Origin of the sequence: Pseudomonas sp. JV241A, assembly GCF_900275665.1 — a bacterium.
Taxonomy (GTDB): Bacteria; Pseudomonadota; Gammaproteobacteria; order Pseudomonadales; family Pseudomonadaceae; genus Aquipseudomonas; species Aquipseudomonas wadenswilerensis.
Genome location: NZ_OPYO01000012.1, coordinates 55,291 through 112,102, shown reverse-complemented (window position 1 = coordinate 112,102; position 56,812 = coordinate 55,291). Strand labels below are relative to the sequence as shown.

The window sequence follows — 56,812 nt, the reverse complement described above, 5'->3', positions numbered from 1 at the left end:
CATCAATGGCTGTTGAAGCGGAGCTACCATGTCGCGCGCTGAACCGGGCTCTGCCACGTTGTACCACCGCCTGGTGGTCTACCTGCTGTTCATCATTCTGCTGCTGCCGCTGGCCGGCACCCTGCTCTACTCGCTGGCCACCAGTTGGTCGGCCAGCCTGTTGCCCAGCGGCCTGACCTTCAAGTGGTACCTGGCGCTGTGGAGCGACCCGCGCTTTCTCGCCGCCTTCGGCCAGTCGCTGCTGGTCTGTGTCGGCGCCCTGCTGCTGTCGGTGCTGCTGATCCTGCCGCTGTTGTTCGTGGTGCATTACCACTTCCCCCGGCTCGATGCGCTGATGAACATCCTCATCCTGCTGCCCTTCGCGGTGCCGCCGGTGGTGTCGTCGGTGGGCCTGCTGCAACTCTACGGCTCGGGGCCGATGGCCATGGTCGGCACGCCGTGGATCCTGATCGGCTGCTACTTCACCGTGGCCCTGCCGTTCATGTACCGGGCGATCACCAACAACCTGCAGGCGATCAACCTGCGCGACCTGATGGACGCCGCCCAGCTGCTCGGTGCCAGCACCTTCCAGGCCGCCTTCCTGGTGGTGTTGCCGAACCTGCGCAAGGGCCTGATGGTGGCCTTGCTGCTGTCGTTCTCGTTCCTGTTCGGTGAGTTCGTGTTCGCCAACCTGCTGGTCGGCACCCGCTACGAGACCCTGCAGGTGTACCTCAACAACATGCGCAACAGCAGCGGCCACTTCAACAGTGCCCTGGTGGTTTCCTATTTCCTCTTCGTGCTGGTGCTGACCTGGGCAGCCAACCGCCTGAACAAGGACAAGTCCTGATATGAGCTTCGTCAGCGTACAGAACCTGCAAAAAAGCTATGCCGGCAGCCCGGTGTTCAACGACATCAACTGCCAGATCGAACGCGGCGAATTCGTCACCCTGCTCGGCCCTTCCGGTTGCGGCAAATCCACCCTGTTGCGCTGCATCGCCGGGCTGACCGCCGTGGACAGCGGGCGGATCTTGCTCGATGGCAACGACCTGGTGCCGCTAAGCCCGCAAAAGCGCGGGATCGGCATGGTGTTCCAGAGCTACGCGCTGTTCCCCAACATGACCGTCGAGCAGAACGTCGCGTTTGGCCTGCGCATGCAGAAGGTCAACAGCGACGATAGCCAGGCGCGGGTACGCGAGGTGCTGCAACTGGTCGAGCTGCAGGATTTTGCCCGCCGCTACCCGCACCAGCTGTCCGGCGGCCAGTGCCAGCGCGTGGCCCTGGCCCGCTCGCTGGTCACCCGCCCGCGCCTGCTGCTGCTCGACGAGCCGCTGTCGGCGCTGGACGCGCGTATTCGCAAACACCTGCGCGAGCAGATCCGTGCCATCCAACGCGAGCTGGGCCTGACCACCATCTTCGTCACCCATGACCAGGAAGAAGCGCTGACCCTGTCTGACCGCATCTTCCTCATGAACCAGGGCCGCATCGTTCAGAGCGGCGATGCCGAAACCCTCTATACCGCGCCGGTGGACGTATTTGCCGCCGGCTTCATCGGCAACTACAACCTGCTCGATGCCGACAGCGCCAGCCGCCTGCTGCAGCGGCCGATTGGCAGCCGCCTGGCAATCCGCCCGGAAGCCATCGTCCTGAGCCTCAACGGCGAACTCGAGGGGCTGGTACGCAGTCACAGCCTGCTCGGCAACGTGATCCGCTACCGGGTCGAAGCGCGCGGGGTAGAATTGCTGGTCGATGTGCTCAACCGCTCGTCCGCCGACCTGCACCCGGATGGCCAGCGGGTATCCTTGTCGATCGATCCCACCGCCCTCTGCGAAGTCGCCTGAGGGTTGCACAGGAGTTTTTCTGAATATGGCACTAGCGATTTTCGATCTGGACGAAACCCTGATCCACGGTGACTGCGCGTCATTGTGGAGCGAGCAGATGGTTCGCCTTGGCTGGGTCGATGGCGAGTCGTTCCTGCGTCGTGACAAGGAACTGATGGATGCCTACGGCAAGGGCCATCTGGCCATGGAGGACTATATGACCTTCAGCCTAGAGCCGCTGATTGGCCGCACCCCGGAAGAAGTCGAGCATCTTGTAGCACCGTGGGTGGAAGATTTCATCGAGCCGATCATCTTCAGTGACGCCACCAAAACCATTGCCGCCCACCGCAAGGCTGGCGACCGGATCCTGGTGATTTCGGCCTCCGGTACCCACCTGGTCAAGCCGATTGCCGACCGCCTGGGCATCGATGAGATTCTCGGCATTGAGCTGGAGGTTGAGCGCGGCGCCTATACCGGCAAGACCACTGGCGTGCTGACCTACCGCGAAGGCAAGATCACCCGCTTGCTGGAATGGCTGGACCAGGAAGAAGAAAACCTTGAAGGCGCGAGTTTCTACTCGGATTCACGCAACGATCTGCCGTTGCTGCTGAAGGTGGATTTCCCGCATGTGGTCAATCCGGACCCGGTGTTGCGTGAGCATGCCGAGAAGAACAAGTGGCCGATTCATACCTGGAAATGAAAAGCATCGCTGGCAAGCCAGCTCCCACAGGTACTGCATACACCTGACCTGTGGGAGCTGGCTTGCCAGCGATTGGCGGACTACACCAGACTCTCGTCGATCACCAGCACCAGCTTGCCCGACACCTGATTACTCGCCAGCTCGGCAAACGCCGCTTCGGCATCCTTGATCGGGAAGGCCTTGGCCAGTTGCGGCTTGAGCCGGCCTTCGCTGAACAGCGGCCACACCTGTTGGCCCAGATCGCTGAGCAGGTCAGCCTTGAACTGATCATCACGGGTACGCAAAGTCGAACCCATTACCTGCACGCGCTTGCCCAGCAGTTGCGCCAGGTCCAGCTCGGCCTTGCGCCCGCCCATCAGGCCGATGATCACCCAGCGTCCGTCCCGTGCCAGCAGCTTGAGGTTGAGCTCGGCATAGTTGGCGCCGACCGGGTCGAGGATCACGTTGAATGGGGCGAAATCATTCAGCGCGTTGAGGTCTTCACCACGCACCACGCCGCCGCTGGCGCCCAGCCCTTGGCAATAAGCCAGCCGCTCGGCCGAGCCAACGCTGACCCAGCACGGGCTGCCAAAGGCCTTGCACAGCTGGATCGCCGCCGAACCGACGCCACTGGCGCCGGCATGCAGCAACACCTTCTCACCGGGCTTGAGCGCGGCCAGCTGGAACACGTTGAGCCAGGCCGTGGCATACACCTCGGGGATTGCCGCTGCTTCCTGCAGGCTGAGGCCTTCGGGTACCGGCAACACGTGGCGGCCATCGACCACCACTTCCTCGGCCATGCCGCCGCCGGCGAGCAAGGCACAGACCCGATCGCCAACCTTCCAGGAGGAACCGGCGCCCACTTCGCTGATGATCCCTGAGCATTCCAGGCCGAGAAACTCGCTGGCCCCCGGCGGTGGCGGGTAGAGCCCGGCACGCTGGAGCAGGTCGGCACGATTGAGGCCGGCTGCGGCCACGCGAATTCGTACTTGACCGATATCGCAAGCTGGACTTGTCGTCGCAACCCACTCCACATGTCCGTCAACGCCTTGCAATGCCTTCACAGTGCCTCCATAGTTGAGTCATGACTGAGCCCGGGTGCTGTAGCCCCGGGCTTTTTGCATTATGCGTCCGGTTTTCATGGAACCGGCGAATTCAAAGACGGCCTAATATGCGTGATCAATTGTCCCTACGTCGAATCAGCATGAAGCATTTTCTGCCGAGCACCACCCTCGCCCTGTTGATCGGTCTGGGCAGTCTGCCATTGGCGGGCAGTGCATGGGCCGCCAACAGCTGGGATAAGCTCCAGCCTGACCGCGATGAAGTGGTCGCCAGCCTCAACGTGGTCGAGCTGCTCAAGCGCCACCACTACAGCAAGCCGCCGCTCAACGATGCGCGCTCGGTAATCATCTACGACAGCTACCTCAAACTCCTCGATCCTGCGCGCAGCTACTTCACCGCCAGCGACATCGCCGAGTTCGACAAATGGAAGACCCAGTTCGACGATTTCCTCAAGAGCGGCAATCTCGACCCCGGGTTCACCATCTACAAGCGCTACCTGGACCGGGTCAAATCACGTCTGGACTTCGCCCTCGCCGAGCTGAACAAGGGCGTCGACAACTTCGACTTCACCACCAAGGAGACCTTGCTGATCGACCGCAAGGACGCTCCGTGGATGAAGAACCAGGCCGAGCTCGACGACCTCTGGCGCAAACGCGTCAAGGATGAAGTGCTGCGCCTGAAAATCGCCGGCAAAGAGCCCAAGGCGATCCAGGAGCTGCTGACCAAGCGCTACAAGAATCAGCTCACGCGCCTGGACCAGACCCGCGCCGAAGACATCTTCCAGGCCTACATCAACACCTTCGCCCAGTCCTACGACCCGCACACCAACTACCTGTCGCCCGACAACGCGGAAAACTTCGATATCAACATGAGCCTGTCGCTCGAAGGTATCGGTGCCGTGCTGCAAAGCGACAACGACCAGGTCAAGATCGTGCGTCTGGTACCGGCCGGCCCTGCCGCCAAGACCAAGCTGGTGGCACCGGCCGACAAGATCATCGGCGTGGCCCAGGGCAACAAGGAAATGGTCGACGTGATCGGCTGGCGCCTGGATGAAGTGGTCAAGCTGATTCGCGGGCCGAAAGGCTCGGTGGTGCGCCTGGAAATCATCCCGGCCAGCAACGCGCCGAACGACCAGACCACCAAGATCGTGCCAATCACCCGTGAAGCGGTGAAACTCGAAGAGCAGGCCGCGAAAAAATCGGTGCTCAAGCTCAAGCAGGACGGGCGCGACTACAAGCTCGGCATCATCGAGATCCCGGCCTTCTACCTGGACTTCAAGGCCTTCCGTGCCGGCGATCCGGAGTACAAGAGCACCACCCGCGATGTGAAGAAACTGCTGACCGAACTGCAGAAGGAAAAAGTCGACGGCGTGGTCATCGACCTGCGCAACAACGGCGGCGGCTCGCTGCAGGAAGCCACCGAGCTGACCAGCCTGTTCATCGACAAGGGCCCGACGGTGCTGGTGCGCAACAGCGACGGCCGCGTCGACGTGCTTGAGGACGAGAATAGCGGCGCCTTCTACAAAGGCCCGCTGGCGCTGGTGGTCAACCGCCTGTCGGCCTCGGCGTCGGAAATTTTCGCTGGCGCCATGCAGGATTATCACCGCGCGCTGATCCTTGGCGGGCAGACCTTCGGCAAAGGCACGGTGCAGACCATCCAGCCGCTCAACCATGGCGAGCTGAAACTGACCCTGGCCAAGTTCTACCGGGTTTCCGGGCAGAGCACCCAGCATCAGGGCGTGCTGCCGGACATCGATTACCCGTCGATCATCGACACAAAGGAAATCGGCGAAAGCGCCCTGCCCGAAGCCATGCCATGGGACACCATCCGCCCGGCGATCAAGCCTGCGGTCGACCCGTTCAAGCCGTTCCTGGCCCAGCTCAAGGCCCGTCACGACACCCGTACGGCCAAGGATCCGGAGTTCGTCTATATCCGCGACCGCCTGGCCCTGACCCAGAAGCTGATGAACGAGAAAACCGTCAGCCTCAACGAAGCCGAACGCCGTGCCCAGCATGCCGATATCGAAAGCAAGCAACTGGCGCTGGAAAACACCCGACGCAAGGCCAAGGGCGAAGAGCCGCTCAAGGAACTGAAGAAGGAAGACGAAGACGCCCTGCCGGTCGAGCCGGACGATACCAAGCCGGAAGACGACGCCTACCTGAAGGAGTCCGGGCTGATCCTGCTGGATTACCTGGGCCTGAATTCGCAGGTGGCGCGGAACAACCCGTAAAACGGTGATGGCAAAATAATGTGACTGTGCGTCATTGCGTCATCAAATAGTCATCAGACTGTCGTGAAATAAGGGACTGAGCGCCGCGGGTGCTCAGTCCCTTTTTTTCAAGGTAGCCCTGCCATGACCGTCAACGAACAGCTCAGCGCGTTGAGCACCATCCTGGCTCAAAGCGGCTTGCACAGCCTGTTCCAACCCATTGTCTGCCTGTCCGAACGGCGCATCCTCGGCTACGAAGCACTGAGCCGCGGCCCGTCCAACAGCCCGTTGCACTCGCCGATCAACCTGTTCGCCGTGGCCCGCCAGGCCGGCCGCCTGACCGAGCTGGAAGTGGCCTGCCGCGAGAGCGCCTGCCGGCGTTTCAGCCAGCAGAACCTCGAAGGCAAGCTGTTCCTCAACGTCTCGCCGGAATCCTTGCTCGAGCCGCAGTACCAGTCCGGGCGTACCCTGAAGATGCTCCACGAGCTTGGCGTGCCGCCCAGCCGGGTGGTGATCGAGCTCACCGAACAGACGCCGACCGACGACTTCCAGCTGCTGTTCAACGCCCTGCACCACTACCGCGACATGGGTTTTTCCATCGCCCTCGACGACCTCGGCGCCGGCTATTCGAGCCTGCGCCTGTGGTCGGAGCTGCGCCCGGACTACGTCAAGATCGACCGTCACTTCATCGACGGCATCCACCTGGATGCGGTCAAGCGCGAGTTCGTCGGCTCGATCCTGCAGATCGCCCGTGCGTCACGAGCCCAGGTGATTGCCGAAGGTATCGAACTGGCCGAAGAGCTCAAGGTGCTCACCGAGATGGGCATCGACCTGGTCCAGGGCTACCTGCTGGGCCGCCCGCAGGAACAGGCGGCGCGGGATGTACAGAACATGCTCGGACAGCCAACGCAGGCGCTGCAGAGCCTCCATGAAGACAGCGGCAACCTCGCCGCACTGCTGATCGAACAGCCCGCGGTGAACCGCGAGGCGCCCACGCCGCAGGTGCTCGAACTGTTTCGCAGCCAGGCCAATCTCAATTCCCTGGCGGTGCTCGACGCGCATGGGCAGCCATGTGGCATCGTGCATCGCCACTCGCTCTCCGAGGCCCTGCTCAAGCCGTTTGCCACTGATTTGTTCGCGCGCAAGCCGATCAGCCGGTTGATGAGCGATGATTTTCTCGCCGTGGATCTGGGCCAGTCGCTGCAACAGGTCAGCCGCCTGCTCACCAGTCGCGCCCGCCAGCGTATCGAAGAAGATTTCATCATCACCCACAACGGCCGCTACCTGGGCCTGGGGCGGGTGATCGACGTGCTCAAGCTGATCACCGAGCAGAAGATCCAGCAGGCCCGCTATGCCAACCCGCTGACTCTGCTGCCGGGCAACGTGCCGATCCAGCAGTGCCTGACCCGCCTGCTGCAACAGCAACGCGCGGCAGCGATCTGTTACGTGGATATCGACAGTTTCAAGCCGTTCAACGATATCTACGGCTATGCCCGCGGCGATGAAGTGCTGCTGTGCCTGGCCCAGTGCCTGAGCGAACGGGTCGACCCCAGCCGGGATTTCGTCGGCCATATCGGTGGCGACGATTTCATGCTGGTGCTGGGCTCGGAAGATTGGCAACAGCGCTTGCAGCTGTTGCTGGAGGACTTTCAGAAACAGTGCCGGCGCTTCTACCGTGCCGAGCACCTGCAGGCCGGGTGCTTCGTTGCCACCGACCGTCAGGGCCGGCGCCAGGAATTCGCCTTGCTATCGCTGTCGATCGGCGTGGTGCAGTTGCACCCGCAGGCCTGTGCCGGGCTCGATGCCGGGCAACTGGCCGAGCTGGCCTCACAGGCCAAGCATCAGGCCAAGGATGTGCCCGGGCACAGCCTGTACCTGATCGATACCGCGCCTGCCGTTCAGGCTTCTTCGTGTTCGGGGTAGCTGTACTCGAACACCCGCACCACTTCCGAGGCGTGCCAGGAGGCTGCGGCCATACCGTCGGACGGCCCGGAGAAACGCCCCAGGCGCTCGACGCACTCGAAGAAACCGGTGCGCGGCAAACGGCTGGCACCCTGGCTGATCACCAGCGAACTGCGCAGCGGCTGCTCGGCGCGGGCGTCAAGCGCCGCCAGGTGCTCCAGCGCCGCGGTCAGGGTCTGCATGGCCGGGCTGGGCAATTGCAGACGCTCGAGCAAGGCACGGTAAGTCAGCAGGTGACGTTGGCGGCGGGCGACATCCAGCTCGCCGAGCAGGCCTTCCCAGTGCTGGCGGCTGATCCGCACGCTCACGACGGCTCGCTCCAGCCGGCCACACCCAGCTCCCAGGCCAGGCTGCGGCGGATCGCGGCATCCGGCTGGCGTTCGCCGCTTTCGATCAGCGCCAGGTACACCGGGCTGATGCCGACGCTGCGTGCCAGCTGCTCCGGCGCCAGGCCCTTGCCCTCACGCAAACGCGCCAGCTCGCTGAAACTCGGCAAGCTGGCGCTGTCTGTGGCGCTGGATGGTGTGTTTTCGGCGGCAACCGGCTCGCCTTGCCCGGCTGCTTTAAGCAGTGCCTGGTACTGCTCCCAGGGAACAACCGCGTACTCGGGTTGACCGTCTCGGCTGATGACCTGAATACCCATTACAACCCCCTTGTAGGATTACGATATGTAATCGGTAGGCATAATCCTTATGCCAATTATATTACCAGCCAACAAGGGTGTGCAGGGTCGCGATGTGATCAGCTTTTTTCCTGCTCCAGACGTAGCGCTTCCGGCGTGTCGGGCAGGCGTTCGACCACCCGCAGTTTTTCCGGTGCCTGACGGCTGCGCCAGGCGCTGAAAGCGGCCAGTTCATCGGATACGGCTTTCATCACCCAGGCCAGCACGGCGATGTCGTCGAGCATGCCGACGCCCAGCAACCAGTCGGGGATCGCATCCAGCGGGCTGACAAAATACAACAATCCCGCCACTACCGTGATCAGCGCCTTGGGGCTGATGGCCCGGTACTCGCCGCGCCACCAGGCCAGGCACAGGGCCTGCATCAGGCGCACGTCCTCGCGCAGCTTGCCCAGCCGCGGGCCTTTGCGCGCCACGGCAAAAATCAGCGCCGGCAGGCGCCCGCGGCTGAGCAAGCGCTCGGCCAGGGGCAGAAATCGGGCGAAATTCCACGGTGCTTTCATACGGCCTCCAGGGCCAGTGCCAAGGAAGGTTATCCACAATAATTGTGGATAACCTTGTGAACAGAGCTGAGTTTCAGGCTCAAGGCGCCCGCCCGGCAAGGGTCCGGGTTAAATCGGGCGTTTTTTACACACCTGTTTCAATCACGCAAACGTTTTGCCCGCTGCGCCATGATTCGTCAACAGCCGCAGCTTTTAAGACCCTGCATGGCCCCGAGGGTTCGTTAAACCCCAGAAACGACAACGCCCCGTCGAGACGGGGCGTTGCCGGTATCAGCTGGCCTTACTCGGCAGCAGGATCGGCAGGCTCATCAGCCTTGGCCTGGTCCTTGATACCCAGCAGTTCCAGTTCGAATACCAGCACCGAGTTGGCCGGGATCATCGGGCTCGGGCTCTGGGCGCCGTAAGCCAGGTCCGACGGGATGTACAGCTTGTACTTCTCGCCCACGTGCATCAGTTGCAGACCTTCGACCCAACCCGGGATCACGCCGCTGACCGGCAGGTCGATCGGGCTGCCACGCTCGACGGAGCTGTCGAAGACCTTGCCGTCGATCAGCTTGCCTTCGTAGTGGACGGTGACCACGTCAGTCGGTTTTGGCTGGGCGCCATCAGCCTTCTTGATCACTTCGTACTGCAGGCCCGAAGCGGTAGTCACTACGCCAGTCTTCTTGCCGTTTTCTTCAAGGAACTTCTTGCCGGCCGCAGCCGACTCTTCGCTCATCTTGACCAGGCGCTCTTCAGCGCGCTTTTGCAAGGCTGCGAAGGCTTCAACCAGCTCTTCGTCCTTGATCTTCTGTTCTTTCTTGCCGACAGCGTCTTCGATACCTTGAGCAACAGCTTTCGAATCAAGGTCGTCCATGCCTTCCTGAGCCAGGCTTTTGCCCATGTTCAGGCCAATACCGTAGGAGGCTTTCTGTGCCGGAGTCTTCAGCTCGACGCTGGTCTGCGAATCGCAACCCGCCAGTACCAGGCTAACCAGGGCAACCGCAGCCGCCAACCGATGCTGTTTCATGCTATTTCCTTGTTCATGCGCCAATAGGGCAATCGAGTAAAGCCGCGAGCTTATCAGGCGGCCACGACCAATGGCTACCGGCATGAGAGCAAGAAAACCCGGATAAGTTCAGCCAGATTAAACCTTCTTCATCCTCGGCTGCAGCCAGTGGCCAGTATTGACGGGACCCGGCAGTTGGGCAAATCCGCCGGTGAGGTTTTGTAGCAGTTTGTATCGATGCCGTGCAGCGGGCGGTTATCATCCTGGGCAGCGCAGCAGCGGCAAGGACGGCAGCAATGTGGGACGGCAGGGTCACCTTCAGCGACTACTGGTTCGGCTATGTGGGACACAGTGAGGATTCATCGGCCCACAGCCATGTGGCCATCCAGCTTTGCATCGGGATTCGCGGCCCGGTGCGGGTCGATTTCGAACAGCACAGCCTGGAAGGCGCTGGCGTCATCATCGGGCCTTTCGTCAAACACCGCTCGGTGCAACAGCCGCAGCCGCTGGCGTTTCTGTTTATCTACCCGGAATCGCCCCTGGGGCGCGCACTCAACGCACAGTTGCCACTCAATGGCAGCGCCCTGGCCAGCCAGGCCATCGTCGACTGCTTCGCCCTGCAGCGCAGCACCGAACAGACCGTAGCGGCACTGAACCGCATCGTCGGCAGCCCAGCGGATTTCGACCCGCGCCTGGCCAGCGCCCTGTCCTTGTTGCGCGAAGACTGCGACGGCAGCGGCGCGGTCGGCCGCGCAGCCGAAGCGGTCGGGCTGTCCAGCCCGCGCCTGCGTCACGTGGCCACGCGCGACATGGGCGTGCCGCTGTCGCAGTGGATCATCTGGCGCAAGCTGGAGCGCGCCGCACACGCCCTGGCAGCCGGCCATAGCTTGAGCGAAGCGGCCGTGGATGGCGGCTTTGCCGACCAGGCGCACCTGAGCCGGATGATGCGGCGCATGCTCGGCCTGTCTCCGGCGCAAGCGGCTGGCGTGCTGATGCGCACGAGCGATTCGTTCAATACCTGACCTGCTGCACACGCCAAGCTCTGCCCTTCTTGATGACTAGAGGCGCAGTTCATGGGCAAGCCTACCTACCTGAAGCTAGTGGTCTGTACCGCAGTAATCGGCAGCCTGATGCTGCTCGGCTGGCAACGCTGGCAGTACAAACTGCAATACGTCAGCACCGATAACGCCGAGGTCGAGGGCATCATCGTGCCGATCCGCGCCAGACTTTCGGGCATCGTTGTGCAAGTGCCGGTGCAACACAACGGCCGGGTAGCCAGCGGCGACCTGTTGCTGCAGCTGCGCGATGATGAATACCTGCAACAACGAGACAAGGCCCAGGCAGCATTGAACAGGTTGCATGCGGCCACCGGCAGCCAAGGCACGCCCGGATTGCTTGATAGCCAGGCGCGCAGCGCGGCGGCCAACAGCCAGGCCGCCACCGCAACCATCGGCCAGCTCTCTGCCGGGCTTGAACAGGCCCGTAGCGACTTTCAGCGCGCCCAACGCCTGGCCGCCCAAGGCGTCCTCAGCAACCAGGACCTGGAAGCGGCCAAGGCGCAGTTCGATGCCCTCGGCCACCAGTTGCAGGGCGCGCGCAACAACGCCCAGGCCGCGGCGCAGGGCAGCCTGGCGCAACAGGCTGCGCTGAAGTTGCAAAGCTATCGAATCGATGCCGCCCGGGCCGACCTGGAACTGGCGCAGATTCGCTTGCAAGACACCCATCACCGCGCGCCGCTGGCCGGTATCGTCGCCGACAAGCATGTCGAACCCGGGCAGTTCGTGGTGGCCGGGCAAAAGTTGCTGAGCCTGGTCGCCACCGATCATTTGTGGGTAGTGGCCAACTTCAAGGAGACCCAGATCAGCCGGGTCCGGGTTGGCCAGCCAGCACGCGTCACGCTCGACGCCTTCCCCGACAGGGTATTGCGCGGCCGGGTGCAGAGCCTGGTGCCGGCCACAGGGGCACGCTTCTCGTTGCTACCGCAGGAAAACGCCAGCGGCAACTTCACCAAGGTGGTCCAGCGCCTGCAAGCGCGGATCGAACTTGAGCCGCTTGCGCTGCCTTACCAGGCCGCCATGAGCCAGGGCATGAGCGCCTTGGTCGAAGTCGATACCGGTGATGAGCAACGCTTATGAAATCGCCCTGGCTGGTCGCCTTCAGCGTGACCCTGATCTCGATGATGGAGCTGCTCGACGTCACTATCGTCAACGTTGCCATTCCCAGCCTGATGGGCAGCTTCGGCGCCTCGGTGGATGAAATTTCCTGGGTCTCGACCAGTTACATCGTCGCCAACGTGGTAATCCTCCCGGCCAGTGGCTGGCTGTCGGCCTGGTTCGGCCGGCGCAACTACTACCTGGTTTCCTCGATCCTGTTCGTACTGGCCTCGCTGGGCTGCGCGATGTCCACCGAACTCTGGCAACTGGTGGCCTTTCGGATTATCCAGGGCCTGGCCGGCGGTGGCTTGCTGGGTATCTCCCAGGCGATCATCTACGACGTGTTCCCCAAGGAAAAGGTCAGCACTGGCCTGGCCCTGTACGGGGTCGGGGTAATGATGGGACCGACCCTAGGGCCCTCGGTGGGCGGTTACCTGATTGATGAATTCTCCTGGCACTGGATCTTTCTGATCAACCTGCCGATTGGCGCTGTGGCGATCCTTCTGTCGTGGCTCTGCGTGCATGACTCGATCAACGAGAAACGCCCGCAAAGCATCGACTACATCGGCTTCGCCCTGCTCGCCCTGGGCGTCGGCAGCCTGCAGATCATGCTTGAGCGTGGCGAACACTGGGACTGGCTTGAGTCGGACCTGACTATCGCCTGCCTGTTGCTGGGCAGCTTCGGCCTGCTGGCGTTTTTCTGGTGGGAGCAGCGCGTGGCCACGCCGATCGTCAACATGGCGCTGTTTCGCAACCGCGAGTTCCTCATGGGCTCGATCTGTGCCTTTTGTGTCGGCTTCGGCCTGTACAGCACACTGTTCATGGTGCCGTTGCTGCTGCAGACGCTGCTTGAGCAGAGCGCCTACCAGAGCGGCATGGTGATCTTTCCCGGCGCCCTGGCCAGCGCCGTTAGCACCCTGGTGATCGGCAAGCTGTCCCAGGAAAACAAGGTCGATGAACGGCTGTTCGTCAGCATCGGAATCCTCATCTACGGCTATGCGATGTACCTGCACACCCAGTTCACCCTGCAAAGCAGCCCCGACACCCTGTACTGGCCGCTGATCATCCGCGGGCTTGGTCTGGGCATGATTTTCGTTCCGCTCACCAACCTGGCGATGCGCCAACTGCCTGCACAACTGATCTCGGTCGGCTCGGGGGTGCTCAACCTCATGCGCCAGCTCGGTGGCAGCGTCGGCATCGCCATTGCCGCAACTTTGCTGACGCGCTTTTCCTGGGCGCGCTACCGGCAATTATCCGAGCACGTCACCGAGTCGAGCATCATCGCCAGCGGTTGGGATGTTGCCCGCTACGACCCGCGCGTGCTTTCGCTGGGCACCAGCGATCCCGCTCAGGCGCAAGCCCTGCTGGTCCTGGTCAATACCCGTGAACAGGCACAGATGCTCGGCTTCAGCATGCTTTTCGGCCTGCTCGGCGCAGTCATGCTGATCGGTGTGCCGATGGTCCTGCTGATGCGCAACCCCAAACGAATCGCTCAACCCGAACAGGAAGCCTTGCCGTGCTCGAACAACTCTCGCGAATCCACGCAGGCCTGATGGCCCTGGCACTGCTCGGCAGCAGCCAGCAGGCCCGGGCTGATGACCTCTACCAGCTCTATCAAAAAGCCCTGGCCCATGACATGAAATACGCCGCGGCCATCGAACAGCAACGTGCCAGCAACGAAAAAGAACCCCAAGGCCGCGCCCTGCTGTTGCCCAACCTGTCACTTGAAGGGGGCGCCGCTTGGGTCGACCGCGACGACAGCGGTGCAGCGACACGCAATCGCGACAACTCCAATGCCTACGCACTGGTGCTGATCCAGCCGCTGCTGCGCTGGCAGAACGTGATCGGCCATGACCAGAGCAAGGCGCTGGTGCTGGCCGGGGAAATCAACCTGCAGGCCGCCCGCCAGGACCTGATGCTGCGGGTCGCCGACGCCTACTTTGACCTGCTGCTGGCCGAAGACCTGCTCGGCACCAGCCGCCAGCAGGTGCGCACCCTGCAGGAGCAACGCGGCAAGGCTGAACGCTTCTACCAGGCCGGCTCCGGCACCGAAAGCGAAGTGCAGCGCATCCAGGCCCGCTACGACCTGGCCTATGCCCGGCAGATGGCCGCGCACAACGCCGTGCAATTGCACCAGGAAACCCTGGCGCAGTTGACCGGCAGCGTGCCCGCGTCCCTCGCCCGACTCGACCCGCAGGTGCGTTTTCAGGGGCCGCAACCGGCGTTGATCGGCACCTGGGCCGAGCAGGCGCAACAGCACAACCTCAAGGTCCAGGCGGCGCAGATCAAGCGCCTGGTGGCAGAAAAGGAGATCGACAAGCAACAGGCCGGGCATTTGCCCACGGTCGACCTGGTGGCCGCTCACGGGCGCTTCGCCTCGGTGGGCGGCAGCCTGTACGACGTCACCCTGCCGGAAGAAAAGTACACCCAGACCGTGGTCGGTGTGCAGGTCAGCCTGCCGTTGTACGCTGGTGGCGGCACTACCAGCCGCGGCCGCGAGGCCCGCGCCCTGCACGGTGTAGCCTTGGATGAAGTCGAAGACGCCCGCCGCGAGGCTGGCCTGATGGCGCGCCAGGCCTACCTGACCCTGACCAGCGGCATCAGCCAGTATGCGGCGCTGCAGCAGGCGCTGCGCTCGAGCCAGACCAACCTGACCTCGACCACCCGTGCCTTCGAAGCCGGTGCGCGGATCAGTGCCGATGTGCTGGATGCCGAACAGCAGGTGACCCAAACCGAGCAGCAACTGGCCGAACAGCGTTATTCAATCGTGCTGGCCCAGCTCAGGCTGCTGGCCGCCAGCGGCAGCCTCGGTGATGCCGGTCTGCAAGAAATCAACGCGCTGTTGTCAGCGGGCACTCAAGGGTAGTGGCCGTCGCGGTACTGCGCCGCCACCTCGCGCAAAACCTCGCACAGCCATTGCGCCGGCACTGCCAGGGGCAAGGCGGCGTTGCTGCAGATGCCGACCGAGCCGCCCGGCTCGCTGACGCCCAGGTCCAGCTCGCACAGCTCACCGCGGCCGAGGTCGACGCGCACCGCATCCCGAGGCGCAACCCAGACCGCATCGCTGCCTTGCACATAACGGCGGCTGAGGGCCGGCGACAGGGTTTCCAGGCGCTGCGCGGGTTGCTCGATGGCGCACTGCACGAACAGGCTGTCGGCGTGCTTGCGGATGGTCGTGCCGGCCAGCGGCAACACCAGCGGGTAGCGCCCGACCTGGCTGCGCTCGATCGGCTGGCGGCCCAGCAAGGGATGACCGGGGCGCACCACCAGCGACATCGACTCACTGTACAGGTGCTCGAACATCAGCCCCTGGATTTGCGGGCTGTCGGTCATGCGTCCGATCACCAGGTCCAGTTCCCCCACATGCAATTGCCCGAGCAGGTGCGCGCTGGGGCCGGTGGCAACGCTGACCACCAGGGCGTCATGGCGCTGGTGCAGGCGGCAAAGTACTTCGGGCATCAGCAGGCTTTCGACGGTCGACAGCACGCCGACACGCACCTGGGGCGGCGCATGCTCTTCGCCGCGCAAGGTGCTGACGCCTTCGCGCAGGGCCTGCACGCTGGGGCCGGCGTAGCGCATGAAACGCACCCCGGCCGGGGTCAGCTCGACGCCCTGCTTGCTGCGCTCGAACAGCCGCGTCTGCAGCAGGTCTTCAAGTTCCTTGAGGGTCTTGGAGATGGCCGGCTGACTGATCGCCATGGCATCAGCGGCCTTGGCAAAACTGCCCTGGCGGGCAATCTCGAGAAAGCACAACAGGTGGCGGAATTTGATCCGGGTATCGAGGTTCATCCCCGGAGTTTATCGGGGCTCCGGCAAGACTGCGACCGCTTTGCGGTCGATCGCCGGCAAGACCGGCTCCCACAGGTACTGCATACCCCAGACACTGTGGGAGCTGGCTTGCCAGCGATGAGGCCATCAATAGCGCCCCAGCTCTACCTGCTCGCCACTGATCCGCACCGGCCACACCTGCAACGCCTGCTGCGGATCCTCCAGGCAACGCCCGTCACGCAAGCAGAAATGCTGCTTGTACAACGGTGCCGCCACCACCAGTTCGCCCTTGAGCTCCCCCACCAGCCCGCGGCCGATCACATTGGCCCCGGACCTGGGGTCGTGGTTGTCCACGGCAAACACCGGCGTGGCCTGCCCTGGCAGGTAGAACAGCGCCACCTGGCGGCCGTCGAACCACACCACCACCCCCGACTGGGCGACCAGGTCGGCACGGGTGCAGACCGTCTGCCAGTGTTGCGCCTGAACAGTTATCGCAGCGTTGGACTGGCTCATCAAAGCACCTCCTCGGTGGTCGGGATCAAGTGAAGTTCGCCAGCGCCGATGGGCCGGCGCTGGCCGCGTTCGCGGACAAAGTGCACACCCGGGTCCGGGCGCTGGTCGTTGACGAAGGTACGGAAGCGTTTGAGCTTGTCCGGATCCTTCAGGGCATTGGCCCACTCGCACTCGTAGCGGTCGACCACCTGTTGCATCTGCGCTTCCAGCTCGGCACCCAGGCCGAGGCTGTCGTCGAGGATCACCTGTTTGAGGTAGTCCAGCCCGCCCTCCAGGCTTTCGCGCCACACCGAGGTGCGCTGCAGCTTGTCGGCGGTGCGGATGTAGAACATCAGCACGCGGTCGATGATGCGGATCAGGCTGGCGTCGTCCAGGTCGGTGGCGAACAGTTCGGCATGCCGCGGGCGCATGCCGCCGTTGCCGCAGATGTACAGGTTCCAGCCTTTCTCGGTAGCGATCACGCCGATGTCCTTGCTCTGTGCCTCGGCGCATTCGCGGGTGCAGCCGGACACCGCGAACTTGAGCTTGTGCGGCGAACGCAGGCCCTTGTAGCGGTCTTCCAGGGTCAGGGCCATCTGTACGCTGTCCTGTACGCCGTAGCGGCACCAGGTGCTGCCCACGCAGGATTTCACCGTGCGCGTCGACTTGCCGTAGGCGTGGCCGGTCTCGAAGCCTGCGGCAATCAGTTCGGCCCAGATTTCTGGCAATTCATGCAACTGGGCGCCGAACAGGTCGATGCGCTGGCCGCCGGTGATCTTGGTGTAGAGGTCGTATTTTTTCGCCACTTCGCCGATGACGATCAGCTTCTCGGGGGTGATCTCGCCGCCGGGAATCCGCGGCACCACCGAGTAGGTGCCGTTCTTCTGCATGTTGGCCATGAACGTGTCGTTGGTGTCCTGCAGCGGCACCAGCGACGGGTCCATGATCGGCTGGTTCCAGCACGAGGCGAGGATCGAGCCGACCGTGGGTTTGCAGATATCGCAGCCGACATGGCCGCGCCCATGCTTGGCGAGCATCTCGTCAAAGCTGAGGATGCCCTCGACCCGCACCAGCGCGTACAGCTCCTGGCGGGTGTAGGCGAAGTGTTCGCACAGGCTCTTGTCGACGCTGACGCCGCGGGCGATCAGCTCATGCTCGAACACCTGCTTGAGCAATGCCGCACAACCGCCGCAACCGGTGCAGGCCTTGGTCTGCTGCTTGAGCTGGCCAAGCTCGCCGCAACCGCTGTCGATGGCGGCGCAGATCGCGCCCTTGCTGACGTTGTGGCAGGAACAGATGGTCGCGCTGTCGGGCAAGGCATCCGCGCCCAGTGCCGGCGCGCCGGCCGACTGCGGCAGGATCAGGCCGGCCGGATCGGCTGGCAGGGCAATACCGTTCTGCACGTATTGCAGCAGGGTATCGTAGTAGCTGTTGTCGCCAACCAGCACCGCACCGATCACCTGTTTGCCGCTGGCATCGACCACCAGGCGGCGGTAGGCCGAGGCGGCTTCATCGATAAAGCGATAGCTGCGTGCTCCCGGAGTGGCGCCATGGGCGTCGCCAATGGAGCCGACATCGACGCCGAGCAGCTTGAGCTTGGTCGACATGTCGGCCCCGGTGAAGCTGCCAGCGTCCTCACCGGACAGCGCCGCCGCGACATTGCGGGCCATGCTGTAGCCCGGCGCTACCAGGCCGAACACGCTGCCGTTCCACGAGGCGCATTCACCGATGGCGAAGATCCGTGGGTCGCTGCTGCGACAAGCACTGTCGATCATCACCCCGCCGCGTGGCGCGATGTCCAGACCGCTGCTGCGGCCCAGGGCATCCTGCGGGCGGATACCGGCGGAGAACACGATCAGGTCGGTTTCGAGAAATTCGCCGCCGTCGAAGTTCATCCGGTAGCGATAGTCTTCACCGGCAACGATGGCCTGGGTCGCCCGCGACAGGTGCACGCCAACCCCCAGGGCTTCGATCTGCGCACGCAAGGCCGCGCCGCCTTCGGCATCCAGTTGCACCGGCATCAAGCGCGGGGCGAACTCCACCACGTGGGCTTCCAGGCCCAGGGATTTCAAGGCATTGGCCGCCTCCAGGCCGAGCAGGCCACCGCCGACCACCACGCCCCGGCGTGCACTGTTGGCGGCGGCACGGATGGCATCGAGATCATCGAGAGTGCGATAGACCAGGCGCGCCGCCCCATGCGAGCCTTCGATCGGCGGCACGAACGGATAGGAGCCAGTGGCCAGGACCAGTTGATCGTAAGGATAACGCCCGAGGTGGGTGACCACTTCGCCGCGCGCCCGGTCGATCTCCAGCACCTGCTCGCCCAGGTGCAGGTGAATGCCGTGCCCGGCGTACAAGCCCGCCTCGCCCAGCGCCAGGGTCTCGGCATCGCTGCCACTGAAGTACTCCGACAGGTGCACACGGTCGTAGGCGCGCTGGCGTTCTTCGCCGAACACCCGCACCTCGAAGCGACCCAGGGCACCGCGTTCGATCAGTTGCTCGACGCAGTGATGACCGACCATGCCGTTGCCGACGATGATCAGCTGTTGCCGCGCTTCGATGCTGGTAAACCCATTCATACCCGATCCTCACTCAAGGCCATTCACGGTGGCTTTGCTGCTGGGGGCCAACCCCGAAAAACAAAAAAAGGCGCCTGGAGCCGAAGCTCCAGGCGCCTTTGCCTGGTCGTTTTATGTAGTCCCGGTTGCGAATCGCCATTGACCCGCGAGGACGTTGTACTTAAGCAAAAGCAGGTAGCGTGCCAACTGCCAAAGCCTTTGAAACCGGGGCTTGAGGACTGTCCACCACGGCCGTTATCGACCCAGGCTGGTGCAGCCCTCCCCCTTATGGGGCACTCAGTACACGTCGCGCAGGTAGCGTTTGGCGCGGCTCAGCTCGCTGACATAGGCCTCGGCCCGCTCCACACTCATGCCGCCGTACTGATGCACCACCTGCTTGAGCGCCGCATCGACATCCCTGGCCATGCGCTCGGCGTCACCACAGATGTAGAAATGCCCACCCTCCTCCAGCCAGCGCCAAAGCTCGGCGCCCTGTTCGAGCAGGCGCTGCTGCACGTAGATCTTCTGCGCCTGATCGCGGGAGAACGCGGTGTCCAGGCGGGTCAGGTGGCCGTCGCGCTGCCAGGCCAGCAGCTCGTCGCGGTAATAGAAATCCGTGGCGGCCTGCTGTTCACCAAACAACAGCCAGTTGCGGCCTGTGGCGCCTTCAGCCTGACGCTCCTGGAGGAACGCCCTGAACGGCGCGATACCGGTACCGGGGCCGACCATGATCACTGGCGCCGTACTATCGCTGGGCAGGCGAAAGTGCGCGGTCGGTTGGCTGAAGATTTCTACGCGGCCCGGCTCACCGCGGTCGGCCAGGTAGGTCGAGCACACGCCCTTGCGCTGGCCGTAACGGACGGTGGAAACCGTCAGGTGAACCTGATCAGGGTGCAACTTCTGGCTCGAGCTGATCGAGTACAGCCGCGGCTGCAAGGGTTTGAGCAGGCTCAACCAGGTCTCCAGGCTCAGCTCGGGTGTGCAGCCGTACACCAGGTCGATCAGTTGCTTGCCCCACAGCCAGTCCTTGAGCGCAGCCTTGTTGTGCGGTTCAAGCAACTCGCGCAACTGTGGATTGCCAACCGCGAAGGCCTCGAGCAGCTGCGGGGTAATGCGGGCGATCTCCAGGTGTTGCAACAGCGCCTCGGCCAGCGGCATGTCGGCCTGGCCCTTGAGGCTGACGCAGCGGCTGCCATCGAAGCGGGTGGCGCTCAGCAGTTCGTCGACCAGCGCCGGGCAGTTGCGCGGCCACACGCCCAGGGCGTCACCGGCCTGATAAGTGAAACCGCTGTCGCCCAGGTCGAATACCAGTTGGCGGGTTTCCTTGAGCGCGCCGGGGCCGTTGAGCAGGCGATTGCCGACCAGGGTCGTTGCCAGCGGCCTGGTTTTGCTGAAGCCGGTTGCGGCCGGCGCTGCCACTGGCGCTTCGAGCAGCAGCTGGCCGTGGCCCAGTTTGCCCAGCAGCGCCTGCAGCCATTGCCCGGCCGGTTCATTGAAATCGCCCTCGCAATCGACCCTGTCGAGCAAGCGCTCAGCCCCCAGTTCTGCCAGGCGCTGATCGAGCTTGCGACCAAACCCGCAGAACTGTTCATAGCTGGAATCCCCCAGGGCCAGCACCGCATAAGGCAAGCCGGCGCAGCGTTGAGAATGCTCGCCGTGCAGGCCACGCCAGAATGCCGCGCCGCTGTCCGGCGCGTCACCGTCGCCAAAGGTGCTGGCGATCAGCAGCAGGCTGGCCGGGCTGTCCAACCGCTCCAGGGCCACGTCTTCCATACAGCTCAACTGCACCGGCAAGCCGACCTTGCGCAGGCGCTCGGCACACTGCTCGGCCAGGGCCTGACCGTTGCCGGTTTGCGAGGCCCAGAGCAGCAGGTGCTTGTCCTGTACCGAAACGGGCTGCTGATCGATCTGGACGGCCTCGATACGTTCGCCAGCGACCCGGCTCAGGGCCACCGCGCAATACTTGAAGGCCGGTTGCAGCGACAGCGGATCGACCGCGTCGCTGGTGAGCGCATTGATCGCCAGGTGTTCACCGTAGACGTCGTTCCAGTGGAACGGCGCAAAGCAGTTGCCCGCCAATACCCGGGTGGTGATCCGTGCCGGCAGTACGGCCTGCCCGCGGCGTGAACGGATCTGCACCTGATCCTTTTCAGCAATGCCCAGGCGCTCGGCATCGTCCGGATGAATTTCCACGAACGGCCCGGGGTCAAGCTTGTTCAGCGCCGCCACCTTGCCGGTCTTGGTCAGGGTGTGCCACTGGTGCTGGACCCGGCCGGTGTTGAGCACCAGCGGGAAGTCAGCGTCCGGCAGCTCGGCGCTGGGCAGGCACGGCCGGGCAAAAAAGCGTGCCTTGCCCGTGCGGGTGGGGAAGGCAATGGCAGGTGCCTCGCCTTGCGCATCGCGCAACAGGGCCTGGCTGATACCGTCGTTGCGATAACGCAGCGGGCTGCGATCGTTCTCACGCCCGGGTTCACACGGCCATTGCTGCGGCGTCTCACGCAAAGCGGCATAGCTGACGCCGCGCACATCGTAGCCGGTGGCCGGGTTCCAGGCCTGGCGCAACTCGTTGAACACCGCTTCAGCATTGGCGTAGCTGAACGCCTCGGCATAGCCCATGGCGCAGGCGATACGGGCAATGATCTGCCAGTCGGGCAAGCTCGCGCCCGGCGCCTCGACGGCCTGGTTCATCAGGGTCAGGTTGCGCTCGGAATTGACCATCACCCCCTCGCCCTCAGCCCACAGCGCGGCGGGCAGGAGGATATCGGCGTAGCGGTTGGTCTCGGTGTCGAGGAAGGCATCCTGGGTGATCACCAGCTCCGCCGCCTGCAAACCTTCGATCACTTGTCGGCGGTTGGCGACGCTGGCCACCGGGTTGCTGCAGATGATCCAGCAGGCCTTGATCTGCCCGGCAGCGAGGTTTTCGAACAGCGCCACCGTGCCGTCACCGGCTTCGCTGCGCAGGCTGCCGGTGGGGATCTGCCACAGCTGCTCGACGAAGGCGCGATCCGCCGCGACCAGCGCCGAGCGTTGCCCTGGCAGGCCCGGGCCCATGTAGCCCATTTCGCGCCCGCCCATGGCATTGGGCTGGCCGGTCAGCGAGAACGGTCCGCTGCCCGGCCGGCAAATGGCGCCGGTGGCCAGGTGCAGGTTGCACAGGGCGTTGCTCTGCCAGGTGCCATGGATGCTCTGGTTCAGGCCCATGGTCCAGCAGCTCATCCACTCCTGGGCCTGGCCGATCCAGTTGGCGGCCTGGCGGATATCGGCTTCGCGCAGCCCGGTGATAGCAGCGACCCGCTCGGGTGTGTAGTCCTGTAAAAAGGCCGGCATATCCTCCCAGCCTTCGGTGTAGCGCTGGATGAAATCGGCGTCGCACTGACCGTTTTCCAGCAACAGGTAGAGCAGGCCATTGAGCAACGCCAGGTCGGTACCCGGCTTGATCTGCAGGAACAGGTCGGCCTTGTCGGCGGTAGCGCTGTGCCTGGGGTCGACGACGATCAGCCGGGCACCGGCCTTGAGCCGGTCGAGCAAACGCAAAAACAGGATCGGGTGACAATCGGCCATGTTCGCGCCGATCACCAGGAACACCTCGGCGCGGTCAAAATCCTGGTAGCTGCCCGGCGGCCCATCGGCGCCCAGCGACAGCTTGTAGCCGCTGCTGGCGCTGGCCATGCACAGGCGCGAGTTGGACTCGATATGCCGGCTGCGGACAAAACCCTTGGCCAGTTTATTGATCAGGTACTGGGCCTCCAGCGACATCTGCCCGGAGACATAGAACCCCAGGGCGTCGGGCCCATGTTCATCAATGATCGCCCGCAGGCGCTGTGCTGCCTGTTCGATAGCGGTATCGATGCCGCTCTGCACCGGGTCGCGCTGACGCTGGTCGCGCAAGTAAGCGTGCTCCATGCGCCCGGACTCGCGCAGCGGTTGATGGGCGGTCAGACCCTTGGTGCACAGGCGGCCAAAATTGCTGGGGTGCAGCTTGTCACCACTGACCTTGGTCACCCGCCCGCCTTCGACGCTCATGACGATGCCACAACCGACGCCACAATACGGGCACACGCTGCGCACGCTGGTGCTGCTCATCGGCCTACCTCCTGATTGCGCAAACAAAAAGGCGCCCTGCTGCCCCCGGCTTGAATGAACAAGCGGGGCAACACGGCGCCTTTGTCGTGAACGGGGCAATCTGCGTTGATTGCCGGATACTCAAGCTGTAGCAAGGGCCGCGCCAGAATGGCCGGAGCCTTGCGTTACGGGGCTCAGGCACTTGGCGGCGCCGGGCAGCCTGCACCGCAATGGGCCCGCTTGCACCATCGGATGGCACTGCCACCCGGCGAGGCTTTATCATTGGCGCACATTCCGAGAGACGAAATACCTTCCCCCATGAGCCAAGTGGTCCTCAAAAACGCCGAACAGCTGGCCCTGATGCGCAATGCCGGGCAATTGTTGAGCCAGGTGTTCGCCCACCTCGACAGCTTCATCGCCCCCGGGGTCAGCACCCTGCAGATCAACGACCGGGCCGAGGCCTTTATCGTCGATGTGCTCAAGGCGCGCCCGGCGAGCAAGGGCCAGTACGGCTTCGCCTATTCGCTGAACACCTCGGTCGACCATGTGGTGTGCCACGGCGTGCCGCATGCCGACGAGGTGCTCAAGGCCGGCTCCATCGTCAATGTCGACATCACCCTTGAGCACGGCGGCTACATTGCCGACTCGTCGAAGATGTATTGCCTGGGGCAGATCGATGCCGCCGCCCGGCACCTGGTCGACACCACCTATGCCGCGCTCTGGCAGGGCATCCGCCAGGTACGCCCGGGAGCGACCCTGGGCGATATCGGCTACGCCATCCAGCGCCATGCCGAAGCGGCTGGCTACAACGTGGTGCGCGAGTACTGCGGCCATGGCATTGGTCGGCAGATGCACGAGGCGCCCGAGGTGCTGCACTACGGCCACAAGGGCAGCGGCCTGCAGCTCAAGCCAGGCATGGTGTTTACCATCGAACCGATGATCAACCAGGGCGGGCGCGGGGTGCGCACCCTCAAGGATGGCTGGACGGTGATCACCCGCGACCGCAGCTTGTCGGCGCAATGGGAACACACCATCGCCGTCACCGCCGAGGGCTTTGAGGTGCTGACCCTGCGCGAGGAAGAGCGCGCCATGCTGGCCAGCGCCTAAGTCGGCGAATCCGGTTTGCCGCGCACCGCGCGGCTCTCTACAATCCGCGCCATTACGGCCGGCACCCGCACATTCCCCTACCGGCCCCGGAGCTTTTTCATGGAAGAAATCGAGCAGCACTGGCTGTACGCCCTTTCCGCCCCCATGGCCGCCCTCAACGGCGCCAGCTACACCGCCGCGACCTACTTCGAGACCTACGACGAAGACGAGACCGACCTTAAAAAGTGGTGGGGCATCAACAATCGCCAGGAGTTGCTGAACATGCTCAGCATGGCCGACACCGGCCACGCCCTGGAGCTCAAGGACGCCTACTGGCAAGCCGCGCGCTGCCTGCCCAGCGAATGGCCGCAGGTGCTTGAAGCGCTGACACCGCGCAAGCGCATCCAGTACGAGTTCGCCCGGCGCACCCTGGCCGACTGCGGCCAGGGCGGCGTGCGCGCCTGGGACCTGGGGCGCATGGGTTATCTGCTGCGGGCAGGGTTGCGCAAGGGCTACCTCAGCATCGCTGAAAGCCACTGGCTGCAAGGCCGCCTGGCCCTGCGTGCACGGCACTACTACAACAGCTGGGACCGCTACCTGGCCGGCTACCTGTTTGGCAAGGCGCTGTGGAACTGCTCCAGCGCCAGCGACGAAGAACTGGCGCAGTGCCTGGAGCGCCAGGGCAGCGAACACTGGAACCGCTGCATCATGATGAACCTGAGCCAGGACGCCCTGGGCTTTTTCGCCAGCATCCCCTGGGAGCTGCCGCTGAACCTGCCGGAACGCCCCGACACCCTGCAAGGAGGCTGGTCATGAGCTGCTGGATTCGCCTGGGCATCGAGCCGACCAACGACCCCGATGTCATCCGCGGCGCTTACCGCGCGCTGTTGCCGCAGCACCACCCGGAAACCGACCCGCAGGGTTTCCAGGCCCTGCGCGAGGCTTACGAGCACGCCCTGCGCCTGGCCCGCGACGAGCAGGATGAGGCCCCTGAGCACGACGAGCCGGTGCTGGTGCGCAATGCACTGATCGAACAGACCATGAGCGACTTTTCCAAGCTGCTCGGCGACCCGACCCGCCGCTTCGACCCGCCAGCCTGGCAGGCCTTCATCGATGGTTTCGCCAGCCTGACCCTGGGTGACCAGGAACAGGTCAGCTGGCACTTGCTGTACAAGCTGATGGAGACCGGCCCGTTGTCGCACGCCTGCGTGCAACTGATGGCCAGGCACCTGGGTTGGGAAAACGAGGTACTGCGCCTGGAAGATCCGCGCCAGGCTGATGAATTTCTTGAACGCATCAGCGAGCCGGACCCGTTTGACACCGGCGTGATGAAGCACTGGTCGATAGAAGCGCAAATAGAAACCCTGTGGTTCGCCAGGAACCTGGATTTCCTCTACCACACCCGGCCGCTGTTCGAGTTCGAGAGCTTCGTCACCCTGCACACCTGCCTGCCGTTCCCGGATGACCCGGCCTTTATCCAGCGCCTGATGGTCAAGCTGTGCCAGGCCGGCATCGGCAGTACCAGCTTCTTTGCCATGATCGCCGAGCAGCAACGCCAGGCACCGGACGATATCGACCTGCTGTACCTGCTCGCCTGCCAGGCCAGCGACACCGGCCAGGAAGAACTCGCCCGCCAGTGCTGGACCCGCCTGTGGTGCGAGCACCAGCACCCGGAAGCGGGACGCTGGCTGCTCAACCTGTGCGCCCAGCACCAACCGCAGCGCCTGCCGCTGTTGATCCAGGCCCTTGATCGCCTGGAGCCGGTGTACCAATGGCCACAAGACTTGAACGATCTGGCGCAGATCTGGGGCAGCCCGTCGCAGCGCCCGGAAACCCTGACACGCTGGTTCGAAGCCGCACGTGACGAGCACGAAGGCATCGCCGGGATTTTCGTCAAATGGCGCCTGGACGGCAAAGACGAACTGCCGCTGCTGGCCTGGCTGCTCGACGACCAGCCGGATCGCCAGCTGCAGCGCCTGTACCGCCACGCCTGGGCGCTGCACCGTGGTGACAGCGGCCTGCTGCGGCAGATCATGGCCGAGCCGCTGGGCGACGACCCGCTGGATCAACTGATCATCGAAGGCTTCAAGTACCAGGCCGAGCAACAGTTGCGCTGGCTCGAGCAGTCACCGCTGGCCCTGGCCCTGACCGCCTTCATCAACAGCCCTTCGCCACAGCCGCAACTGCCCGAAGTGCTCTGCGAAGGCAGCGGCCTGTCGGTAGCCCGCGACTGGCTGCGGCGGATGCGCAGCTACCCGGCCGCCACCCTGCCCAAGCTGACCGCGCTGATCAAGCCGGCCAACCTGATGCCGACGCCTTTCGGCGTGCAGCTGCTTTCGGACCTTGCCGAAGCCGGCATCGAACTGCCGCGCCCGCCTGCCGACGATGGTCTGTGGACCTGGCACCGGCAGAACCTGTTCATGCTCGCCCTGGTTGACCAGCCCCAACGCTGGCTGGCGATGGTGCCAGCGCAGTTGCTGGCCAGCCTGCCATACCCGGCCGGCCATCCGTTCGCCGGCCTGCAGCAGTTGCTGCTACGCCTGCAGGGCCAGCAAGGCAACGTCGATGGCCTGCTCGGCTGGCTGGATGACAACGACCCGCTGCAAGGCTTTATCGGCCAGCGCCTGTCGACGGTGCAGCAAGCCCTGGACAGCGCCAAGCTGCCCAGCAACCTGAAACTGTACGCCTGCCTGGAAAACGACCCGCACGCCTTCGATGATGACGTACTGGGCATGATGGTGCTGTGCGCCATTCTCTATCACGACCCGAGCCTGAACGCCGAACAGCATGGCAGCCTGCTGCGGCGCATCTCGACCCTGACCTGCCCGGATGCCTGGTTCGAACCGTTTCGCAACGGCCTGATCAAGGGCGAGCCGGTGCGCCCGCCGCGCAAGGTGCTGGAGGAAGACGAGCTGATCAACAGCACGCTGTTCTACAGCATGCTCGACAGCCTCAAGGACCTGGCGCGTTACGGCAGCGCCGGGGTGCCGCGGGCCAAGGTGCTCAAGGAATTGCAGCGCGGCAAGGATTACCCGGGCATGGACGCCGGCATTCGCGCAGCCCTGACCGCCTTGTTGTCGTGGTCCGAGCGCCTGCTGCTGGCCAACTCCGGCAGCCAACCGGTACCGGCCTCGCACGTGTGGAAAATCGGTAGCCGCCTGGGCCGCAAGGGTTACGGCGTGCAGGTAGTCGCCAGCATCCTTCTCGGGCCGATCCTGACCCTGATGGCCAGCAGTGCAGTCGAGCAGATCTTCTTCGGCCTGCTGTTCGTCGGCCTGCTCGGCAGCGCCACCCTGCGCCGCCTGCACGACATTGGCCGGGGCATCCCGATGATGATCATCTTCGTGATGCTGATCCCGTTCCTGCACTTCTTGCCGCTGGTGCTGCTGCTCCTGCCGGGCGAACCGCTGCCCAACCGCTACGGCGTGCCGCCCGTCAATCAGCCGCAGGACAACCTGCAGGGTGGCCTGCAAGCCGCCCTGCGACGGCTCAACGGTCAGTAACGCATGTCGTCCAGCGCCTCGATGAGGCGCTGGCGAGCGCCGGCGATCTCGGTCGACTCCTGGCCGGCCAGGATCGCGCTGAACTCATTGAGCCAGTCGCCGATCGCATCGCGTTCAGCCCCCAGGCTCTGCGCCCAGGCCCGCTCCAGGCGTGCCAGCAAGGTGCGGTTGGGCAAGGCATCGCGCGGGTGGATCTTCAGCCCGGCAAGGCGTTCGTGGCTGGCTTGGCGCGCGTCGTCATCCAGCCCGGTGGGGCTGCGATCGATCACGTGACTGAACTGCTCGCGAGTCTGCGGCAAGGTCACATCGACTTCCAACAGGCCGTTGATGTCATAGCTGAAGCGCACGTCCAGGCGCTGGATCTTGCCGTTCGGGGTCAGCGGGATCTTGAAGGAATCGACAAAGATGTTGTCTTCGACCCAGGGCCGCTCGCCTTGATAGACGCGGATGCTGATGGCTGTCTGTTCAATATGAGTGCTGTAGAACGGCTTGATCCGTGACGTAGGGATCACGGTATTACGGTCGATGATCGGCGCAAAGATCTCGGTCTGGTATTCGCCATCCATCGCGGCGATACCCAGGGTGTAGGGGCAGACATCGGTGAGGATCAGCTCTTCGATCGCCGAATCGCGCGCCTTGCACGCCGCCTGGGTGGCAGCACCGAGGGCAACGATGGTGTCCGGGTCGAGGTAGCGGTAAGGCAGGCGGCCGAACAGGGTCGAGACCATCTGCTGGATTACCGGCATGCGCGTGGCACCGCCGACCAGCACCAGGCTGTCGAGGTCGCTGGCGCGCAGGCGTGCATCGCGCAGGGCCTGCTCGATCGGTGCACGAATCCGCGCCAGCAACGGCGCCCAGATCTTCTGCGCACGGGCTTCATCGAGCGACCAGTGGCGGCTGACGCCGTCACCGTTCCAGCTCAAGTGCTGCTCGCCCTCGCCCAGCTTGCACTTGAGCTGCTCGATGGCATCGGCAAGGCTGGCCAGGGCCTGGGGCGCAAGCATCGCCGGCTTGAGTTGCCAGTGCTGCAGGCAGGCCTGCAGCAAGGCGCCGGTAAAATCTTCGCCGCCGAGGAAGTTGTCGCCGGTCGAGGCATGCACCTCGATCAGCGGCAGCGCGTATTCCAGTACAGTCACGTCGAAGGTGCCGCCACCGAGATCGAAGATCAATGTGCGTTCGAATTTCTGCTCGTGCAGGCCGTAGGCCATGGCTGCGGCGGTCGGTTCGTTGATCAGGCGCTGGACTTTCAGGCCGGCAAGCTCGGCGGCAAAGCTGGTGCGCTTGCGCTGCTCGTCGCTGAAATAGGCCGGCACGGAAATCACCGCTTCGCTGATCGGGCAACCGAGAAACGCTTCGGCATCGGCCTTGAGTGCACCGAGCACCAGCGCCGACAGTTCTTCGGGGCTGAATACCTGGTCACCGAGGGTGATCTTTTTTTCGCTGCCCATGAAGCGCTTGAAGGCGGCGGCGGTGCGTTGCGGATGGGTAGTCAGGCGTGAGCGTGCGGCCTTGCCGACCAGGATGCTGCCGTCTTCGTCGAGGCTGACCACCGAAGGCGTGAGCACGTCGCCAAGGGCGTTGGGGATCAGTTGTGCCCGGCCATCCTGCCAGACCGCCACCAGGCTGTTGGTGGTGCCCAGGTCGATACCCAGCATTGGCGCCGGGGAAGTGCTTGCATCCTGCATGTTCGTTCTCTTGCTCAGAAGTGGTGCTGGCACGGAGCAAAACAGTAGCGTCCCAGCGTACTGGTGGATTCTGGACGAATTCCAGAAACAAAAAAAGCGACCCTAAGGTCGCTTTCTTTGTTGCTTCCGGGTGTTCAGTGGGCCCTGGAAGCTAAATATGGCGCAGCGGACGGGACTCGAACCCGCGACCCCCGGCGTGACAGGCCGGTATTCTAACCGACTGAACTACCGCTGCGCGATACACTGAGAAGTGGTGGGTGATGACGGGATCGAACCGCCGACCCTCTGCTTGTAAGGCAGATGCTCTCCCAGCTGAGCTAATCACCCTTCGTCTCGGTGTGGCGCGCATTCTACGGAGCACCGAACACTCTGGCAAGCACTTTTTTAAAAAAATTTTTGAGGCGTTCCAAAGACTTAGCGGTGCTTGGCCTGAAGTGCCCGCTCGGAGTTTAATGCCCTCCTTATGTGTTGAGGAGAGATTCACCCCATGTGGTTCAAAAACCTGCTGACCTACCGCCTGACCCAGGACATTTCGTTCGACCCCGAGGCACTGGAAACCGCTCTGGCCAGCAAGCCGGCTCGCCCATGCGCCAGCCAGGAGTTGACCACTTACGGCTTCGTCGCCCCGTTCGGCAAAGGTGAAGACGCACCGCTGGTGCATGTCAGCGGCGACTTCCTGCTGATTGCCGCGCGTAAAGAAGAGCGCATCCTGCCGGGCAGCGTCGTGCGCGATGCGGTTAAAGAGAAGATCGACGAGATCGAAGCCGAGCAGATGCGCAAGGTCTATAAGAAGGAGCGCGACCAGATCAAGGACGAGATCATCCAGGCCTTCCTGCCGCGCGCCTTTATTCGCCGCTCGATGATCTTCGCCGCCATCGCCCCCAAGCAAGGCCTGATCCTGGTCAACTCGGCCAGCGCCAAGCGTGCCGAAGACCTGCTGTCGACCCTGCGTGAAGTCATCGGCTCGCTGCCGGTGCGCCCGGTGACTGTGAAGATCGCCCCGAGCGCGACCATGACCGACTGGGTCAAGACCCAGCAGGCCGCGCCTGACTTCTATGTACTGGATGAGTGCGAGCTGCGCGACACCCACGAAGACGGCGGCATCGTCCGTTGCAAGCGCCAGGACCTGACCAGCGACGAGATCCAGCTGCACCTGGGCACCGGCAAGGTGGTCACGCAACTGTCGCTGGCCTGGCAGGACAAACTGTCGTTCGTGCTCGACGACAAGATGGTCATCAAGCGCCTGCGCTTTGAAGAGCTGCTGCAGGACCAGGCCGAAGAAGACGGCGGCGACGAGGCCCTGGGCCAGCTCGATGCCAGCTTCACCCTGATGATGCTGACCTTTGGCGAGTTCCTGCCGGCGCTGTTCGAGGCGTTGGGTGGGGAGGAGATTCCGCAGGGGATCTGACTTTAAGCTGCAAGCTTCAAGCTTCAAGCTGCAAGAAAGAGCAACAGCCACGCGCGCTGCCTTTGCTTGCAGCTTGTAGCTTGCAGCTGATAGCTTGTGCCCCCTGTGAGGACGGCCTCACGACGCACCGCGTGACCATTCCGGGGACGGCCCCATCACTTGATGGAGACTCTGCATGTCCTGGATCATCCTGTTTTTCGCCGGCCTGTTCGAAGTCGGCTGGGCCGTCGGCCTGAAGTACACCGACGGCTTTTCCCGCCCCCTGCCCACCGTCCTCACCGTCGGCGCCATGGTCATCAGCCTCGGCCTGCTGGGCCTGGCCATGAAAGAACTGCCGCTGGGCACCGCCTACGCGATCTGGACCGGAGTCGGCGCAGTCGGCACGGTGATCGCCGGGATCATCCTGTTCGGCGAATCCATGGCCCTGGTGCGTCTGGTCAGTGTGGCGCTGATCATCTGCGGCCTGGTCGGGCTCAAGGTCAGCGCCAGCTGACCCAGCCCTGCCCCTTCAGCGTGAGTCGCCGCGCAGCTCGCTGACCCGCTCACGCAGCAACGCCGGTTCCGCCGCCTCTACCGGGACGGCAGAACCGGCCACCAGGGTCACCCGCGACCACAAGCGGCGGAAGAACCCCTTGGCCGGGTCGCGGCTGAAGAAACTCCCCCACAAGCCCTGCAACGCCAACGGGATCACCGGCACCGGCGTCTGCTCGATGATCCGGCTCACACCGCCCTTGAACTCGTCGATTTCACCGTCGGTGGTCAGCTTGCCTTCAGGGAAGATGCACACCAGCTCTCCATCGGCCAGATACGCAGCGATCTGCTTGAACGCGCGCTCGTAGGTCTCGGCATCTTCGCTGCGCCCGGCAATCGGAATCGCCCCGGCGGTGCGGAAGATGAAGTTGAGTACCGGCAAGCGGTAGATCTTGTAGTACATGACGAAGCGGATCGGCCGACGTACCGCGCCACCGATCAGCAGTGCATCGACGAACGACACATGGTTGCAGACCAACAGTGCTGCGCCCTGATCAGGAATCTGCTGCAGGTCACGGTGCTCGACGCGGTACATGGAATGGCTGAGCAGCCAGATCATGAAACGCATGGTGAACTCGGGGACGATGCGGAAGATATAGAAATTCACCGCGATATTGAGCAGCGACACCACCAGGAACAGTTGCGGGATGCTCAGTTCCAGGAAGCTCAGCAGCACCACGCTGAAGATCGCCGAGACCACCATGAACAGTGCATTGAGGATGTTGTTGGCGGCAATCACCCGCGAGCGCTGATCCACCGGGGTACGTGACTGGATCAGTGCATACAGCGGCACGATATAGAAGCCGCCGAACACACCCAGGCCGAGAATCGACCCCAGCACCCACCAGGCCTGGCCGATGCCCAGTACCGCCAGCCAGTCGTAAGGCGCGGCCGCCGGCAGGATCTCGCCGGAGTGCCACCACCAGAGCAGGCCGAACAGGCTCAGGCCGAAAGAGCCGAACGGCACCAGGCCGATTTCCACCTTGTGCCCGCTCATGCGCTCGCACAACAGCGAACCGACGGCGATGCCCACCGAGAACAGGGTAAGGATCAGGGTCACCACGGTCTCGTCGCCGTGCAGCCATTGCTGGGCGTAACCGGGGATTTGCGTCAGGTACACCGCGCCGATGAACCAGAACCATGAGTTGCCGACGATCGAGCGCGACACCGCGGGTGTCTGCTGAAGGCCCATGCGCAGGGTGGCCAGGGTCTGGCTGGCGATGTCCCAGTTGATTTTCAGCTCCGGTGTAGAAGCTGCGGCGCGCGGGATGCTGCGACTGGCCAGGTAGCCCAGCACGGCCACCAGCACCACCGCCGACGCAGCCCAGACGCCGTAATCGGCGCTGGACATCAACACCCCGGCACAAATGGTGCCGGCGAGGATCGCCAGGAAGGTGCCCATTTCCACCAGGCCGTTGCCGCCGACCAGCTCTTCCTCGCGCAGGGCCTGGGGCATGATCGAGTACTTCACCGGGCCGAACATGGCCGAATGGGTGCCCATGCCGAACAACGCCAGGAGCATCAGCAAGGGCATCTGGGTCATGATGCCAATGGCCCCGACCGCCATGATCGCGATCTCGGCCAGCTTGATCACGCGGATCAGCGCGTCCTTGGCGTATTTCTCACCGAACTGCCCGGCCAGCGCCGAGAACAGGAAGAACGGCAGGATGAACATCAAGGCGCAGGCGTTGACCCAGATGGCAGTGTCCTGGCCGTGGGGGCTGGCGATCTTGTAGAGAAACAACAGGATGACCGACTGCTTGAACAGGTTGTCGTTGAACGCACCCAGCGACTGGGTGACGAAGAACGGCAAGAAGCGCCGTTTGCCAAGCAGGCTGAATTGTGAAGATTGACTCATCGTCCGTGTACCTGAGTGGGGCTTTGTTATTGGATACGCGCAGGCCGCACAAAGCCACAAACCCCCAGGTAAATGCAATCTACTTGTTCAGACCGGCAATGCATGGCGACACGAACAGCTCACCGTGCCAGGCGCCGCGCAGGGTCAGGGCGGTGACCAGCAGCCAGAGTGCGGCCAGCGCCACCACCAGCAGCATGCCCAGCTCATGGAAGAAGCCCAGGCCCAGCCAGGCCGCCAGTTTCAGGGTGGCCAGGGTGTACACACCGAGCGGGAAGGTAAAGCCCCACCAGCCGAGGTTGAACGGCATGCCGTGGCGGATGTAGCGCAGGGTGATCAGCACCGCCGTCAGTAACCACCACAGGCCCGCACCCCACAACACGATGCCGGCAATCAGGCCCAGGCCGCGGGCGACTTCACCCAGGTTACCAAGGCCGTTTGCAGCGAAGATCGCCGGGGCATCGGCCCCCAGCAGCAACATGCCCAGGGCGCCGGTACCGATCGGCCCCAGGGCCAGCCAGCTCGACGCGGCCATGTTGGCCTGCGGCAGTTTGTGCAGGGCCATGCGCAGCATGAGGATGGTGAGGATGCTGAACGCCACCGGCAACGACACCGCCCACAGCACATAGCTAGTGATCAGCACCTGAAATTGCGCGTGCGCATCCACCAGGTGCGGCGCCAGCAGGCCGCCGCTGGCAGCGGCGACTTCCGCGGCCACTACCGGCAGCAGCCACACGGCGGTCATCTGGTCGATGCTGTGTTCCTGGCGGGTGAACATCAGGTAGGGAATGGCCACGCCGCACAGCAGTGCCAGGCCGACGTCGAACCACCACAGCGCCTCGACCCAGGGCAGGATGCCCTCGCCCCAGCGATTGATGCCGAACACCAGGCAACCGTTGAGGATGGTCGCCAGGCCCATGGGGATGGTGCCGAAGAACATCGATACGGTGGAATGGGCGAAGATCCGCCGCGCTTCATCAAAGAACAGCACCCAGCGCGCGGTGTACAGCAGGGTAAACAGCACGAACAGGCCGATGGTCAGCAACCACAGGGATTCGGCCAAGGCGTGCAGGCCGGGTACATCGACCTGCGCCAGGGCCAGGGCGAGCACGCCGGTGCCCATGGTCGCGGCGAACCAGTTGGGGGTGAACTGACGGATCACTTCACGCGGATGCGCCAGCTGGCTCAGCGGGCGTAACGGCGAGGTGCGGGTTTGGCTGCAAGGCATGATGAATTCTCCTGTCCTCCGGTGAGGTTGAGTTCATCTTATGCTGGGAAAATATATCTATATAACGGGTAATTTCTCTATCTGTTATCGGTTTTACCAATATACAAATTGCCTTGCACAAGGCGTATGCTCAGCGCCGATAACAACAAGGACGTCGTTAATGCTCACCGCCATCAAACGCTATGCACCGCAAGTTCGTCTGCTGCTGGCGACCACCTTCACCCTGACCCTGGCCCGGGCGATCACCCTGCCCTACCTGGTGGTCTACCTTGCACAGAACTTCGCCCTGGACATCAGCGGCATCGGCCTGATGATCGGCGGCGCGCTGATCGTCGCCTCATTGCTGAGCCTGTACGGCGGCTACCTGATCGATACCCTGCGCAGCTACACGGTGATCATCGCCGCGACCCTGACCTTTACCCTGGCCTTCATTGGCGCGGTGGTCAGCCGCGAGCTGAGCCTGTTCTTCATCTGCCTGGTGCTGATCAACCTGGCCCTGGCGGTGGTGGACATCGCCGCCAAGGCCGGCTTTTGCGCGCTGCTGCCGCTGGAGGAGCGCAGCGAAGTGTTCTCGATCAAGTACACCCTGAGCAACGTCGCCTACGCGGTCGGGCCCTTCGTCGGCGTGGCGCTGGTGCTGCTGGATGATCACCTGCCGTTTTTGCTCTCGGCGCTGCTCGGCCTGGCCATGTGCCTGAGCTACCGGCGCTGGGGCGAGCGCGCGGCGCGGGCGCGGGTCGAAGGCAGCGAACAGGCCGGGTTTCTCAGTGTTGGCGTGCAACTGGTGAAAGACCGCCGGCTGATCTGCTTCACCCTCGGCGGTGCCCTCAGTGCGGTGGTGTTCGGCCAGTTCACCGCCTACCTGTCGCAGTACCTGGTGGTGACCAGCAGCGCCAGCGAAGCGGCGCGCTACATCAGCTACCTGGTGGCGACCAACGCGGTCACGGTGATTGCCTTGCAGTATGTGATTGGCCGGCGCATCAGCAGCCGCCAGCTGATGCCCTGGCTGATCGCCGGCATGACGCTGTTCCTGGTCGGCCTGCTGGGATTCTCGCTGGCCCAGTCGCTGCTGGTCTGGTGCCTGGCGATGCTGGTGTTCACCCTCGGCGAGATCATCGTCATCCCTGCCGAGTACATGTTCATCGACAGCATCGCCCCGGAGCATCTGCGCGGGGTGTATTACGGCGCGCAGAACCTGTCCAACCTCGGCGCGGCGCTGGGCCCGGTGATCTGCGGCTTTGCCCTGGCGCACCTGGTGCCGGTGGCGACCTTTTACCTGTTGATCGGTTCGGTGCTGTTGGCGGCGCTGTTTTATTACCTGGGGGCTCGGCGAACGCCGAATTAAAGCATCGCGGGGCAAGCCCGCTCCCACTGGCTCTGCAGTGAACCCGTGGGAGCGGGCTTGCCCCGCGATGAGGCCAGTACCGTCAGCCGCGGGCTCGGTATTGCGATCCTGAACGAGCTCGATAAACCCACAACCAGCAGCGACAAATCGCAATGCCGTAAGTGTTTTCTGTCAGACCGTTCTGAATCATACTTCCGGCGCCGTTGCTCTGTTGTGCCATGTCCGTCATGGACCTAGGCTGCTGTCGTCGTTGGAAAATCCAATGAGCGGATTTAGCAGTCCGAGAATGACAGAGATCTACGAACACCCCTGTTATGGCGGTTGTACGTGGGGCACCTTCGGGTGCGCCGGTTCTCTGTCACCGGTCTGCTAACCCGCGTACAGCTGCCACCTTTCGTTTAGCAGCGAAAGATGGTTGCGCCACTGACAGAGGTTACCCATGAAGAAAATCGTCCCCGATCCCCCTAGTCTCGACCTGACCGAGACGACCACCGCGAGCACATCGTTCGGCACCAACCGCATGTTCAGCGTCCGCGAAGGCATACCTGCCGAAGAGGCCCTGCTGCACGCAGGCCAACTTCTGCGCTGCGCCGAAGCCACAGTGAGCGATGCGCTGGATCATCTCACCCTCAACGACCGCTCAATCGTCGCTGGCGCAGGCCAGCATATCGAGACTGCCCGCGCGCTGATCGATGCGGTGATTGATGGGGGTGGCGTGCAACGGATTTTCTCGGACTAAAAGCATCGCGGGGCAAGCCCGCTCCCACAGAGGATCAATGAAATCCTGTAGGAGCGGGCTTGCCCCGCGATGAGGCCAACACAGTCAGCCGCGGGACAAAGCCCGCACCGGCAAGCTCAGAATCGCTGCCACGGCACACAATATGATCACCCCCAACGCATAAACCTCCCCGGTCGGCACCAGGCCGAAGCTGCGCACCATCCACCCGGCCAGCATGGCCGGCACACAGAAGGCCAGGTAGCTCAGCACATAGAATGTCGCCATCAGCCCGGCACGCTCGTGGGCCTCGGCCAGCGGCATGATGCTGCGTAGCGCGCCCAGGAAGCTCGCGCCAAAGCCGACGCCGGTGACCACCGTGGCCATGAAAAACAGCCCCAGTTCACCGCGATGCAACGCCAGCAGGATCAACAGCATCCCAGCCGGCAACACTCCAGTGCCCAGGCGCAGGATCTGCCCGGCCGGGCGCAGTCGCAGGTGGTAGATCGCCACGGCGCCGGTCACCGTCAACGCCGCCACCAGCCCGCCGCCCACCAGGTTGGAGGTCGCCCCGGTCGCCTCGCGCGCCAGTGACGGCGCCAGCGACAGGAAGAACCCGCCCAATGCCCAACCGGCAACGTTCACCGGCAACATCCGCCACACCGCTGCCCGCGCCTGGGGCGGTACATGCAGGGCTGGGCGCAACGATGCCAGGGCGCCGGGCTGGCGGCTGACGCTCTCGGGCAAATGCCACACCAGCAACGCCTGCGCCACAAACAGGCCAAGCAACAGCCCGTACGCCAAGCGCAACGGCCAAGGCGCAAACTCCACCAGCAAACCAGTACCCAGCGCACCGCTGGCCATGCCGAGCAAGGGGGTCAGGCTGTTGACCAGCGGCCCCTGTTCCCGGTCGATATCCAGCAACGCGGCCCCCAGCACACTGGTGGCCATACCGGTGGCAAAGCCTTGCAGGATCCGCGCCGCGATCAACCCACTGACACTGTCGGCCTGCAGGAACAACAGCATGGCGACGCTTTCCAGTACCAGCGCGGTAAAGATCAACGGCCGCCGCCCCAGGTAGTCCGACAGCGAACCGACCGTCAACAGCGCCGCCAACAGGCTCACGGCATACACGGCGAAGATCAGCGTCAGGGTCACCGCCGAGAACTGCCACGCTTGCTGGTACAGGTGATACAAGGGCGTGGGGGTGCTCGACGCCGCGAGAAAACCAAGCAGAGCAGTGGCCAGAAACACCAGACGAAAACGCCGCGAGGCCGGGGCTTTGAACAACATGAACATGGTCAGCACTCCGCTAAAGCAATTATTTAGCTTTTGCGCAGTCTGCTCGCCTTCATTCCTTAACGCAAACCCTTTGTGTTAAGGTCGACCGATGGCGATTAAAGAAGGTATCCGCACGGGTGGGCGCAGCGCCCGTGTTCAGGCATCGGTACATGCGGCGGTACGCGAGCTGCTCAAAGAGCAGGACCGCGCGAGCCTGACCGTGCCGCAAATTGCTGCCCGCGCCGGCGTCACCCCGTCGACCATCTACCGGCGCTGGGGCGAACTGGCGGCCTTGTTGGCCGATGTCGCCGTCGAGCGTGTGCTGCCCGACGTGGCGCCGCTGGACACCGGCGAGCTACGCGCCGACCTGCGCGCCTGGACCGAGCAATACCTCGACGAAATCACCTCCGAGCCAGGCCGCAACCTGATGCGCGACGTGCTCAGCAGCGCCTGCCCGGGTTACTGCACCAACATCCTGCGCGGGCAGTTGCAGGTCATTCTCGATCGTGCCCAGGCGCGCGGCGAGGCCTTGCCAGACATCGAGCACCTGCTCGATTTGCTCGTCGCGCCGACCGTCTACCGTACCTTGTTCGCCGAAGCCCCGCCGACCCTGGAACAGCTCTACCGCCTGCTTGACCTGGCCTTGCCCGGTTAAGGCCTGCGACGCTCTGCCACTGCGACCATCGTCGGCGCTGACGAAGCCTCGGCGGCGTGCCAGACTGATTGATCGAGGTTCGCTGTCAGGCTGAATCACCCTTTTGCTTCGGAGTTGTCATGTCGCTGTCCAGTGGGCTGATCGCCGTGGTCGCCCTGGCCTATATGGCCATCATGTTCGCCATCGCCTTCTACGGCGACCGCCGCAGCACACCGTTGCCGCCGCGCCTGCGTGCCTGGGTGTACAGCCTGTCGCTGGCGGTGTACTGCACCAGCTGGACCTTCTTCGGTGCCGTCGGCCAGGCCGCCGAACAACTCTGGGCGTTCCTGCCGATCTATCTCGGCCCCGTGCTGTTGCTGCTGTTCGCCCCCTGGGTGCTGCAGAAGATGGTGCTGATCAGCAAACAGGAAAACATCACCTCGATCGCCGACTTCATCGCCGCCCGCTATGGCAAGTCGCAGAGCCTGGCGGTGGTGGTGGCGCTGATCTGCCTGATCGGCGTGCTGCCGTATATCGCCCTGCAGCTCAAGGGCATCGTGCTCGGCGTCAACCTGCTGATCGGTGCCGGCGCCGACGCCACCGGCAGCCGCGTGCAGGACACCGCGCTGGTGGTGTCGCTGGTGCTGGCGCTGTTCTCGATCGTCTTCGGTACCCGCAGCCTGGACGTCACCGAACACCACCGCGGCATGGTCCTGGCCATTGCCTTCGAATCCCTGGTCAAGCTGCTGGCATTCCTTGCCGTCGGCGCCTTTGTCACCTTCGGCCTGTTCGATGGCTTCGACGACCTGTTCAGCAAGGCGCAACTGGCACCGCGCCTGGAAGGTTTCTGGAGCGAGACCATCAACTGGCCGTCGATGATCGTGCAGACCGGCGTGGCGATGATGGCGATCATCTGCCTGCCGCGACAGTTCCACGTCACCGTGGTAGAGAACATCGAACCCCAGGACCTGCGCCTGGCGCGCTGGGTGTTCCCGATGTACCTGATCCTCGCCGCGCTGTTCGTGGTGCCGATCGCCCTGGCCGGGCAGATGCTGCTGCCTGACTCGGTGCTGCCCGACTCCTTCGTCATCAGCCTGCCGCTGGCCGAGGCCCATCCGGCGCTGGCGCTGCTGGCCTTTATCGGCGGCGCCTCGGCGGCCACCGGCATGGTCATCGTCGAGGCCGTGGCGCTGTCGACCATGGTCTCCAACGACATGCTGCTGCCCTGGCTGCTACGGCGCAACAACGCCGAGCGGCCGTTCGAAGCCTTCCGCCACTGGATGCTCTCGGTGCGCCGGGTGACTATTGTCGTCATCCTCCTGCTGGCCTATGTCAGTTACCGCCTGCTTGGCTCCACCGCGAGCCTGGCGACCATCGGCCAGGTGGCCTTTGCCGCCGTGACCCAATTGACCCCGGCCATGCTCGGCGCCCTGTACTGGAAGCAGGCCAACCGCCGCGGTGTGTTCGCCGGCCTGGCCGCCGGGGTGTTCCTGTGGTTCTACACCCTGGTGTTGCCGATTGCCGCCCATAGCCTGGGCTGGTCGCTGGAGCTGTTCCCGGGCCTGGCCTGGCTGCACGGCAACCCGCTGAACCTGCCGATCACCCCGCTGACCCAGGGCGTGGTGCTGTCGCTGGCGGGCAACTTCACCCTGTTCGCCTGGGTGTCGATCCTTTCCCGCACTCGGGTGTCAGAGCACTGGCAGGCCGGGCGCTTTATCGGCCAGCAGACCAGCGCACGGCCGAGCAGCCGTTCGCTGCTGGCGGTGCAGATCGACGACCTGCTGCACCTGGCCGCACGTTTTGTCGGCGAAGAGCGCGCACGACAAAGCTTCATCCGTTTCGCCTACCGCCAGGGCAAGGGCTTCAACCCCAACCAGAACGCCGACGGTGACTGGATCGAGCACACCGAGCGCCTGCTCGCCGGCGTGCTCGGTACCTCCTCCACTCGCGCCGTGGTCAAGGCCGCCATCGAAGGCCGCGACATGCAGCTGGAAGACGTGGTGCGCATCGCCGACGAAGCCTCGGAGGTACTGCAGTTCAACCGCGCCTTGCTGCAAGGGGCGATCGAGAACATCAGCCAGGGCATCAGCGTGGTCGACCAGTCGCTGCGCCTGGTGGCCTGGAACCGCCGCTACCTGGAGCTGTTCAACTACCCCGACGGGCTGATCAGCGTCGGCCGGCCGATTGCCGACATCATCCGCTACAACGCCGAACGCGGCCTGTGCGGCCCGGGCGAGGCCCAGGTGCACGTGGCAAGGCGCCTGCACTGGATGCGCCAGGGCCGTGCACACACCTCCGAGCGCTTGTTTCCCAATGGCCGGGTAATCGAGTTGATCGGCAACCCGATGCCCGGCGGCGGCTTTGTCATGAGCTTTACCGACATTACGCCGTTCCGCGAAGCCGAACAGGCCCTCAAGGGTGCCAACGAAAGCCTGGAGCAACGGGTCGCCGAACGTACCCATGAACTCTCGCAACTGAACCAGGCGCTGACCGAAGCCAAGAGCCATGCCGAAGCGGCCAACCAGTCCAAGACCCGCTTCCTTGCTGCCGTCAGCCACGACCTGATGCAACCGCTGAACGCCGCGCGGTTGTTCTCGGCGGCGCTGTCGCATCAAGGTGACGGCCTGTCGGCCGACGCCCAGCAACTGGTCCAGCACATGGACAGCTCGCTGCGCTCGGCCGAAGAACTGATCAGCGACCTGCTGGACATTTCGCGCCTGGAAAACGGCAAGATCACCCCGGACGTCAAGCCTTTCGCCCTCAACGAGCTGTTCGACACCCTCGGCGCCGAATTCAAGGTGCTGGCCCAGCAGCAAGGCCTGGATTTCCGCCTGCGCGGCAGCCGCCTGCGGGTGCAGAGCGACATGAAGCTGCTGCGGCGCATTTTGCAGAACTTCCTCACTAACGCCTTCCGCTATGGCAAGAGCCCGATCCTGCTGGGTGTGCGCCGCCAGCAAGACCGCTTGTGGCTGGAGGTCTGGGACCGTGGCAGCGGCATCGCCGATGACAAGCTGCAGGTGATTTTCGAGGAATTCAAACGCCTGGACAGCCACCAGACCCGCGCCGAAAAAGGCCTGGGCCTGGGCCTGGCGATTGCCGATGGCCTGTGCAAGGTGCTCGGGCATCCGCTTGAAGTGAAATCCTGGCCGGGCAAGGGCAGCGTGTTCCGCGTCAGCGTGCCGCTGGCCACGGCGCCGGCGGTACCGGTGGTCAGCCCCGCCGAACAGGCCGGGCAGCCATTAGCGGGCATGCAGGTGCTATGTGTCGACAATGAAGACAGCATTCTCATCGGCATGAACAGCCTGCTCAGCCGCTGGGGCTGCCAGGTGTCGACCGCGCGCAACCGCGCAGAATGCGATGCCTTGCTGGAAAACGGCCTGCGCCCGCACCTGGCGCTGGTCGACTATCACCTGGACGATGGCGAGGTCGGCACCGAGCTGATGGCCTGGCTACGCACCCGCCTCGGCGAGCCGGTACCCGGCGTGGTAATCAGCGCCGACGGGCGCAGCGAGATGGTTGCCCAGGTACATGCCGCCGGCCTCGACTACCTGGCCAAGCCGGTCAAGCCGGCGGCCCTGCGCGCCCTGCTCAATCGGCATCTGAGCCTGGTCCAGTAAGGGCACTGGCGGCCAGCGGGTCGCCTTCGCTCATGGCCCGCTCGAGCAAGTCGGCAGGCAGGCTCTTGCTGGCCCGGGCGCCGAGCAGCTTGAGCTGTTCGCTGCGGCTGATCAGGTTGCCACGGCCTTCGCAGAGTTTGTTGCGCGCCGCGCTGTAGGCTTTGTCGACCTGTTGCAAGCGGTTGCCCAGCTCGTCCAGGTCCTGGATGAACAGCACGAACTTGTCGTACAGCCAGCCGGCGCGCTCGGCGATTTCCCGGGCGTTCTGGCTCTGGCGCTCCTGCTTCCACAAGCTGTCGATGACCCGCAAGGTGGCCAGCAAGGTCGTTGGGCTGACGATCACGATCTGGCGGTCGAAGGCTTCCTGGAACAGGTTCGGTTCGGCCTGCAAGGCCGCCGAAAACGCCGCCTCGATGGGCACGAAGAGCAGGACGAAATCCAGGCTGTGCAGGCCTTCGAGGCGGTTGTAGTCCTTGCCGGACAGGCCTTTGACGTGGTTGCGCAGCGACAGCACGTGCTGCTTGAGCGCGGCCTGGGCGATCTCGCTGTCGTCGGCGGCAACGTACTGCTGATAGGCGGTCAGGCTGACCTTGGAGTCGACCACCACCTGCTTGTCGCCCGGCAGCATGATCAGCACGTCGGGCTGGAAGCGCTCGCCATCGGCACTCTTGAGGCTGACCTGGGTCTGGTACTCGCGGCCCTTCTCCAGCCCCGCGTGTTCCAGCACCCGCTCCAGAATCAGTTCGCCCCAGTTGCCCTGGGTCTTCTGACCCTTGAGCGCCTGGGTCAGGTTGGTGGCTTCATCGCTCAGGCGCAGGTTGAGCTGCTGCAGGCGTTCCAACTCCTTGGCCAGCGAGAAGCGCTCGCGGGCTTCCTGCTGGTAGCTGTCTTCGACGCGTTTTTCGAAGGCCTGGATGCGCTCCTTGAGCGGATCGAGCAATTGCCCCAGATGTTGGTGGCTGGTCTGGGCAAAGCGCTGCTCGCGCTCATCGAATATCTTGGTGGCCATTTCGGCGAATTGCGCCCGCAGCTCGTCACGCGAGCCCTGCAGGTCGTCGAGGCGTTGCTGATGGCTTTCCTGTTGTTCGCGCAGCTCGGCGCTCAGGGCTGCGCTCTGGGCGTCCAGACGGCGCAATTCGGCTTCACGGGCCGAACGCTCCAGCTGCCAGGCGTGGGCGGCATCCCGAGCGTTATCACGGTCGATCTGCAACAGCTCAAGCTCGCGGGCCTGGGCGGCCAAAGTGGCCTGCTTGGCGGCGTTGGCCTGGCTCAAGTCGCTGATTTCGTCACGGCTGGCATCCAGCTGGGCGAGCAGGCCTTCCTGGGCCAGTTGCACGCTGCTCAGGCGCTCTTCGAGCAAAGCCGCTTGCGCCTGGCGCGTACTCAGGCGCCGCTGCACCTGCAGCACCAGCGCCAGACACGGCACAGCCGCCACCACGATACCCAGCAGAATGCTGGTCAGATCCACTGCCATAGCCACCCCGAACTCCCTCGGCCAACAATCAACGGCTCAGCTTATCAGCCTTGGGCCTGTGCGCCGTATTCAGGCTTCAGGCAATTGCCTGAGCAGGCGCAGGGCTTCCTGCGAGCCTTGGGCTGCCGCCTGCTCCAACCAGAAGCGGCCCTGAGCGGGTTCGTTCAGTTGACCCAGGGCGCACAGCCGGCCGTATTCAAGCTGGGCCCGGCGATCACCGGCCCGCGCCGCTTGGCGCAATAGTTCATGGCCGATTCGACGGTCGCGCGCATTGCCGCAATCGCGGCAGAGCATCTGCCCCAAGCGGCTCTGGGCCACCACCACGCCCTGGCGCGCCGGCTGCTTGAGCAAGCGCCCGGCAAAGTGCTTGACGTTGGGGTTGTCACCCAGGCGCGGGCTGTCGAGCAACCACAAGGCAACCTTCAAGGAGAAGCGCTTGGGCTCGGGCAGAGGCGGTTGGGCAGCTGGGTCAACGGGGATTTTGGAGCGAAACTTCATAAAAAACAGCGAAGGCAACTCGAGAGGCGCGCCACTCTACTCCATTTCTCTGACAATGGCCCGGTGCTTTTTTGCACTTTTTTTCAAAATATTTCAGCGTTTTTTCTTGACGTCAGGGCGGGCATTTTGTCCCTGACAGAAGACTGCCGAAGGATTGTCGGACACCGGCTAAAAAGCTGGCACGCCCGTCCTAGAGCAAGCGCTCGGGACAATCCACAGAAGCTGTGGATAACTCGGTGGACAACCCCCTAAACCACCCCGCAAACCCCTATGGAATGGGGCTTTCAGTCAAACTGTCGATTTTTTCACCAGCTAAAATAAGTGTTTTTTTTCATTGACTTAAGGCAACGGCCAAGTCATTAGCGGCCATGTGCCGCGTTGTTGCAGGGCTGTAACAGGGGCTGCCCCAAATGTGTACAACCGCCCTGAAGCGAGGCGTTTATCTGCACGAAACTGGCACGTTCCCTGCCTCACGACGCTACAAAGCCGGTGAAATACCACTTCACAGAGCGCCGGGAACGCGACATACTGATCGGCTCGCCAGACGAAAACCCCCAAAGCTTGCCAAGACCCGGAAAGTCCTGTAGTCTTGCCGCCGTTAGTACCAAGCTGAAAGTCAATTCTGGCCAAAGCAGTCCTTACAGTGCCCTGCCCCCTCACATCGGACAGGCCTGTTGAAACCAGGACCGGCCCACTCGATGGTTCCCCAGGTAAATCACTTCTTACTCTGACCGAACCAACCTGCAGATTGATCAGGATCTTCACCCAGCGGCATTGAACCCGACCCTGGCTGTTGCCTGTCCTCTGACGTACCTACCAGTCAGCCCCAGCGCCACATGATAAATGCGCCCAAAACTGGCTGCCCTGTTCCAGTCAGGTTCTTCGCACCGGCTTAAATGCCCGCGTTACTGGAACGTTTTATATGTGCACGGATCGAATCCGTGTCTATTGCAGGAACACCTAATAACTATGAATCACTCTAACCATACTCAGGCTGCCATTCGCACCCTTTCCCAGGCATTTGCCCCTCTGAACTGCTTGATCCTGGCGTCGCGCAAAGGCGGCTTCAGCTTCACCCTGGTCAACGAGCACGGCATTGCCCGTCACAGCGAGCGCCTGTACCCGGAGCAATACTCCGAAGCCGAGCCGCTGCAGGCCGTCATCGAGCGCACCCGTCAGGCCCTGGTGGCCTGATCCGCACGGCGCTGCAAACGCTCAAGCCCCGCCCTCTGGCGGGGCTTTTTTATGCCTGGTAAATCTGTCGAATCCCCCTGTGGGAGCTGGCTTGCCAGCGATGAGGGCAGCCCCGGCTAACGTGTTGCGGCCATCGCTGGCAAGCCAGCTCCCACAGGAATTTGGCCATCCCTAAGTGCGAATCACTAATCGCCACACGGCATATGATTTATAACTAAAAGCCGCAAATGTTTTAAAAACAGGCCTTTACAGCGTGAATATGACACTACACTTCAACTCAAGCGGCAAAGGCCGCTTCCGGCGGGCCTGACCGACTCACCAGCTGCCAAGCTCCAGCGTCCGCCGGTCAATTTCAAGTTCGAGGGCATCATGGGTATCGCCGCGAGCGAGTTGAGCCAGTTTGTCATTCGTCCGACCCTGATCTACCTGGGTCGTCATTGCGCCAGCGCCGAAGCCCTGCTGCTCGGCGTCGCCGCCAGCCAGTCAGCACTCGGTTCGGCCCTGCACGACCGTCGCGGGCACGGCCTGTACCGCATCGGCGAACTGCGCCACCAAAGCCTCTGGGACCAGTTCCTGGCCCGCGACCCGGACCTTGCCAGCCTGGTCCGCGGCCTGGCCAGCCAGCACGCCTTCCTCAGCGGCCCGCACCTGGAACTGACGGTAAACCTGCGCTACGCCACCGCCATCGCCTGGATGCTGATCGAAGAACAGGCCCCTGAACTGCCCGCCGCCGACGATTTACTGGGCCTGGCACGCATCTGGCGACAAACCTTCCAACCTCAGGGCCGGCTGCGCGATTTCACCTGCGCCTGGCAAACCTGCATCGCCCCTGTGACTCTTCAGGCCTGCTGAGAGTCACTGCTTTCCATAATCGGAAAATTCCCGCCATTTTGGTCGGATTGTCCTACAAAACCGCTCTATCTCCTGCGATACAGCCTATAGCGCTGCGGGCGAAATGTTGGTAGTTTTCGCCCCGGAGATCCCAAGGAGTTCTAATAATGAAAAAAGTCATGCTCAAAACCTCTCTTAGCCTCGCCGTCACTCTCGCTTCGACTCAACTGTTCGCCAGCGGCTTTGCCCTCAACGAACAAAGCGTCAGCGGCATGGGCACAGGTTTCGCGGGTCGTTCTTCTTCTGCCGATGATGCCAGCACCGTTTTCGGCAACCCTGCCGGCATGTCGCGCCTGAAACGCGAACAGATCACCGTTGGCGGCGCCGCCGTCATCGCCAAGTCCGACATTTCCGGTGGCGGCCGCCCAGGCGGCAGCACCGATGGTGACATGGTGCCGTTCGTTGGCGTGCCCATGGGCTACTACGTCAAGCCGATCGATGATCACTGGACCGTCGGCTTTGGTGTCTACGCACCCTTCGGCCTGGTGACCGAATACGAAGACGAAGCTGCCAGCCGCTACTGGGGCAAGAAAAGCTACGTTGAAGTCATTACCTTCCAGCCTACTGTCAGCTATGCCTTCAACGACAAGGTCTCGATCGGTTTCGGCCCGACCTTCAACCGTATCAAGGGCGAACTGAGCTCCAACGTCCTCAACCCACGCAGCCCGGGCTTCAACGACGGCGAAGTGAAGATCAAGGGTGACGATACCGCGGTCGGCTACAACATCGGCGTCATGGTGCAAGCCACCGACAAGACCCGCCTGGGCCTGACCTACCACTCGATGGTCGACTACAAGCTCGAAGGCAACACCAAGATCAACTCGGCCCTGATCGGCCCGTTCAGCGGCAGCAAGTTTGACGCCGAACTGAAGATCAAGACCCCTGAGTCGGTAGACTTCTCGGTCACCCACGAACTGGATGACCAGTGGACCCTCTACGCGGGCAGCACCTGGACCCGCTGGAGCCGTCTGGAAGCGATCACCGTAACCAACGAAGTGCCTGCGCCGATTGCCGGTCAGTTCGGCACCATCAACGAAGACCAGAACTGGCACGACACCTGGGCACATGCCATCGGTGCTTCGTACAAGCTGAACAAAGAGTGGGTACTGCGCACCGGTTTCACCGTCGACCAGTCGCCGACCAACAACCACGACCGCTCGCCACGCATTCCGACTGGCGACCGCAAGGTGTTCAGCCTGGGCGCTGGCTACAGCCCTACCGAAGACATGACCATCGACCTGGCTTACTCCTACCTGTGGGAAGAAGACACCAAGGTCAACCTGGCCAGCCCGACCAAGGGTTCGTACAACGCCAAGTACGAAAACAGCGCTCACGGTATTGGCGCGTCGCTGACCTATCGCTTCTGATTGCAGCACCACTAAAAAAACCGCCTTCATTGGCGGTTTTTTATGCCTGATGGACCGGCCAGGCGGGCCCGACCTCAAGCTGGATGTACTCCATGAACGCCCGCACCTTGGGCGTCAGGGCAAAGCGATCGGCCACGCACAGATAGACGTCCATCGGCTCGGTCTGGGCATAAGCCATGGCGGGCTGCGAATACTCGAACAGCGCCACCAGCTGGCCACGCTCAAGCAAGGGCCGGGCGACGAACTCGGCCAGCCGGGCGATGCCACCATCCTGCACGGCCATCTGGGTCAGTACATCGATGTCATCGCTGATCAGCACATTGTCGAACTCGGCATCAAAACGCAGACCCTCGCGGATAAAGCCCCAGCGTAAAAAGCGTCCGTCTACCGGGTAACGAAACACCAGGCAGCGATGCTCCTTGAGCTGCTCGGGCGATTGTGGCCAGCCGGCCGCCGCCAGATAGCCCGGGGAGGCGCAGCAAATGAACGGCACCCTGGCGATGTGCCGGGCCAGCAGGCCATCTTCGAGTTGTGGCTGGATGCGAATACTGACATCGACGCCCTCCTGGGCATGATTGACCCGCCGATCATTCGTAACCAATTCAATTGAAAGCTGCGGGTATCGCGCGCTGAACGCCGGAATCAACGGCGCCAGTACATGACGGCCAAACGCCGAAGACGAAGCGATGCACAAGCGCCCCTTGGGTTCGCAATCCGGGGTGGTGACCGCCTGCTGCGCTTGTTCAAGGTCGCGCTCGATATGCTTGACCTTGTCGTAGTACAGGCTGCCACTGGGCGTCAGCACCATGCTACGGGTGGTGCGCGCGAGCAGGCGCACCTGCAGGTGAGCTTCCAGGCGGGCGACGTTCTGGCTCACGGCGGCGGCACTCAAACCCAGGCTACGGGCGCCACCGGCAATGCTGCCGGCTTCGACAACCTTGATGAAACTCTTGATCGAACCGAGCAGGTTCATGGCAGGCTTCCGGGCATTCGTAAGATCTTCTTTATAAAGACCTAAGCCGCAGGCGTCTACCCGAGCCAAAGGCGACCTTGCTAGGCTGCGCCCTCCCCCACACCAATGGAGCCAGCATGACGACCCAGACCAGCGCCCGCAGCCGACGCAAACTCGGCGTTCGCGCCACCCCCTACGTGTTTGCCTTCTACATGTCGGCGATCATGGCCCTGTTGATGTGCTTCGTGATCACCGCCGCCACCGCCGGCATCGACGAGCAGTACCTGGGCAACGTGCTCAAGGCCTACCAACTGGCCATGCCGGTGGCCTTCGCCTGCGTACTGGTGGTACGCCCGATCGTGCTCAAGCTGGTGGCCTGGACCGTGCACACCAGCCACTGAGGCAGCCGCTCAGGGCTGGGAAGCGATAGCCTTCTCGATCGCCGCCTTGAACGCCGGATCATCCGGCTTGGTCAGGCTGGTGAAATTGGCCACCACCTTGCCCTGGCGATCGACCACGTACTTGTAGAAATTCCACTTCGGCGCGCTGCTCTGCGCGGCGAGCTCCTTGAACAGCGGCGTAGCGTCACTGCCGCGCACCGGCTGGGCCTGGGTCATGGTGAAGGTCACGCCGAAGTTGGCATAGCAAACCTTGGCGGTTTTCTCGGCATCGGCGTCTTCCTGCTTGAAGTCGTTGGAGGGCACCCCGAGCATTTCCAGGCCCTGCTCGCGGTATTCCTTATAGACGCTCTCGAGCCCTTCGAACTGCGGGGCAAAGCCGCAATAGCTGGCGGTATTGACCACCACCAGCGGTTTACCGGCAAAGCGCTCACAGAGGTCGATCTGCTCCTTGCCGCGCAGTTCCGGCAGCGTGCTGTCGAGCAGCGCCGGGCAATCGGCGGCCAGGGCATTGGCAGCGGCGGCCAGGGTCAACAGCGGAACCAACATCCAGCGTGTGCGCATCTTCTCTCTCCCTCGAACGTTCCTGGAGAAATCAGAGTACTCCTAGCACACGCCCATGCCCAACTGCATCAATGCCAGGCCGCCCTCATGCCAGCCCCACCAGGCCAACCCCAGTAGCAACAGTGCGCCAAGGCCGAGCAAGGTGCGAATAGCGACAGGGTTCATGCCGCTTGCGCCTGCAAGCGCGCGACCGGGCGCTCGCGTACCGGCCAGTTGAGTGCCGCGGCGAGCAGGCTGAGGAGGATGGAAATCTGCCAGACCAGGTCGTAGTTGCCGGTCTGGTCATACACCACCCCGCCCAGCCAGCCGCCAAGGAAAGCGCCCAACTGGTGGAAAAGGAACACGATACCGCCAAGCATCGACAGGTTGCGCACACCGAACAGGGTAGCGACGGTGCCGTTGGTCAAGGGTACGGTCGACAGCCACAGCAGGCCCATGGCAATGCCGAACAGGTAGGCGCTGAACTGGGAGATCGGCGCCCACAGGAACAGCACGATCACCACCGCACGCAACAGGTACAGGGCGGTCAGCAGGCGCGGCTTGGACATACGCCCGCCAAGCCAGCCGGCGGTGTAGGTGCCGACGATATTGAACAGCCCGACCAGCGCCAGCACCGTGGTGCCGATGGTCGCCGGCAGGTGCTGGTCGACCAGATAGGCCGGCAGGTGCACACCGATGAACACCACCTGGAAGCCACAGACGAAAAAGCCCAGGGCCAGCAGCCAGAAACCGGAATGCGTGCAGGCTTCGCGCAGGGCCTGGCCGAGGGTCTGCTCATTGCCGGTGCTGGGCAAAGGCCGATCACGCAGCAAACCCACCAACGGCACGATAAAGGCCACCAGCAAACCCAGTACCAGCAAGGCCGCCGACCAGCCCAGCCAGCCGATCAGGCCGAGGGTGCCGGGCAGCATGGCGAACTGGCCGAAGGAGCCGGCGGCGCTGGCGATGCCCATGGCCATGCTGCGTTTCTCTGGCGGCACGGCGCGGCCGACCACGCCCAGGATCACCGAGAACGAGGTGCCGGACAGGCCGATACCGATCAACAAGCCGGCACTGAGCGACAGGGTCAGGGCCGAGTCCGACATACCCATCAGCACCAGCCCGACGGCATAGAGAATACCGCCGACCATGACCACCTTGGCCGCCCCCAGGCGATCAGCCAGGGCACCGGCAAACGGCTGGGCCAGGCCCCAGATCAGGTTCTGCAAGGCGATGGCGAAGGCGAACACACCGCGACCCCAGCCAAAATCGGCGCTCATCGGCGCCAGGAACAGGCCAAAGCCATGTCGCACGCCCAGCGACAACGCCAGGATCAGCGCCGCGCCGAGGAGAATCCAACCACTGGTTCGCCATACCGATGTCATTTTTGTTGTCTCCAAAGCGCCGCAAGGCTTATGCGGGTATATACCCGCTTATAGTTTAAAAAAGCTCAGGCCAACAGCTCCAGCAGGCGTACCAGTTCATCGCGCCGGCCCTCGCCCAGGGTATCGATCAAGTCGCTTTGCGCCTGTTCCCAGGCCGGCTCTGCCGCTTGCAGCCTGGCTTGGCCCTGCTCGGTGAGCAGAACGATCCGGTTACGCTGATCCTGCCCCTCGGCCAAAGCCACCAGGCCCTCAGCCTCCAGCACCCGCAGATTGCGCCCGAGGGTGCTGCGGTCCAGGCCCATGGCCTCAGCCAGGGTGGAAATGCTCGGTTGGTCCAGGCGACGCAAATGCCGTAGCAAAGAAAACTGCGCGACATTGATCCCAAAGCCTTCGAGGGCCTCGTCGTAGTGTCGGCTCACCCCGCGGGCGGCGCGACGCAGGTGGGTGCAGATGCATTCGCTGGTCAACATAATGCGTGTATATACCCGCACCTGGCCAACTGCAAGCTTTTACTCGCCACTCACAGCACCAGGGCGATCAATACCGCCAGCTCCAATAGCTCAAGCATGGCCCCGGCGGTATCACCGGTGGTGCCACCCAGACGGCGAACCATCAAGCGACGCAGCCAGGCGAAGACCCCTGCGGCAACCAGCACAACCCACAGGCCCTTGAGCCCCGCCAGCAGCACACAGGCCAGCGCACTGACCAGCAATACCAGCTTGCCCGCCCCACGAGGCAGGTGGTCCGCCAGGGCCTGGCCCAGCCCACCGCTGCGCACATAGGGCGTGCTGAGGAACAAACCCAGCAATGCCGCGCGGCCGATCAGCGGCGCGAGCAACAACAGCACGCCCTGGCCGCTGTCGAGCAAAGCCAGCAAGGCACAGAACTTGAGCAACAGCACCAGCACCAGCGTGACCACGGCAATCGGCCCGCTGCGCGGGTCCTTCATGATCAGCAACGTGCGCTCGCGGTCGCCGAAACCGCCCAGCCAGGCGTCGGCGCTGTCGGCCAGGCCATCCAGGTGCAAGGCGCCGCTGAGCAGCACCCAGGCACTGAGCAGCAAGGCGGCGTGCAGCAGCACCGGGCTGCCCGCCAGCAGCGCGTTCAGCCCCCAGAGCAGCCCCCCGAACAACAGCCCCACCAGCGGGTAATACAGCAGTGAGCGGCCCATTTGTTCGGGGGCCGGCATGCCCGGCAGGCGCACCGGCAAGCTGCTGAGAAATTGCAGGGCGATCCAGAACGCCAGCATGTCAGTGCACTTCCTGCAGGCTGCCGTCCGCCAGCAGCTCAAGGCGACACAGGGCACCATGGGCCACTTCGACCTGCAGCAACTGCTCACGGGGCAAGCCTCGAGCGCGGGCCAGCAACAGGCGCATCACACCGCCGTGAGTGACCAGCAACAGGCGCTTACCGGCGTGCGCCTGGTGCAAGGCGCTGATGGCTTGCAGCACGCGTGCGGAAAAGTCCGCCACCGGCTCGCCAGCAGGCGGTGTGAACGCATAGGGATCAGCCCAGAATTGCCCAAGTTCGGCTTCGTGGGTGAGCATCAGGTCTGCGGCACTACGCCCTTCCCACTCACCAAAATGCAGCTCCTGCAGACCCGGCACCCGCTGCAGCGGCAGGTTCAACTGCGCCGCCAACGCTTCGGCAAAGCGCGCGCAGCGCTGCAAGGGCGAGCTGACCAGCACATCCCAGGAGCCCGCGCCACTCACTGCCGCATGCATCTGCGCCCAGCCCTTGGCGGTCAGGGCATCGTCGAGGCTGCCACGCAGGCCGCCACCCAGTTCAGTTTCGCCGTGGCGCAGCAGGTCGATGATCATGCCGGGCGGTCCGCCACTGCCGCTTCGGCGAAGGTCGCCATCTGCCCGTGCAGGTCGCAGGCCAGGCGCAATACCGGCACCGCCAGCGCCGCGCCACTGCCCTCGCCCAGGCGCAGGCCCAGCTCCAGCAGCGGCTCGGCGTCGAGCTCGGCGAGCACCCGGCGATGCCCGGGCTCGGCGCCACGATGGCCGAACAGCAGCCAGTCGCGGCAACCCGGGTTGATGCGCGTCGCCACCAGCGCAGCGACCGTGCAGATAAAGCCATCCACCAGCACGGCAACACCGGCCTGGGCGCACCCCAGGTAGGCACCGACCAGTGCGGCGATCTCAAAGCCACCAAAACAGAACAGGCGCTGCAGCGGGTCGTCGCCGAGGTCTGCATGCTGCTGCAACGCTCGCTCGATGACCTCGGCCTTGTGCCGTACACCGGCGGCGTCCAGCCCTGTGCCCGGGCCGCTGAGCTCCACAGCCGGGCAGCCGAGCAAGGCACAGGCCAGGGCGCTGGCGGCGGTGGTGTTGCCGATGCCCATCTCGCCACCGATAAACAACTGGGCGCCGCTGGCGGCCGCGCGCAAGGCACTCTCGCGCCCGCCCTGCAGGGCCAGCACGCCCTGTTCATGGGTCATCGCCGGCACCTGGGCGAAGTTCGCCGTGCCGGCGCCGACGCGCAGATGGCGTACACCCGGCAGCTCCAGCGCGAGGTCGATGGTGCCCAGGTCGACCACTTCCAGCTGTGCATTCAACTGCCGCGCCAGCACGCTGATGGCGGCGCCACCGCTGACGAAGTTATGCAGCATTTGCCCGGTCACTGCTTGCGGGTAGGCCGAGATACCCTCGGCGACCACGCCGTGATCGCCGGCAAAGATTGCGATCCAGACCTGCTCAACGCTGGGCTTGAGCTGGCCTTGCAAGCCGGCCAGTTGCACCGCCAACTGCTCCAGGCGGCCCAGCGAGCCAGCCGGTTTGGTCAGTTGCTGTTGACGCGCCAGGGCCTGTTCGCGAACAGCCTGGTCAACAGGACGACAGGCTTCAAGCCACCAGGTTTGACTCATAGTGCAGGTCCTTTAAGGGTGAGCGGCAGGCCGGCGACGGTCAGCACCACGCGCTGACAGCGTTCGGCAATGGCCTGGTGCAACCAGCCGGCTTCATCGACATAACGGCGGGTCAGCTCGCCCATGGGCACCACGCCCAGGCCGGTTTCGTTGCTGACCACAATGATTTCGCCCGGCAGCTGCGCCAGGCAATCGAGCAGTGCAGTGCGTTCAGCCGCCAGGCGCTCGGGGTTGTCGAGCATCAGCAGGTTGGTCAACCACAGGGTCAGGCAGTCGACCAGCAGGCAGCGCTCGGCACTGGCATAGGCACGCAGCACCCGGGCCAGTTCCAGCGGCTCTTCGATCAATGCCCACTCCGGCGGACGCCGCTCGCGGTGCAGCTGCACCCGCGCGTTCATCTCGCCGTCGAGCGGTTCGCTGGTGGCGATGTAGGTAACGGCCAGGCCGCTCTGCACCGCCAGCTGTTCGGCCAGGCGGCTCTTGCCCGAACGGGCACCGCCAAGAATCAGGTTGAGCATTTCAGTTCAGTCCGCAGAGTTGGCGCAGGCGCGCGGTGTCCAGGTGCTGCTCGACCAGATCGGCAAGGCGCTCGATGTCGCGTTCGCGCAGGGCCTGATAGTCGATCTGCTCTGCCTCCTGAAGCCCGGCCCAGCGCAACAGCGCGGCGCAGCAATGCGGCGCCTCGAACAGGCCATGCAGGTAGGTGGCGAGGATCTGCCCGTCGGCGCTAATGGCGCCATCGGCGCGACCATCGTCCAGTTGCACCGCCGGGCGCTCCAGCGCCGGTCCCTGGGTGACGCCGGCATGAATCTCGTAGCCGTTGATGGCCGCTTGTTCCAGTTGCAGGGTACCGGCGACATTGCGCAGCTGTTTCTCGGCCTCCAGCACGGTGACAAAGTCCAGCAGCCCCAGGCCGTCGCTGACACCCGCCGGCCCTTCCAGGCCCAATGGGTCTTCCACGCGCCAGCCGAGCATTTGCAGCCCGCCGCAAATACCCAGGACCTTGCCGCCATAACGCAAATGACGGCTGATCGCCTGGTCCCAGCCGCGCTCGCGCAACTGCGCCAGATCCCCGCGCACACTCTTGGAGCCGGGCAGGATGATCAGGTCGGCCGGCGGAATCGGCTGGCCGGGGCCAATGAACTGCAGGTCGACCTGCGGGTGCAGGCGCAGCGGATCGAAATCGGTGTGGTTGCTGATACGCGGCAGCACCGGCACGATGACCTTGAGCTGGCGCCCGGCCTTGATGCCCTGGCGCTGGTCGATGCCGTCCTCGGCTTCCAGGTGCAGGTCCATCACATAGGGCAGCACGCCCAGCACCGGTTTGCCGGTACGTTCTTCGAGCCAGTCCAGGCCGGGCTGGAGCAAGGCGATGTCACCGCGAAAACGGTTGATGACAAAACCTTTGACCCGCGCCTGCTCGCTCGGCGAGAGCAATTCCAGGGTGCCGACCAGATGGGCGAAAACCCCGCCACGGTTGATGTCGGCAATCAGGATCACCGGGCAATCCACCGCCTCGGCAAAACCCATGTTGGCGATGTCGCCGGCCCGCAGGTTGATCTCGGCCGGCGAGCCGGCACCTTCAACCATCACCACCGGATAGGCTGTGCTCAGGCGCTGGTGCGAGGCCAGCACAGCCTGCATGGCGATGACCTTGTAGTCGTGATAGGCCACGGCATTCATGCTGGTGACCGCGCGGCCATGGACGATCACCTGGGCCCCGGTGTCGCTGTTGGGCTTGAGCAGCACCGGGTTCATGTCTGTGTGCGGCGCCAGGCCGGCTGCCTGGGCCTGAACCGCCTGGGCTCGGCCGATCTCGCCACCTTCGGCGGTCACCGCACTGTTGAGCGCCATGTTCTGCGGCTTGAACGGCACCACGGCAACGCCCTGACGCAGCAGCCAGCGGCACAGCGCGGTCACCAGAGTGCTTTTGCCGGCATCGGAGGTGGTGCCCTGCACCATCAAGGTGGTCATGGCTGTTCCTTGCGGTAATCGGTGAAGGCCCGGGCCAGGCGCTGGAAATCCTGCTCGCTGGCCGGCAGGCCGAAGCGCAGGCTGGGCGGCTGGTTGAACAGGCGCAGCAGGATGCCGCGCCGGGCCATGAATTCATGCAGTTGCGGCGCCTGCTCGGTGACCAGGTACTGGAACAGGTCGCAGCTGCCGTGCGCAGCGAATCCACCAGCGCTGAGCACCTCGGCCAGGCGCTGGCTGGCCACGGCGCAGCGGATAATCTGCTGCTGATGCGCGGCGCTATCGAGCAGGCACGCCTGGCCGAGGATGCGCGTCGGGCCACTGATGGTCCAGGGCCCGAGCTGTTCGGCGAGCAATTGCAGGAGTTGCCGCTCGGCAAGGACAAAGCCCAGGCGCACACCGGCCAGGCCAAAGAACTTGCCGAACGAGCGCAGCACGATCAGGCCCGGGCGCTCGGCGTGTTCGCCGATGCTGTGCTGCGGGGTGTTGTCCATGAAGGCTTCATCGACCAGCAGCCAAGCACCGCGACGGGCCAGGCGCGCATGCCATTCGAGCAGTTGCTCGGCAGGTATCAGCCGCCCAGTGGGGTTGTTGGGGTTGACCACCACCAGTACGTCGAGACTGTCGAGGTAGTAGTCAACCTGATCTTCGGCCAACTCACGCACCCGATGCCCGGCACGGCGCCAGCCCTCGGCGTGCTCGGCGTAGCATGGCGACAGTACGCCGACCGTACCGGGGCGGCGCAAGCGCGGCAACGCCTGGATCGCTGCCTGGGAACCGGCCACGGGCAGCAACTGGTTGACCTGGTAGTACTCGCAGGCAGCCTGTTCCAGGCCGTCGTCGGTCTCGGGCAAGCGTGCCCAGGCGCGCAGCGGGATCTCGGGGATTGCATAGGGCCAAGGCGCAATACCGCTGGACAGGTCCAGCCAGTCTTCGCGGGCGATACCGTATTGCTGCACTGCGCGCTGCAGGCGACCACCGTGCTCAAGCATAGAATTCAGCCCCCAGGCACAACAGCAGTAACCACAACCACACGCCCTGGCACACCAGGCGCCAGCCGCGCTCGATGGCCTCGGCATCGGCCTGCGGGCCTTCGCCCAGCTGCGGGCGCTCGTGCAGCTCGCCGTGGTACACCGCCGGGCCGCCCAGCTCGACACCCAGCGCCCCCGCTCCGGCAGCCATTACCGGGCCGGCGTTGGGGCTGTCCCACAACGGCGCCTGGCGCCGCCAGCAGTTCAGGGCCAGGCGGGTCTTGCCCAGCAGCGCGTAGGTCAGGGCCACCAGCCGCGCCGGAATGTAGTTGAGCAGGTCGTCGATCTTCGCCGCGGCCCAGCCGAAGCGTTCGAAGCGCTCATTGCGATAGCCCCACATGGCGTCCAGAGTGTTGCTCAGGCGATAGAGCACCACCCCCGGCACACCGCCAACGACGAACCAGAACAGCGCGGCAAACACCGCATCGCTGCCGTTC

50 protein-coding genes and 2 tRNA genes (2 of these 52 running past the window's edge) are annotated in these 56,812 nt (G+C 63.9%); 23 read left to right on the top strand and 29 right to left on the bottom strand.

Annotation, left to right across the window (positions count from 1 at the left end; all coding sequences use genetic code 11):
• The 4 genes in view from JV241A_RS06555 to JV241A_RS06540 are tightly spaced (at most 25 nt apart) and all read left to right on the top strand, a layout consistent with a single transcriptional unit that may run on beyond the window.
• A protein-coding gene (locus tag JV241A_RS06555; RefSeq protein ID WP_134061645.1) for an ABC transporter permease subunit crosses the window boundary here: on the top strand, nt 1–42 show its final stretch. It extends 801 nt beyond the left edge of the window; only the last 42 of its 843 coding nucleotides appear in the window; the start codon falls outside the window, past its left edge; the stop codon is at nt 40–42.
• Nucleotides 29–826, top strand: a complete 798-nt coding sequence (locus tag JV241A_RS06550) for an ABC transporter permease (protein WP_115085786.1) — start codon at nt 29–31, stop codon at nt 824–826. Before JV241A_RS06555 ends, JV241A_RS06550 begins: the two co-directional genes overlap by 14 nt.
• A 1-nt stretch (nt 827) precedes the next feature.
• Nucleotides 828–1,817, top strand: coding sequence for an ABC transporter ATP-binding protein (locus JV241A_RS06545; protein ID WP_115085785.1), 990 nt, complete (start codon nt 828–830; stop codon nt 1,815–1,817).
• A 25-nt stretch (nt 1,818–1,842) separates the two neighbouring features.
• Complete coding sequence (locus JV241A_RS06540) at nt 1,843–2,496, top strand: HAD family hydrolase (RefSeq protein ID WP_134061643.1); 654 nt, start codon at nt 1,843–1,845, stop codon at nt 2,494–2,496.
• 80 nt (nt 2,497–2,576) lie between these two features.
• On the opposite strand, the gene JV241A_RS06535 is transcribed toward JV241A_RS06540, so the two are convergent.
• The gene (locus tag JV241A_RS06535; RefSeq protein WP_115085783.1) at nt 2,577–3,539 is read right to left on the bottom strand and encodes an NAD(P)H-quinone oxidoreductase; all 963 of its coding nucleotides are present in this window, start codon (nt 3,537–3,539) and stop codon (nt 2,577–2,579) included.
• A gap of 140 nt (nt 3,540–3,679) precedes the next feature.
• Here JV241A_RS06535 and JV241A_RS06530 point away from each other — a divergent pair, with 140 nt between their 5' ends.
• Nucleotides 3,680–5,767, top strand: coding sequence for a carboxy terminal-processing peptidase (locus JV241A_RS06530; protein WP_166675656.1), 2,088 nt, complete (start codon nt 3,680–3,682; stop codon nt 5,765–5,767).
• Nucleotides 5,768–5,890: 123 nt separating this feature from the next.
• A complete protein-coding gene (locus JV241A_RS06525) occupies nt 5,891–7,669 on the top strand; it encodes a bifunctional diguanylate cyclase/phosphodiesterase (protein ID WP_134061641.1) in 1,779 nt (592 codons plus the stop codon).
• On the opposite strand, the gene JV241A_RS06520 is transcribed toward JV241A_RS06525, so the two are convergent.
• The 4 genes from JV241A_RS06520 to JV241A_RS06505 all read right to left on the bottom strand — a co-directional run bounded on the left by JV241A_RS06520 (nt 7,645) and on the right by JV241A_RS06505 (nt 9,899).
• Nucleotides 7,645–8,016 carry a hypothetical protein gene (locus JV241A_RS06520; protein WP_010224211.1) on the bottom strand — a complete coding sequence of 124 codons (372 nt, stop codon included), beginning with the start codon at nt 8,014–8,016 and terminating at the stop codon, nt 7,645–7,647. The two genes, JV241A_RS06525 and JV241A_RS06520, sit on opposite strands and share 25 nt — an antisense overlap.
• Nucleotides 8,013–8,351: a helix-turn-helix transcriptional regulator gene (locus JV241A_RS06515; protein ID WP_115085780.1), complete on the bottom strand. Its 339-nt coding sequence runs from the start codon at nt 8,349–8,351 to the stop codon at nt 8,013–8,015. The genes JV241A_RS06520 and JV241A_RS06515 overlap by 4 nt, the downstream gene beginning before the upstream one ends.
• 98 nt (nt 8,352–8,449) lie before the next feature.
• Nucleotides 8,450–8,890, bottom strand: a complete 441-nt coding sequence (locus JV241A_RS06510; RefSeq protein WP_115085779.1) for a DUF1232 domain-containing protein — start codon at nt 8,888–8,890, stop codon at nt 8,450–8,452.
• Between the two features lie 280 nt (nt 8,891–9,170).
• Nucleotides 9,171–9,899, bottom strand: a complete 729-nt coding sequence (locus JV241A_RS06505; protein WP_095161523.1) for an FKBP-type peptidyl-prolyl cis-trans isomerase — start codon at nt 9,897–9,899, stop codon at nt 9,171–9,173.
• Between the two features lie 275 nt (nt 9,900–10,174).
• Between JV241A_RS06505 and JV241A_RS06500 the strand changes: the two genes are divergently transcribed.
• The 4 genes from JV241A_RS06500 to JV241A_RS06485 are packed head-to-tail and all read left to right on the top strand — an operon-like array spanning nt 10,175 to nt 14,897.
• Nucleotides 10,175–10,900: a helix-turn-helix domain-containing protein gene (locus JV241A_RS06500; RefSeq protein ID WP_095161521.1), complete on the top strand. Its 726-nt coding sequence runs from the start codon at nt 10,175–10,177 to the stop codon at nt 10,898–10,900.
• Nucleotides 10,901–10,951: 51 nt separating this feature from the next.
• Nucleotides 10,952–12,013 carry an HlyD family secretion protein gene (locus JV241A_RS06495; RefSeq protein ID WP_134061639.1) on the top strand — a complete coding sequence of 354 codons (1,062 nt, stop codon included), beginning with the start codon at nt 10,952–10,954 and terminating at the stop codon, nt 12,011–12,013.
• Nucleotides 12,010–13,584: a DHA2 family efflux MFS transporter permease subunit gene (locus JV241A_RS06490; protein WP_134061636.1), complete on the top strand. Its 1,575-nt coding sequence runs from the start codon at nt 12,010–12,012 to the stop codon at nt 13,582–13,584. The genes JV241A_RS06495 and JV241A_RS06490 overlap by 4 nt, the downstream gene beginning before the upstream one ends.
• Nucleotides 13,548–14,897: a TolC family outer membrane protein gene (locus tag JV241A_RS06485; protein WP_134061634.1), complete on the top strand. Its 1,350-nt coding sequence runs from the start codon at nt 13,548–13,550 to the stop codon at nt 14,895–14,897. The genes JV241A_RS06490 and JV241A_RS06485 overlap by 37 nt, the downstream gene beginning before the upstream one ends.
• Here the strand turns inward: JV241A_RS06485 and pcaQ are convergent.
• The 4 genes from pcaQ to JV241A_RS06465 form a co-directional block, all read right to left on the bottom strand.
• Nucleotides 14,888–15,820, bottom strand: a complete 933-nt coding sequence (gene pcaQ / locus JV241A_RS06480) for a pca operon transcription factor PcaQ (RefSeq protein ID WP_134061632.1) — start codon at nt 15,818–15,820, stop codon at nt 14,888–14,890. The genes JV241A_RS06485 and pcaQ overlap by 10 nt on opposite strands.
• A 126-nt stretch (nt 15,821–15,946) precedes the next feature.
• Entirely contained in the window at nt 15,947–16,312 is a 366-nt protein-coding gene (gene nirD / locus JV241A_RS06475) for a nitrite reductase small subunit NirD (protein WP_115085775.1), read from the bottom strand.
• The gene (gene nirB, locus JV241A_RS06470) at nt 16,312–18,870 is read right to left on the bottom strand and encodes a nitrite reductase large subunit NirB (protein WP_134061630.1); all 2,559 of its coding nucleotides are present in this window, start codon (nt 18,868–18,870) and stop codon (nt 16,312–16,314) included. Before nirB ends, nirD begins: the two co-directional genes overlap by 1 nt.
• 276 nt (nt 18,871–19,146) lie before the next feature.
• Nucleotides 19,147–22,932: a bifunctional nitrate reductase/sulfite reductase flavoprotein subunit alpha gene (locus JV241A_RS06465; RefSeq protein WP_134061628.1), complete on the bottom strand. Its 3,786-nt coding sequence runs from the start codon at nt 22,930–22,932 to the stop codon at nt 19,147–19,149.
• A 297-nt stretch (nt 22,933–23,229) separates the two neighbouring features.
• Between JV241A_RS06465 and map the strand changes: the two genes are divergently transcribed.
• From map to JV241A_RS06450, 3 genes are all read left to right on the top strand, one after another.
• Nucleotides 23,230–24,018, top strand: a complete 789-nt coding sequence (gene map / locus JV241A_RS06460; RefSeq protein WP_134061626.1) for a type I methionyl aminopeptidase — start codon at nt 23,230–23,232, stop codon at nt 24,016–24,018.
• 99 nt (nt 24,019–24,117) lie between these two features.
• Nucleotides 24,118–24,813 (top strand): DUF1266 domain-containing protein, encoded by a 696-nt coding sequence (locus tag JV241A_RS06455; protein ID WP_115085771.1) that lies wholly within the window; start codon nt 24,118–24,120, stop codon nt 24,811–24,813.
• Nucleotides 24,810–27,500, top strand: a complete 2,691-nt coding sequence (locus tag JV241A_RS06450; RefSeq protein ID WP_134061624.1) for a DUF805 domain-containing protein — start codon at nt 24,810–24,812, stop codon at nt 27,498–27,500. Before JV241A_RS06455 ends, JV241A_RS06450 begins: the two co-directional genes overlap by 4 nt.
• Here the strand turns inward: JV241A_RS06450 and JV241A_RS06445 are convergent.
• From JV241A_RS06445 to JV241A_RS06435, 3 genes are all read right to left on the bottom strand, one after another.
• Nucleotides 27,494–29,185, bottom strand: a complete 1,692-nt coding sequence (locus tag JV241A_RS06445) for a molecular chaperone HscC (RefSeq protein WP_134061622.1) — start codon at nt 29,183–29,185, stop codon at nt 27,494–27,496. The genes JV241A_RS06450 and JV241A_RS06445 overlap by 7 nt on opposite strands.
• Before the next feature lie 158 nt (nt 29,186–29,343).
• Nucleotides 29,344–29,420, bottom strand: a tRNA-Asp gene (locus tag JV241A_RS06440).
• Between the two features lie 16 nt (nt 29,421–29,436).
• A tRNA-Val gene (locus JV241A_RS06435) sits at nt 29,437–29,512 on the bottom strand.
• A 160-nt stretch (nt 29,513–29,672) separates the two neighbouring features.
• Between JV241A_RS06435 and rdgC the strand changes: the two genes are divergently transcribed.
• Together rdgC and sugE are read left to right on the top strand one after the other, a co-directional pair.
• Nucleotides 29,673–30,593 carry a recombination-associated protein RdgC gene (gene rdgC / locus JV241A_RS06430; protein ID WP_115085768.1) on the top strand — a complete coding sequence of 307 codons (921 nt, stop codon included), beginning with the start codon at nt 29,673–29,675 and terminating at the stop codon, nt 30,591–30,593.
• A gap of 175 nt (nt 30,594–30,768) precedes the next feature.
• The gene (gene sugE, locus JV241A_RS06425; protein WP_038993957.1) at nt 30,769–31,086 is read left to right on the top strand and encodes a quaternary ammonium compound efflux SMR transporter SugE; all 318 of its coding nucleotides are present in this window, start codon (nt 30,769–30,771) and stop codon (nt 31,084–31,086) included.
• A 15-nt stretch (nt 31,087–31,101) separates the two neighbouring features.
• Here sugE and JV241A_RS06420 read toward each other — a convergent pair whose 3' ends face one another.
• Together JV241A_RS06420 and JV241A_RS06415 are read right to left on the bottom strand one after the other, a co-directional pair.
• Nucleotides 31,102–32,982 carry an MFS transporter gene (locus tag JV241A_RS06420; protein ID WP_115085766.1) on the bottom strand — a complete coding sequence of 627 codons (1,881 nt, stop codon included), beginning with the start codon at nt 32,980–32,982 and terminating at the stop codon, nt 31,102–31,104.
• Nucleotides 32,983–33,061: 79 nt separating this feature from the next.
• Nucleotides 33,062–34,207, bottom strand: a complete 1,146-nt coding sequence (locus JV241A_RS06415; protein ID WP_115085765.1) for a TDT family transporter — start codon at nt 34,205–34,207, stop codon at nt 33,062–33,064.
• A 160-nt stretch (nt 34,208–34,367) separates the two neighbouring features.
• On the opposite strand from JV241A_RS06415, the gene JV241A_RS06410 reads away from it, so the two are divergent.
• Both JV241A_RS06410 and JV241A_RS06405 read left to right on the top strand, forming a co-directional pair.
• The gene (locus JV241A_RS06410) at nt 34,368–35,552 is read left to right on the top strand and encodes an MFS transporter (protein ID WP_134061620.1); all 1,185 of its coding nucleotides are present in this window, start codon (nt 34,368–34,370) and stop codon (nt 35,550–35,552) included.
• A 439-nt stretch (nt 35,553–35,991) separates the two neighbouring features.
• Nucleotides 35,992–36,291, top strand: coding sequence for a DUF3077 domain-containing protein (locus JV241A_RS06405; RefSeq protein ID WP_010224261.1), 300 nt, complete (start codon nt 35,992–35,994; stop codon nt 36,289–36,291).
• An 84-nt stretch (nt 36,292–36,375) separates the two neighbouring features.
• On the opposite strand, the gene JV241A_RS06400 is transcribed toward JV241A_RS06405, so the two are convergent.
• The gene (locus JV241A_RS06400; RefSeq protein ID WP_134061618.1) at nt 36,376–37,566 is read right to left on the bottom strand and encodes an MFS transporter; all 1,191 of its coding nucleotides are present in this window, start codon (nt 37,564–37,566) and stop codon (nt 36,376–36,378) included.
• A gap of 91 nt (nt 37,567–37,657) precedes the next feature.
• On the opposite strand from JV241A_RS06400, the gene JV241A_RS06395 reads away from it, so the two are divergent.
• Entirely contained in the window at nt 37,658–38,203 is a 546-nt protein-coding gene (locus tag JV241A_RS06395) for a TetR/AcrR family transcriptional regulator (RefSeq protein WP_134061616.1), read from the top strand.
• A 119-nt stretch (nt 38,204–38,322) separates the two neighbouring features.
• Nucleotides 38,323–41,799, top strand: a complete 3,477-nt coding sequence (locus tag JV241A_RS06390; RefSeq protein WP_134061614.1) for a PAS domain-containing hybrid sensor histidine kinase/response regulator — start codon at nt 38,323–38,325, stop codon at nt 41,797–41,799.
• Here JV241A_RS06390 and rmuC read toward each other — a convergent pair.
• Together rmuC and JV241A_RS06380 are read right to left on the bottom strand one after the other, a co-directional pair.
• A complete protein-coding gene (rmuC, locus tag JV241A_RS06385) occupies nt 41,771–43,159 on the bottom strand; it encodes a DNA recombination protein RmuC (protein WP_166675658.1) in 1,389 nt (462 codons plus the stop codon). The two genes, JV241A_RS06390 and rmuC, sit on opposite strands and share 29 nt — an antisense overlap.
• 183 nt (nt 43,160–43,342) lie before the next feature.
• Entirely contained in the window at nt 43,343–43,771 is a 429-nt protein-coding gene (locus tag JV241A_RS06380) for a sel1 repeat family protein (protein ID WP_115085969.1), read from the bottom strand.
• A gap of 969 nt (nt 43,772–44,740) precedes the next feature.
• On the opposite strand from JV241A_RS06380, the gene JV241A_RS06375 reads away from it, so the two are divergent.
• The 3 genes from JV241A_RS06375 to JV241A_RS06365 all read left to right on the top strand — a co-directional run bounded on the left by JV241A_RS06375 (nt 44,741) and on the right by JV241A_RS06365 (nt 47,223).
• A complete protein-coding gene (locus tag JV241A_RS06375) occupies nt 44,741–44,965 on the top strand; it encodes a hypothetical protein (protein ID WP_115085759.1) in 225 nt (74 codons plus the stop codon).
• Between the two features lie 369 nt (nt 44,966–45,334).
• Entirely contained in the window at nt 45,335–45,817 is a 483-nt protein-coding gene (locus JV241A_RS27540) for a hypothetical protein (RefSeq protein ID WP_045195516.1), read from the top strand.
• 146 nt (nt 45,818–45,963) lie between these two features.
• Nucleotides 45,964–47,223, top strand: a complete 1,260-nt coding sequence (locus tag JV241A_RS06365; protein ID WP_115085758.1) for an outer membrane protein transport protein — start codon at nt 45,964–45,966, stop codon at nt 47,221–47,223.
• Between the two features lie 40 nt (nt 47,224–47,263).
• On the opposite strand, the gene JV241A_RS06360 is transcribed toward JV241A_RS06365, so the two are convergent.
• Nucleotides 47,264–48,196, bottom strand: a complete 933-nt coding sequence (locus JV241A_RS06360; RefSeq protein ID WP_134061612.1) for a LysR family transcriptional regulator — start codon at nt 48,194–48,196, stop codon at nt 47,264–47,266.
• 116 nt (nt 48,197–48,312) lie between these two features.
• Between JV241A_RS06360 and JV241A_RS06355 the strand changes: the two genes are divergently transcribed.
• A complete protein-coding gene (locus tag JV241A_RS06355) occupies nt 48,313–48,576 on the top strand; it encodes a DUF2798 domain-containing protein (protein WP_134061610.1) in 264 nt (87 codons plus the stop codon).
• Nucleotides 48,577–48,585: 9 nt separating this feature from the next.
• Here the strand turns inward: JV241A_RS06355 and JV241A_RS06350 are convergent, their stop codons facing one another.
• From JV241A_RS06350 to cbiB, 11 genes are all read right to left on the bottom strand, one after another.
• Complete coding sequence (locus JV241A_RS06350) at nt 48,586–49,137, bottom strand: glutathione peroxidase (protein WP_134061608.1); 552 nt, start codon at nt 49,135–49,137, stop codon at nt 48,586–48,588.
• Between the two features lie 42 nt (nt 49,138–49,179).
• Nucleotides 49,180–49,302, bottom strand: coding sequence for a hypothetical protein (locus JV241A_RS27790; protein WP_258578246.1), 123 nt, complete (start codon nt 49,300–49,302; stop codon nt 49,180–49,182).
• Nucleotides 49,299–50,501, bottom strand: a complete 1,203-nt coding sequence (locus JV241A_RS06345; RefSeq protein WP_134061606.1) for an MFS transporter — start codon at nt 50,499–50,501, stop codon at nt 49,299–49,301. The genes JV241A_RS27790 and JV241A_RS06345 overlap by 4 nt, the downstream gene beginning before the upstream one ends.
• Nucleotides 50,502–50,566: 65 nt before the next feature.
• Nucleotides 50,567–50,971 carry a MarR family winged helix-turn-helix transcriptional regulator gene (locus JV241A_RS06340; protein WP_115085753.1) on the bottom strand — a complete coding sequence of 135 codons (405 nt, stop codon included), beginning with the start codon at nt 50,969–50,971 and terminating at the stop codon, nt 50,567–50,569.
• Between the two features lie 50 nt (nt 50,972–51,021).
• On the bottom strand, nt 51,022–51,750 hold the full coding sequence (locus JV241A_RS06335) for an adenosylcobinamide-GDP ribazoletransferase (protein WP_115085752.1): 729 nt from the start codon (nt 51,748–51,750) through the stop codon (nt 51,022–51,024).
• 1 nt (nt 51,751) lies between these two features.
• Nucleotides 51,752–52,321: an alpha-ribazole phosphatase family protein gene (gene cobC, locus JV241A_RS06330; RefSeq protein WP_134061604.1), complete on the bottom strand. Its 570-nt coding sequence runs from the start codon at nt 52,319–52,321 to the stop codon at nt 51,752–51,754.
• Nucleotides 52,318–53,373 (bottom strand): nicotinate-nucleotide--dimethylbenzimidazole phosphoribosyltransferase, encoded by a 1,056-nt coding sequence (gene cobT, locus JV241A_RS06325; protein WP_134061602.1) that lies wholly within the window; start codon nt 53,371–53,373, stop codon nt 52,318–52,320. Before cobT ends, cobC begins: the two co-directional genes overlap by 4 nt.
• On the bottom strand, nt 53,370–53,891 hold the full coding sequence (cobU, locus tag JV241A_RS06320; RefSeq protein WP_134061600.1) for a bifunctional adenosylcobinamide kinase/adenosylcobinamide-phosphate guanylyltransferase: 522 nt from the start codon (nt 53,889–53,891) through the stop codon (nt 53,370–53,372). Before cobU ends, cobT begins: the two co-directional genes overlap by 4 nt.
• A gap of 1 nt (nt 53,892) precedes the next feature.
• Entirely contained in the window at nt 53,893–55,347 is a 1,455-nt protein-coding gene (locus JV241A_RS06315) for a cobyric acid synthase (protein WP_134061598.1), read from the bottom strand.
• Complete coding sequence (cobD, locus tag JV241A_RS06310) at nt 55,344–56,336, bottom strand: threonine-phosphate decarboxylase CobD (protein ID WP_134061596.1); 993 nt, start codon at nt 56,334–56,336, stop codon at nt 55,344–55,346. Before cobD ends, JV241A_RS06315 begins: the two co-directional genes overlap by 4 nt.
• Nucleotides 56,329–56,812, bottom strand: partial view of an adenosylcobinamide-phosphate synthase CbiB gene (gene cbiB, locus JV241A_RS06305; protein WP_134061594.1) — the 3' portion only. 425 nt of this gene lie beyond the right edge of the window; the window shows 484 of its 909 coding nt (coding positions 426–909); its start codon lies off the right edge, out of view; it ends in the stop codon at nt 56,329–56,331. The genes cobD and cbiB overlap by 8 nt, the downstream gene beginning before the upstream one ends.

Bases quoted from the DNA above. Each gene is read 5' to 3' on its own strand.
- JV241A_RS06355 (WP_134061610.1), top strand. From the start codon at position 48,313: ATGACGACCCAGACCAGCGCCCGCAGCCGACGCAAACTCGGCGTTCGC.
- sugE (WP_038993957.1), top strand. From the start codon at position 30,769: ATGTCCTGGATCATCCTGTTTTTCGCCGGCCTGTTCGAAGTCGGCTGG.
- JV241A_RS06390 (WP_134061614.1), top strand. From the start codon at position 38,323: ATGTCGCTGTCCAGTGGGCTGATCGCCGTGGTCGCCCTGGCCTATATG.
- JV241A_RS06345 (WP_134061606.1), bottom strand. From the start codon at position 50,501: ATGACATCGGTATGGCGAACCAGTGGTTGGATTCTCCTCGGCGCGGCG.
- map (WP_134061626.1), top strand. From the start codon at position 23,230: ATGAGCCAAGTGGTCCTCAAAAACGCCGAACAGCTGGCCCTGATGCGC.
- cobD (WP_134061596.1), bottom strand. From the start codon at position 56,336: ATGCTTGAGCACGGTGGTCGCCTGCAGCGCGCAGTGCAGCAATACGGT.
- JV241A_RS06420 (WP_115085766.1), bottom strand. From the start codon at position 32,982: ATGAGTCAATCTTCACAATTCAGCCTGCTTGGCAAACGGCGCTTCTTG.
- JV241A_RS06545 (WP_115085785.1), top strand. From the start codon at position 828: ATGAGCTTCGTCAGCGTACAGAACCTGCAAAAAAGCTATGCCGGCAGC.
- nirD (WP_115085775.1), bottom strand. From the start codon at position 16,312: ATGAGCCAGTCCAACGCTGCGATAACTGTTCAGGCGCAACACTGGCAG.
- JV241A_RS06405 (WP_010224261.1), top strand. From the start codon at position 35,992: ATGAAGAAAATCGTCCCCGATCCCCCTAGTCTCGACCTGACCGAGACG.
- JV241A_RS06400 (WP_134061618.1), bottom strand. From the start codon at position 37,566: ATGTTCATGTTGTTCAAAGCCCCGGCCTCGCGGCGTTTTCGTCTGGTG.
- rdgC (WP_115085768.1), top strand. From the start codon at position 29,673: ATGTGGTTCAAAAACCTGCTGACCTACCGCCTGACCCAGGACATTTCG.
- JV241A_RS06375 (WP_115085759.1), top strand. From the start codon at position 44,741: ATGAATCACTCTAACCATACTCAGGCTGCCATTCGCACCCTTTCCCAG.
- JV241A_RS06335 (WP_115085752.1), bottom strand. From the start codon at position 51,750: ATGCTGGCGTTCTGGATCGCCCTGCAATTTCTCAGCAGCTTGCCGGTG.
- JV241A_RS06530 (WP_166675656.1), top strand. From the start codon at position 3,680: ATGAAGCATTTTCTGCCGAGCACCACCCTCGCCCTGTTGATCGGTCTG.
- JV241A_RS06540 (WP_134061643.1), top strand. From the start codon at position 1,843: ATGGCACTAGCGATTTTCGATCTGGACGAAACCCTGATCCACGGTGAC.
- JV241A_RS27540 (WP_045195516.1), top strand. From the start codon at position 45,335: ATGGGTATCGCCGCGAGCGAGTTGAGCCAGTTTGTCATTCGTCCGACC.
- JV241A_RS06465 (WP_134061628.1), bottom strand. From the start codon at position 22,932: ATGAGCAGCACCAGCGTGCGCAGCGTGTGCCCGTATTGTGGCGTCGGT.
- cobC (WP_134061604.1), bottom strand. From the start codon at position 52,321: ATGATCATCGACCTGCTGCGCCACGGCGAAACTGAACTGGGTGGCGGC.
- cobT (WP_134061602.1), bottom strand. From the start codon at position 53,373: ATGAGTCAAACCTGGTGGCTTGAAGCCTGTCGTCCTGTTGACCAGGCT.
- JV241A_RS06450 (WP_134061624.1), top strand. From the start codon at position 24,810: ATGAGCTGCTGGATTCGCCTGGGCATCGAGCCGACCAACGACCCCGAT.
- JV241A_RS06525 (WP_134061641.1), top strand. From the start codon at position 5,891: ATGACCGTCAACGAACAGCTCAGCGCGTTGAGCACCATCCTGGCTCAA.
- JV241A_RS27790 (WP_258578246.1), bottom strand. From the start codon at position 49,302: ATGAACCCTGTCGCTATTCGCACCTTGCTCGGCCTTGGCGCACTGTTG.
- JV241A_RS06350 (WP_134061608.1), bottom strand. From the start codon at position 49,137: ATGCGCACACGCTGGATGTTGGTTCCGCTGTTGACCCTGGCCGCCGCT.
- JV241A_RS06395 (WP_134061616.1), top strand. From the start codon at position 37,658: ATGGCGATTAAAGAAGGTATCCGCACGGGTGGGCGCAGCGCCCGTGTT.
- JV241A_RS06410 (WP_134061620.1), top strand. From the start codon at position 34,368: ATGCTCACCGCCATCAAACGCTATGCACCGCAAGTTCGTCTGCTGCTG.
- JV241A_RS06500 (WP_095161521.1), top strand. From the start codon at position 10,175: ATGTGGGACGGCAGGGTCACCTTCAGCGACTACTGGTTCGGCTATGTG.
- JV241A_RS06515 (WP_115085780.1), bottom strand. From the start codon at position 8,351: ATGGGTATTCAGGTCATCAGCCGAGACGGTCAACCCGAGTACGCGGTT.
- JV241A_RS06550 (WP_115085786.1), top strand. From the start codon at position 29: ATGTCGCGCGCTGAACCGGGCTCTGCCACGTTGTACCACCGCCTGGTG.
- JV241A_RS06415 (WP_115085765.1), bottom strand. From the start codon at position 34,207: ATGCCTTGCAGCCAAACCCGCACCTCGCCGTTACGCCCGCTGAGCCAG.
- JV241A_RS06505 (WP_095161523.1), bottom strand. From the start codon at position 9,899: ATGAAACAGCATCGGTTGGCGGCTGCGGTTGCCCTGGTTAGCCTGGTA.
- JV241A_RS06510 (WP_115085779.1), bottom strand. From the start codon at position 8,890: ATGAAAGCACCGTGGAATTTCGCCCGATTTCTGCCCCTGGCCGAGCGC.
- JV241A_RS06360 (WP_134061612.1), bottom strand. From the start codon at position 48,196: ATGAACCTGCTCGGTTCGATCAAGAGTTTCATCAAGGTTGTCGAAGCC.
- pcaQ (WP_134061632.1), bottom strand. From the start codon at position 15,820: ATGAACCTCGATACCCGGATCAAATTCCGCCACCTGTTGTGCTTTCTC.
- JV241A_RS06315 (WP_134061598.1), bottom strand. From the start codon at position 55,347: ATGACCACCTTGATGGTGCAGGGCACCACCTCCGATGCCGGCAAAAGC.
- JV241A_RS06455 (WP_115085771.1), top strand. From the start codon at position 24,118: ATGGAAGAAATCGAGCAGCACTGGCTGTACGCCCTTTCCGCCCCCATG.
- JV241A_RS06490 (WP_134061636.1), top strand. From the start codon at position 12,010: ATGAAATCGCCCTGGCTGGTCGCCTTCAGCGTGACCCTGATCTCGATG.
- JV241A_RS06445 (WP_134061622.1), bottom strand. From the start codon at position 29,185: ATGCAGGATGCAAGCACTTCCCCGGCGCCAATGCTGGGTATCGACCTG.
- JV241A_RS06365 (WP_115085758.1), top strand. From the start codon at position 45,964: ATGAAAAAAGTCATGCTCAAAACCTCTCTTAGCCTCGCCGTCACTCTC.
- JV241A_RS06380 (WP_115085969.1), bottom strand. From the start codon at position 43,771: ATGAAGTTTCGCTCCAAAATCCCCGTTGACCCAGCTGCCCAACCGCCT.
- cobU (WP_134061600.1), bottom strand. From the start codon at position 53,891: ATGCTCAACCTGATTCTTGGCGGTGCCCGTTCGGGCAAGAGCCGCCTG.
- nirB (WP_134061630.1), bottom strand. From the start codon at position 18,870: ATGAATGGGTTTACCAGCATCGAAGCGCGGCAACAGCTGATCATCGTC.
- JV241A_RS06495 (WP_134061639.1), top strand. From the start codon at position 10,952: ATGGGCAAGCCTACCTACCTGAAGCTAGTGGTCTGTACCGCAGTAATC.
- JV241A_RS06340 (WP_115085753.1), bottom strand. From the start codon at position 50,971: ATGTTGACCAGCGAATGCATCTGCACCCACCTGCGTCGCGCCGCCCGC.